Raw genomic sequence first — 57,236 nt, 5'->3', positions numbered from 1 at the left:
GACAAAACCGCTGAACTTTTCTTCGTGCGCGTCGATGGTACGCACATCGGTATTGCGCGCCTGGGGCGCCGGCGCCCACTCTACAAAACCATCTAAAAATTCGCGTACGCCAAAGTTGCCAAGTGCCGTACCAAAATAAACCGGCGTCAACTTACCTGCGAGATACTCCTCCAGGTTAAACTCGTGTGTGGCTCCGCGCACAAGTTCAATTTCTTCGCGAGCATCATCAGCATAAACCCCCATCAACTCGTCAAACTCAGGGCTATCGATACCCTTGATCTGTACGTCATCTTGAATGGTGTGGCCCATACCGCTTTGATAGACATGTACAGTGTCGGTGTAGAGGTTGTATACACCTTTAAATTCTTTACCCATGCCCAGCGGCCAATTAATCGGCGCCGCTTTAATTTTTAACACCTCTTCAACCTCATCCATGACCTCGATCGGGTCGCGAATATCCCTGTCCATTTTGTTTACAAACGTGAGAATGGGCGTATCGCGCAGGCGGCAGACTTCCATCAACTTAATGGTGCGATCCTCCACACCTTTGGCGCCGTCAATCACCATAAGCACACTGTCAACAGCGGTGAGTGTGCGATAAGTATCTTCCGAAAAATCTTCGTGACCCGGTGTGTCGAGCAGGTTCACCACGCGCTCTTTATACGGAAACTGCATCACTGATGAGGTCACCGAGATGCCGCGCTCTTGCTCCATGCTCATCCAATCCGATTTTGCGTGGCCACCACCGCTCTTGGCTTTGACAGAGCCCGCACTTTGAATTGCATTGCCAAATAAAAGCAGCTTTTCGGTTACCGTGGTTTTACCGGCATCCGGGTGCGAGATGATAGCAAAGGTCCTTCGCTTATTGATTTCATTAAGAAAATCTTGGTTTGCCATGTATAAATTCTTTTAGTTTGTACACGGATTTGTACACACTTTTGGAAGTACTCTATTTTCAGTTCTTCGCTTGTCAAATCCGTCGTGTTAATCGTAATTGGCCGCTATTTTCGCTGATCTTGACTTTATAAACAATCAATGGTTATCTAATCGGTTACCATTTACTCTCAGCGTGCGCCAATGCTCAGTTGTAGCTGTTTGCAATCGTTGCTTCTTCAGCTCATGAACAACTGTGGCTAAACCACAAATTCCTTCGCTACCAGAAATCGATGATAGCTTGTCGTACTACACCGATGATGGTGCAGTTGCCGTTGATCGGTATTGCAGGGTATTGCGGGTTCAAAGGTTTTAGGTACTTCTGTTCACCATCAATAACTAACTGCTTAAAGGTTGCTTCTTTCGAATCATCCAAACGCGCAACAACCAATGAACCTGAAGAATAAGGTAACTCAGGATCAACAACGATCACTGCCCCCTCAGGTATGGATTTTTTTCCGCTTGGATTTTCCATACTGTCGCCTTTTACGCGAAGTGCGAAACAACCCTCATGTGCTTTCCCAGTGACTTCACGCCACTCCTCAGCATCTTCATGGGCAAATCCCTCCGCTATTTCAGTCCAATCACCGGCCTGAACCCAGTTAATGAGAGGAATTCTTCCCTTAATATCAGGCCCGACTTCTACATTACCGACCCCCAAGCCAATCTCGCCATCACCTGTGGCGAGCCAATGAGCATTCACGCGAAGCGCCTCCGCGATCTGCATGGTGTAACGAGACCTAGCCGATTTACCAGAGCAAATCTGGCTGATCGACTGCTGTTTGATACCAATGCGACGAGCCAACTCAGACTGAGTCACCCCAGTAAGCTGCAAGGCATGGTTTAGTCGTTCGGATAAAGTTTTCATAAGCCCGCATTCTACAAATAAAACTGTAGTCTTTCAACAATTTTAACTGTTGACTTACCTACAGTTTAAACTGTAACATTCAATCTTGTAACAGTTATTATTGTAACAGGAGACGGTATGGAAGTGTTCAACACGACACAAAAACATCTCCGCCGTGCCATTGACTTGGTCGGCGGGCAATCAGCATTAGCACGAGCCATCAACTCAAAACAGCAAAACGTCTGGTTTTGGTTGAATAAATCAGGGCGTGTTCCCGCTGAATTCGTTTTACCCATCGAACAAGCTACGCAAGGACAGGTAACCCGATCCCAGTTAAGACCGGACATCTATCCCGAATGCCCAAGCGAGCTGAAAGCCAGTAACCAGTAGGATTAAGGGCAAATAATGGTCAGCATTTTACGTAAACACAAAAGCGAGTTCCTCCATGCGTGATTATGGCAAGGTCTATACCCGCTTTTGGCTAAAGCAAAACGTTTTGTCCTGGAGTGACTCAGCTAAGTTGCTAGGACTGTATTTGCTTACATGCCCACATTGTAATTTGCTTGGCTGCTTTCGATTGCCGATTGGTTACGTTGCTTCTGACTTGAACTGGGAAGAGCAACAGGTTGCCAAGGCTCTAAATGAGTTAGAACAAGATCAGTTCCTCATTCGTTGCGAGGAATCCGGTTGGACTTTGATTCGGAGCTTTCTGAAGCACAACCCAATCGAAAACCCTAACCAAGGTAAGGCAGCCTTTCGGTTGCTTAAAGATGTACCTGCCGACTTCGTTGGTATGGCATCGCTTTTGAAATCTCTTGCCGCTTTTCAAGCTCGGCTTCCAGAAGAATTTTCATCATTGTTTATGCCTGATGGCAACCCGGTAAGGGACTCTCAACGGTCGGATGACTCTGAGAGAAGCAATAAGCCAACAGTTAAAACTGTTAACCAGATACAGTTCGAAGACTTCTGGGATGTACAAATACGCAAAGAAAAAAAAGCGAAAGCCAAAGAAGAATGGCTTCGCATGGGCCTCAATGAAGACCATGAACTCGCCTTGGAAGTGCTAACACGCTGGAAAGAGCAACGAGACAACCGATTGCAGTATCAAGATCGGACTAAGACGCCTATGCCACATAACTGGCTTTTAAACCGGCAATGGGAAGACGAGTACGTTCGCATTGATGAAGTACAGCAATCATCGACGAGCCTAAAGGGCAGCAATCACCAATTGAATATTGAAGAAAGCAATCGCCGCATCGCTGAAAGCTGGGCCGGACCAAGTATTCGGGAGGTTCGTTCAAGTGCAGGAGGTTGATAAACGCGAGTTTGCTGAAGTTTGGGGAGCCGCTTGGGCCATGTATGGCAAAAGCGTATCACCGCAATTGCTATCCATCGCATTTGAAGCCCTTCGTGCTTATAGCATTGAAGAAGTGCGAATCGGTCTGACTCGGCATATTCAATCACCGGATACTGGGCAATTTTTTCCAAAGCCCGCTGACGTCATCAAGCATATCGACGGCAACTCGGGCTCAAGAGCCATGGTTGCTTGGAACAAAGTTGACAAGGCTGTTCGTCAGGTTGGCGCTTGGACATCCGTGATGTTTGACGATGCGCTTATCCACCGCGTGATTTCAGATATGGGTGGATGGGTTGAACTCTGCAAGGTTGATGACAGGGAATACCCCTTTAAGCAAAAAGAGTTTTTAACACGCTACCAGGCTTACTTGCTGCGGGACGAAGTGGGTGAATACCCAAGTCTATTACAGGGTATTGCAGACCATCAGAACCAGCAAAAAGGATTTGATATGCAAGCGCCTGTTGCCGTGGGCGACTGGTCAAAAGCGGCACAAGTTTACACGAGAGGCATCGCCAACTTTAGCGCAGTGCCTTTAAAAAGAATAAGCCCGAAAGCCATTCAGGCGCTTCTCGGAAATCAATTAGAGGACAAAAATGAAAACGATTAAAGCAAAAACCATTGCACTAGCGATAGCCATGTCCGCAAGCACTTCAGTCTATGCTTTTCCGGGCTATCAGTGGGAAAAAGCAGCACAAAGCGTTGGTATTGATCCAGTCATGCTCTACGCCGTTGCCTTGGCTGAGTCCGCCTCACATCGCGGTCTCAACATGACCAGTCCATGGCCATACGCAATTCGCAATGGTTCAAATGCAACCTACGCCAAATCTCAGACAGAAGCGGAGCAACTGTTAAACCAAGCACTGCAAGAGAGTGAAAAATACCAGCTCGATATTGGCCTAATGCAAATCAATTTGCATTGGCACGGACATCGGGTGAGCTCAGCGGCGGAACTGCTAGACCCCATCACCAACCTTACCGTCGGCTCCAGTATTTTGGCCGAAGCAATCAAGTCTTCACCTAACGATTTAGAGCTTGGCATAGGCCGCTATCACAGTTGGAACGAAGAGCGTGCACGCTGGTATGGGCAAAGAGTGCTTTCTATTTATCGCAATATTTTACATGAACTGGAGGTCCGTCAATGACAACCAATCAACAAGACTTCTATCAATTAAACTTGGCGTACCTGCACGCAGCACGGGAATTGGCGCGCATTGATCCGCAAGAGGCTGTCTTGCGCTTTGGACTTACACGCGATGTGGTTGATGCTCTGATTAATGCTGGTGTTGACGACCTGCAACGAGTAGCGACCTCATCATTCATGCTGTTTCAACCAAGGGGTAACCAAAGCCAACTGATTGAGATGGTGAAGAGCAAAGGCACAGGTATCCCAAGAATCGCTTATTTATTATCAACCCTAAACAACAAGGGGGATGCATGATTGATAACCTGTCCAAAAGTGAGCTGTTTACCCGAGCCTCGCTACTTATTAAATACGGATTTAGGACAACCATTATCGCGCTCGATACTGGTTTGCCAATCCACATTATCAGAAGGCTTCACAAAGAAGTGACTGGCAAGTCACCTTGCCCTGGTCAATTGCCAGAATCTGATGCCATTGTTAAAAGCAGAAGAGCCTTAGTTGAAGGCTCCCTGCTGATGGCGCTTTATGTCAATATTGGTGGTGATAATGTCTACAAGCAATTAAATATTGATGCTTTGATGAAGGCTTACGATGCGTACTTGGTTGCAAGGGAAGAAGCAGATCTTCCAGCTGAAATCCCCTGGAAAAAACTAACCATCAATGAAGGTTGGGTTCTAGCTCGTGATTTAAGATCACAGCTTGCATCCTTACACCGGTGTCGGTGCGGCAGTCTGTATTTGACGGTATCACAACAGCGCATTCAGCTTAAATGCCCTGTGTGTGAGATTATGGCCGAGCAAACCACTAGAGCACTTTTTGAGAACTAACATGCTGATGCATGATTTGATTGTGCACCGCCCGTGCACTTTGAGAGTACTAAGAAGATGACAAACTTACTTAAATCTTTAACAGCACGCTGCTGGTTTATATCACTGGGGCTTTTTCTGGCGACTTTGGCTACGGCTCATTTCTTTCCATCAGAAATATTAACGGCATCTGCCAAGTTAGCGGCTTTGCCATTTCTGTTCTGCACCGTCGTTTTTTTCAGCTACTTGGGATTCAAAGCGACCTGTAATCCCATCGGACTTATAGCCATAATCACTATGCTTGTAGCAATCGCATATTGGCAAGCGAGTTGGACAATTGTTGGTTTGGGACTCTTTTTCTTAGCTATTTGTACTGGAATTAGATTCTTGAGTAGCCAAGTTAAAGATTCGGGTAGAACTTTGAGCATTGAAGAAAAATGGTATTGGTATAAGCTCCATTCGTTTTTTGATGGCTTTTATCCAAGGTATCCCAAAAAGCCAAAAAAATAGCCAGCCAACCACAAGCTGGCTACCTTCTATTTTCAGTTCCTTCCTGATGCCTGGTTATAGGCCCTAATATCGATCAAGTTGTTCTGAGCATAATCTCCCGCAAGCGATGCATTTGAGATCACCGCTATCTGCTTATCCACAAATGCTTTATCTTCTTCGGACACACTGTCAGGAATGTAAGCGCCACTCTCATCCTTTTGACGATACTCATTTAGCATTTGCTCCCTTAGACCTAGCATTTCAGGCGACCAACTCGATGAGTCTTCAGAGTTGAATACGCGCCCCGCCAAACCTTCATTGAAAGCTTGAGCAAACACTTGACTTTGAATCGGGGTCAATCCCATTCTCTGCCCTTCGCTGTATGCTTCCTGTTTAAAATCATCGGCGTACTGTTCTAAGAACTCACCGTATCGATTGTTAACTGCCGCACCGAATGCCCCAGCCAACATGGCTTCAGACTTAGTGCCCCAGTTAACTTCGGAGGCATACTGCGAACTCGATCCACTGTATGCATCATTAAACGCCGTCAAAGGATTTTCCAAAGAGGTTCCGGCATCAACGGCTGCTTTTAACCCATCCCATGTTGATTTGCTGGCCACCGTTGCATTGTGCAAGAAACCTCGTGAGCCAGGTTCTGCAAGGGCTTGCTCCTTGTAACTCTCATAGTCTTCGCCAAAATGATTCAAGGTATGCAATGCTGCATCAGTATGCTTGCCACTGAAATCACCAATAGCACTGGCGCTGTTGAAGAACATTTCAGCACCAGAAACTCCGCTATCATCAGCCATAATGCGTGCTCGCCACTGAGACCCAGCTTCACTGTTTAGTCCAGATTGATAGGTACTTGTGTCAGAAACTACGGCCTGTTGGGCTTGTTGTTGATGCGCATTTAGTTGTCCATCAACACCAGACAAATTAGTTTGGTAAGCTGATTGAGCTGCGTTGAACTGAGTTTGAACAGTTGCAGCATCCTCGTAGCCGCCCAATACACCCGATTCCACTTGGCTTTGAGTGCCACCAAAAGTAGGTGCAGCTGATGACAAGCCTTCATTAGAGCGCGGTTGAATTGATCGTAAATCGGCTCCGGTAGCCATGGCCATAACAGTCATTGCTGCTTGATAATCATTGTCTCGTTCAGCGGGCGTCGATGAGTTGCTATAGGTTAAAGACTCCATAGCTGCGGCCACATACGCCTGATTATCATCAGGTAGCAAGCGCTGATACATTGGAAGGTTTTCACGTAATCGGTTACCTGCTTCAACATGCTGGTTCATATAGCGACCTAAATAATCCATGACTTCAGGATTATCCGCTGCTAATCGAGTTAACGTCGCACCATCCGTGTTCCTTTGTCCTGATAGACTGTAGCTGGCCTGATCAAGCTCACTAAAGCGGTTTGATGCCGTGATAACGTCTTGTGCTGAACTCTGAAGTGACTGATAGTCTTGATTAGACAACGACATCTCAACGCCAGAGCGTCTTGAATCTGAAAGGTCCTTAACCATCGCATCGCGAAACTCAGCACGTCGTGAATCACTCGATGCCAAGCTTTGCATCTCCCCAGTGAGCGTATTTGCGGTCGTAGACCGAGAACTGCCTTCTGACGACTCAACTTGGCCACTAAAGTTACCACCTAGATCCAACCCAGCTCGTACCCTTGATAGTTTTGGTACACGAGATGAATCTGGCTTATCAACTCCAGGCAAATTACCTTGTGGAGAATCATTGCCTCCCGTTCCAAGAAGCCTCCCAAGAAAACCCTTATCGGCAACTTCTTTCTCACCGGGATTAGTAATGGTTCCATCGCCACCAACCCTTAGTCCGCCAGATAACACGCCCGATACCAAGCCACGTACAGCGTCTTTTTTATCGTCTCCGAAACCATACCGTGTTTGCAGGTCATCAGTGACCTGATTAACAACGGCGCTAGATGCGGAATTAGAAGAACCAATCTGACGTCCAACCGAAGAAAGGTTGTCGTAACTTAGCTTTTCACCAAAAGTTCGGCTCATGGTATTGCCAACTTGACGGCTAAAGGCTTGAGTTGCCTGAGTCATGGATTCTTTTGCAGAGCCGACCATTGAACCCACCGCATTTCCGACAGAGAAACTGCTAAGTAGGTTTGACGCGCCGGTCATAGCAGAACCAGTGAGGGCTGAATTTTGGAACATTGACTGTGATTGCATCACCGGGGCATTTTTCGCGACATCTGGACTTGCCATCTTTTCATCAATTGCATCACCGTTTTGAAGACGTCCAGCCAAGTGGGTAGCGGTTATTGCTGAGCCATACACGAGCATGAGCGAAATCGCCGGAACACTCGACGCCAACATGCCGCCAGTAGCTATCCAGGTTTGCAGCACTGAATCCATCTGCATCATCCCAGCAAAAGATGGCACTTCTGTACCTGCAAAGGCATCAAGAGCCGACATTTTCCCTGCAACGGTTAAATGAATATACAGGTTAATGATGGCCATGACAGGCATCCAAAGTTGAATCCAAAGCAGGATTAACAAGTACTTCCCGGCCATTCGCATCCCGATTTGGCCAAGGGCAATCACAAAGGCCATCAATGGGGTGATGGCGTAAATGAAACCCTCAAAAAACGTCATCATCGGACGAACGATACTTTGGAACAGGGTCTGCTCCGCCGCCCATTGCGTATTGCGCTGCTCAATCGCTTGGTTAACCATCACGGCAGCGGTGAAAGCTTGATCATCCATATACTTGCCCGTCACGCTTTGCTCATAAATAGGCAAAAGCACCGACGAGGTCATGTACTCTTGGGTGTTAACCGAGGCCAAACCAAGATTATTCAGTGCATTTCGGATCACGTCATCAGTATCCGTTGCTGACGAAGTCCCCAATGAGGCTGACAGAACCTGTTTAAGCCTTGGAATGAAGGTTGATTCTGTCATGAGTTTCAGCTGGCTATAGGCATCGGTGCAGTCCAGATCGCTACTGCTACCACTGAGCATGATGCGCGTGCCATAAATGCGCGAATCAAACCTAATCGCAGTCATCGGGTTGGGGTCACTCAGCACCTGATCGAGGTTCTTTTGTCCAATGTCGATACCAATCAAGGTGCACTCTTTGATGTAGTTAAACCACGATTGCTCGATGTCCGAACCGGCGACACGATTTGCATCACCCAAACCAGAGCGATCCATCACCTGTTTTCTCACTTTAATCAGTGACTGTAAACTGGATGCAAAGCCGTATTCCGTCATGGCGGGAGTTGAGAACGCCGTTTCAAACAATCGCGTGATTTGAAAGCCAACAGTCGAAATCGTACTGCCTGCGGCAGCAGCACCGATGGGCACATTATCAACCACTCGAACTTGTCCCGTGTACGCATCCTCAATGCTCACTCGGGTACTGGGTCCAAACATGGTTGCAAAGACTAGCCATGAGACTAAAACGTGTTGAAAGTTAATCCCACGACCGCCTTGCATTAAGGCCTGGACAGAGACCATCAATACCCCAATGAGCAAGCCAATGCGAACCATTGAAGTAAAATCGCCTGTACCAGTGATCATCGCGACAGCGTTCAGGACCTGCTCTAAAAAAGCCGAATCCCCGATGGAATAGATTTCCCACATGACCTATTCCCCCAGCGCCGTAGATTTAACGGTGTAATAACGCTGTTTGCGAATGGTCTGAATCACTTGGTTAAAATGTGCCAGCAACTCTTGCTCTGAGCCGTATCTTCGCTGCAACGCGGCGTACTCCTCATTGATTTGGCGACGTGCACGTTCAAGGTCTTCCGTTAATAACTTCGCATAGGCATGATCTTCCACACCGGAGGTGCTTCTAGCTGCATTGAGCATGTCTTCAACCAATGCTCGGGCCATCTCAACAGCAATAAATGGTGCCGCTCTTGAAGCAAACGACCTAGCGGCCCCTTCATTTAATGCAGAAAGAGTTCGAATCATGCCCCCAATGCTGGCAGGAGCCGAGGTCATAAAAGCCTTTTCGGTGGTGCTAGCAGCCCCTGTATTTCGAGCAAACTTAAAAATAATGCCGTTACTAGAACCTGTACCAAGAAGTAAATTTTCTACCTGAGTTGATAACCCGGTAAGAGTCACGTTAGTGATTGTTGGGTTCAGACAACCGTCTTGCGTCACTGTGTCACATCGGTACATAGCGACGTTACCGCCATGAATTAGATGCTCAATAGTCACTTTATTGCCATTCAGCCTGGTCAGTTTTGGGGCTTTACCTTGGCCATCAGCGGCATTAGCAAGATCACCAACAATGATCGAACCAGTCACCGACATAACAGCTTCAAGAAAACGGTCATCCCCCGATGCAAACCAGCTTGATGCCGAGTGACGTTTCAATGCTCGCCAAACCAAATTACCTTTAATCGTTTTGTTCACATCAGATGCCGCGACACTCGAAGCGTTCTCATATGGGTTCTTACCATTGGATTCACTCCAACTGGTAAAAACGTCTCCAGCCCCTTTAAGTGAGCTCAACATGCTGGCTTCTGTTTGCCCCTTTTTACCAAAAGCAGCTAGGGTATCGTTCACGACTCCCTGAGCCATTTGACAGGAATTGCCGAAATACTCGTTCAACTGCTGGATTTTCTTTTGCAGTGTCTCCATGTGCTGAGAGCATTTCTCACACATAGCACTGAGCGCTAATTGGAATGCGTACCCCTTGGCGTTTGCAGCAACAGAACGAAGTAATTGAACAAACTGATCTGCATTAACAAATGACAAACTTCCCGCGAACATATCAATACCGCCACAACCGGCTTGGAATGACGGAGGCACCATAGAGACGAGGTTTTCGTTCATGATCCTGTTACGAACAACAACGCTTCCGCCAGATATCACACCACGCCGTTGACTCTCGAATACACCAGGCGCAGTGGTGTTGGTCATTGAACCAAACAACTGGTTCATCTCCTGTTGCAAGCTTGCTTGGCTCATAGATGAAAAACCAATCGCACAGGCGATTAGCGATACTCGGAATACTTTTTTCATCGTTATAACCCTCCTTGTGCACGCAGATAACGAACAAGGAACTCAGGGTCCTGTAATATCTTTTCGTTAAGCTCTTGGGCTGACATAGCGAGTGACACGCCGGGTTGAACAGGTCTGGTGGCATAGTAAATTTGATCGTCAATCCAACCGGCTTGATGGGCTGCGAGAATAATTCGATTATTGAGCTCATCAAGGCTCATTGCACCTTGGCCAATGGGAGTGATGACATTAGGTGGATCAACTAAGAACACGGCAGGGACAGTCGTAACGGACAATGATTGAGCTTGTCCTGAATCGACTTTGAAATTGGGAAACTCTCCACCCGGTAAAGGCAAGCCATCGACAGCAATAGCAAATACCTCGAAACCGTAGTTTAAAGCCATTGATTCGATGATAGGCGCTTGAGCGTGGCAGTAAGGGCAATCCGAACGATAGAAAAAGAACAAGCCTGCTCGCTTTGCTACTTCACCTAAAGCAACATCCCGTTGAGCGCCAGCTTCTCGGTCCATCCGATTAGCAGCGTAGGTCGCCAAGGGTCTGCGACTGATTTCATCCAAAACAGGATCGCCCATGACCACCTGCTGACTAACATCAGCAAATAGTGAGCCCTTATCCATCATGACGCGCTGAAGATAAAGATAGGCTCTGACATTCTCACTCGTTGGCTCATCAATTGCCTTGTCCATAAACGATTGCATATGCTCTCGGAACCATGCGGCACTGAAGGGCTTTAGTTCGCTCTGACTGGACTCCACGACACCAGCTTCCGGCTCTATCAGCTCATCAGGCTGCTCAGGTTCAGGAATGACCTGATACCAAAACCAGCCTTCCTGACCACGCTGATAGAATGGGCCATCACTGGCATGGGCGGGCAAGATGAATAGAAAGAAAATCATGATTGGGATGGTCACCCATAGGATGAACCAAGGTAACAAGGGGGTTCTCATTGTCAGCTCCAGAAAATTTCATAGAGCTACATGGTAAAGATCCCCATAAGAGCGATTGGCCAGATAGATGAAGGAATCGTGTGTGTTTCTGACTATCTATTAAACACTGTTACTAACGTAAGAACGTTAGCTGATGGCACCATCACAAAGTGCATACCAGAGCTCCCATGACACCAAAACTCTGCCTGTACGAAATATTTTTTTGCTTTCTTTGAAGCTATACATTCTGGCAATAAAGATTTTGCCAATTCTGTGCTACACAATTTAGCGCACAAAGCCTTCCAAGGATGCTTAGGAGCACCGTCTGAAAGCCGTTCCACAAACCGTTCCAGTGCATGACGAGTCACCACGACAGGTCCAATGTTCGGAACGTTGATGACCTCATCGATTTCTCTCACTGTAGCATTATCGACGCTGTATTCTTCGAAGGAATGTGAGAGCCAATCGTCCCGCTTCTCTACCGAGATCTGTGCTTCCTGGTATCGAGTGAGCAAAAACCTAGTCAGGCTGTAAAGTGAATGCTGAGTTGAGCGTTGTTTCTGTAACTTTTTGATAGCTCCTTTACTGACTCGGATTTGAAGCCCATTACCGCTTCGGTTACTCCCCATCACCTCTTTCACTGACAGTAGGTGATGAATAGCATAAAGCTCAGCTGCAATTGGCTTTTGCTGCTCAGGTAGCTTGTCGTATTGCTCACCTAAATCGACCTTTAACTCACCACCTCTTCGAAGTCCGGTCTTCCAGTAAACCGTAAACTCACCATCAATCTGCTTTGTTAACAGGGTTAATACCATCATGTTTGTTTCTCCTATTTGTTATCTATTTTTCATTCTCCATGTTTTTTCAAATATGCAAGGCGCAAAAAAAGGGGCCGAAGCCCCTTGGATCAGACATGAACTTTCGGAAAGCCCATGGCACCGTAAACATTCAGCACATCATTCCAATCCCAACTTTTCACGCCGAGTGACGTTGGTATCGGAGGGATCAAGACTTGTGTCAGAATGCCTTTTTGCCAGGCTTTTTTCTTGAGTTCATTCGCTGCATTCAGGCCGGTCTCAGAGAGATCGTGGTCTGCCCAGATGTACAGCATTTTCACATTACTTGGTGGTTCAAACCTAGCCAGTAGCGTTGCATTTACAACCGACCAACATGTTTGCCCCGTTGCTCTGGTTACCGCTAGGGCCGTTTCTATACCTTCAGAAACACCTAGTACTTCACCAGGCTCACCTATAGGAATGGCACCACCTGTGATTGTTCTGTCACTTGGTATCGGCATCATCTTTTTAGGCTTTTCAACCGGCGCTTTGAATCCATCTTCACTTAGGTAGATCCGATGAAACGTGGCCGAACGCCCTTGCTGAGTAACGATTTTACCTAGCAGCGCTGGGTAGCTATCGATAAACAGACCATCTTCATCATGGTAAGGCAAGCTTGGATGAAACCTCAGCACCGAATCCCATTCAGGACGAAGCCGCGTCACAATGCCACGACGATGCAAGTAGTTCCAAACTGGTTGCGCACGAGTATCTGCAAGAGAAAACGTTTCTCCCCAGGTTTGATTCAAGCGATGGATAATCGCTTTGTCCTCGTCCTGCTTTCTAGCCTTCCAATCAACAGCGTTACGCGTTATTGCCCGAGAAGGTGCTTGTATTTGTCCGGGTTGAATACCAAGAACCTGGCCGATTGCTTCAATAGACTGAGCAAAGTTCCACCCATTAATCCAAGATAACAGTTCAAAGCCATCATGAAAGATACCGCAGGTATTACAAACGCCACCACCGGTATATTCAGCATCTTTGAACAGCCTAAAGCCATCACGACCGCCGTGAACAGGACAAGCCACATGACGGCCTTTTCGAGCAATAGCGGCATCAAGTTCTGGCACCAACGCCGCCAGTATTTGAAGCCATTGGCCATTAAGATATGGCCTCACTGTTTCAATCTGTAAAGGTAACGCCATATAACCTCCTTAAGTAAAATGCCGACTCCTACCACAGGTGGTAAAAGTCAGCTTAGGTCCTGCATTAGCCGTTCGGTTAATACAGGAGCGTTAGTCAAGCTGGATACCATGTCGTCTTAATAGCCACATGATGGACTCACGAAGCACATCAGGATCGACAACAGCAGCCATCGCGCAAACACGAAAGCAAAATGGCGCTATTTCGTCATTTTGAATCCACGACAACACATCCTTGCGCAACCGAGTGCTGACACGACCGTCCAGCAACACACGGATCGCATCCAAAAGAATGCCTTCGCGTAACTGCCAGATTTCCGTGTCAGACCAAGTGACTGGGGCATCATCAAACTCAAATAGAAATTCGAGCTGTGATGACGTGTGTTGATGGGACTGCTTTTGTGATGAAGGAGAATGGGCAATGCGCCCATTCATTAAAGATAACAGCGTTCGGCAAGCGAAACGCAGCCCTCGGATGCGACCACGACATGGTCAAGCGTTCGAATATCAACAAGTGACAAGGCGTCACGGAGTCGATGAGTGATGCGTTTATCAGCTTCACTGGGTTCAGGATCACCCGATGGATGGTTATGAACCAGTATCACTGCTGCCGCATTAAGTTCTAGCGCTCGTTTTGTTACTTCCCTTGGATACACGCTCGCCGCATCTAAAGTGCCATTGAACAGCTCTTCAAATCGAATGACGCGATGTTTTGTATCAAGAAACAGTACTCCAAAGACTTCGTGCTCATACTCGTGCATCAGTGTTTGCAGGTATGAAAACGCCGATGATGGCTGTTCAATTTTTCGACCTTTACTTAATCGACCACGGGCAAGCTTGAGCGCCATATCTAAGATATCCGCTTCAGTCACTTGCTCAGGAACGATATAAGTACCGGTTTCTTCGCCAGCAAAGAACTTTTTGTTTTTCATAGGAGTCTCCAAAAAAAAAGCGGAGACGAACCCATGCCCTGACGGGGACGGAATCGTCCCCGCAGGGTGGTAAAGTTGATGTGGTTACTGAATTAACAGTTGTTGTGTTACTTCGAATAACTCACGCTTCAGATCTTTGACATCGTTAATCACAATGCTTTGAGGAAAGAATTTCTCAACACTGCGTGTTTGAATCCCTATTCCCAGAAGCTCAAAGCCACTTCGTCTGCACCGGTCAACAATGTCATGCGTGGCAGCCCAATCATCTGGGTCACCATCCGTTAGCACTATCATTAGCTTTCGCTTCTGTTTTTGCGCTAACAAACTGTTTGCCGCAAACCACATTGCTTGTGCCATAGGCGTACAACCTCGTGGTTTTTGGTCAAAACAGGCGGCCCGATGTCGAACCGATTGCTTGGGCAATAACGCGATAGAAACTTCCTGATGAATACCAGGAAAATAACTGACCGCAGGTACAACACCCGGTATGCCTTCCAGTGCCATGGCCAAAGCCAAAGCGGCTTCATTGGCAACATGAAAGTACTTTCGATTACCTTCGCCAATGGGTTTACCCATTGAACCCGATATATCGACCAGCAAGTGCACAGCAGCATTAGGCGCAATGCGAGGTTGCCTTTGAATAAACAATCTCGACTCACCTGCTTGTGAAGCGGCAAGACGATGGGTTGCAACTCGAAGACCGTGTCTTTTGGCATGATTCCGATTGTCCTGACTGGACTGAACCATGCCCCTAAGTCGGGCTCGAATTTGAGCGGACTCAGACGCCGATAAGGTCAAGATGGCCTCATCACCCAACATAGCTTGCTCTGCTTGGGGCAAACTGAGTGGAGTGACACCCTGATGTCCTTCAGCTTGTTCCGACAACACTTCTGCCACTTTGGCAAAGGTATCGGGTTCAAACTGAGCGGCACTGGCCTCTAAGGCTTGTCGCAAATTGTCAGCTTGATCAGAGTTATCTGAATCCCCCGTTTCAGCAGCATCCCCCATTGCAGACGAACCAGTTTCCGGGGTTTGACTGTCACTACTGTTATTGCTGTCATTACTCGCATCTTGTCCCATGTCATTACCGTTATCAGCATCCAACTCATCCTGTGGTGGACGAGATTCGTCTTCCAACATGGCAACGATGGCATCGACAAGTTTCAGCACTTCACCTGTAGAGCCTAAGCTAGGCACTGCTGTCAGCATGGCGCTTAACCGGCTCATCGCTGCGGCAGGAAAGAGTTGTCTCACTCTTTCATCAACTGCTTGATACAAAGGCGTCAGTGCTTTCTGACCGAGAAAATGGCATCTCAAGCGGAACAACAACCAGGCTTGCAAGTTAGATGCAGGCTCAAGCTGTTCCGGTACACACATTTGCTGAGTGTCTACCATGTACTCAATCACTTGCGAAATACTGCGCCGGGTTCCGGGGTAATCCTTTGCCAATTCGTTTTCAATGCGAACGTCCTCAATGATATTGAGAAGTGCCTTACGGATCTGTTTGGACGACGCCTTCTGCACCATGTCAAAATTGGTATGCCGAATATGCGCCGCTTCATGAGCCAGATAACCCCAAGCTATCTGTTGATAGTGTGGGTCGTCTGGGTTTGCTGTTGGGATCACAATCCGCTCACCATCGGTAAACGCATCTTGTCCTTGAATAAGCACCTTCACACCAAACTTTTCGCCATAAGCGGCGGCAACGATTGGCAGTGCATTTTTTAATGGATGATTCATGGGAGTCTCCTAATCATTAGGGGGAATACTCCCTCAGCGGGAGCGTTTCCCCGCTGGGAATGTGGATGTTTAAACCTGTGCTTTTAGCTTATCCAGGTCGTATTTTTGACCTAACCAAGCCACCAATTGAGCTGGACTCTCGTGCTGTTCAAATGACGTTTTAAGCTTGTCTAAACTCAGGATGTCATCCAATGCCAGACCGTACTGGTCTTGTAACTGAGTAGACACCTCGTGTTGATATTGCCGCCAGGCCCGCTCGTGAGCGGTTTGCTGCAATGCCATGTTTGGAACAAATACCATGGCCGTTACCCAAGCTCCTTGTGCGTCCGCATCTGCGAGCAACACAGGGTTCTTTGGGATCACGACACTATGTGTTGAGTACGACCGTTGTACTAACGCTCGACAACACGCCACTTCCGGTATCGATTCGCTTTCAACAGCATCAGTCACACCACGAAAATGTGGTTCAAACTGGTTCAGTTGGCTGGGGTTATGGATAGTTGATTGCATAATTTCCTCTTACATAGTTCAGAGGACATGCGCCCTTCAGGGCAACATGCCCTCAAGGACGTTAGAAATAAAATGAGTTTGGTACAGTCGAACCAAGGTTTGGTCTGACGGTTGGTTGAGGTATTGCACGCAAGTTATCTGCCTGAGCAGATACCGGCTGTGCGGGCTTAGGTTCAGGTTTGGGTATCAGTTGTCTGATATCCAATTGACCTTCACCGTGCATTCTCATCTTGTCTGGATCAGACAAAATTAAAATGGTCGCCATCAGTTCGTGATAGAGATTGTCTGTCACAGGGCCGGTCTTCGGCAGACGAACAAATAAATTGTCCATCGCTTCAACCATTGGCTGAACTCGATGATCCAGGAAGGACAAACCATCCAACTTGTCTCTTAATCGCTTGAGAGGATTAAGGGCTCGCTGGCTGATTTGATTCTTGCCTGCAACGGAACGCTCAAACAGCTCATTGGCATCACGAGCCACCTCCCTAAAGAGGGTGTGTCCCATACCATTGATCTTGTCATCTAAGCCACCAGCTTGTTCAGCAGGTTGCATTCGATAGATGGCATAATCGAACTGAAGCCGTTGTTCCACGTCTTCGATGGGTGATAATGCACGCCGGATTGCATCTGCAAATTCCGGGTGTTTTGCAACCCAGTCAAACGTCACCTGATCATAGTTGTCCAAGAACAACTGCTTGCACTGCGCAAACTCCTGACCGATCCGGTCAAGCTCTGGAACAATCTGATCAATTCGGTCCTCAGGGACGGCATAGCCACCTAAAAACCGCACACCGACTTGCTCACACAAGCGCTGCGCTTCTTTCTTAAGCCTTTCAAAGTTCGCCAATGCCTCAGGGTCGCAAATTTTTTTACTCCCTAAGCTGGCAACATCCTTCGGTGGAAGTTGGCTGCCATTGGCTAGTCTGAAATCTTCAGGCCTTAGTTTTTTTCTACCGCTCCAGATGGAACAGTCGATGTGACAAATCAAAAGTTTGTCGAGGGTTTGAATACTCATAGTGCATCCTCATGCGAGATGGGGACGCACCACTCCCAACAGGAGCAATGGCCCCCGTTTGGGTGGTAGTAATTGACGCGCTAATGGCAACACCACTATCAGAAATAGTAATTTTGCGAATCAGGCGACGATTGGTTGAGATCGATTTTCGCAGGCATTAAGTCCAGTGCTTCAGCTATCGGGCGAACCCGCTCTAAATCACTGCCTAGCAACCGCAATACATCTTTTTCCAACTTCAGTTGGTCGGATACTTCTATCCCTTCAGGACTCGCTACTGTGAGCGAACACAGAGGTGGTAATTGACGCTTAAAAGCCAGCAACAGCAACAATGGCCATGGGCCATCATCAGTGTTAACAATGCCAGCGCCTTCACCTGACACAATGCTGATTTGATTGGTACTAGGTAATCCGCTTTTGCAAAACCCTAATGACCATTCTCCAATCCTGACCTGGTTATCATCAATAACAGCCAAGCCATAGGCTTCAAGCAGCTTTGCCATATCGAACAACGCTTTTTGAGCCAGCGAGATTTGGCCATTGACGTCCTTGCGAGTACGAAACTCCCAACTGACGTTATTGGCGCACGCGACACTATCTAGCGCATTTGAGAGTTCAAATGGCCGCCCTTGATGATCAATACCGACATGTCCAACAAATCGATAACCCTTGGTGATTTTCTCATTGATTCTTCGGTCTGCTTCAGCCTTAGGATCAGTCGAGTCAATCAATCGCTGCTGCGACAATTGACCTGCTTTTCCAAACCGAACTTCAATCTCCTGGGTATCTGATCCAACGTAAATGGCCCATTCTTTGGCTGTCCCATCAGAATGACTGTAACGGTAAAGAGCAAAGCACTTTTCCATCATCAATCCTCCCAGTGGTCACCGAAGACATCAGCGGCAATACGGTGAATGGCTTCACGTTGCTCCAACTCTGCACGAGCCGTCAAAGACCGAACCAGTGCATACTCCACTGCGTTAGGAGCGCCTTTAAAAGCAAGTGTTAACTTTGCCCAGCGCACCAAGGTCCGAGTGGACATGGTGATACTGAGTTCTGCACCGCCATCCGCGCCCCCAATAAAAAGACGACGAATGTCACCAGCCACTTTCACCATTTTTTGGCGAAAGACTTCTGGCAAGCCCGGCGCAACATTTTCCAGAATGGCTTCCTCTACAGAAGGCTCTGCATAGGTCGCTTCAATGATTCTAAAGCGATCAAGAAAAGCCAAATTCTGTTGGAGCACACCTTGATACAAGCCCGTTTGATCACCGCTGCCCGCACTGTTGCCGGTAGCGATAAAACGAAACTTGTTATGTGGCATGATGATCTCACCGCCATTTTGTGCGATGACCAATGGGGCACCTTCCAAAATGTCATTGAGCCCAGCCAGTTCAGCAGGCTCAGCAAGATCCATTTCATTAATGATCAGCAAATGGCCATGCTTTACAGCCAGTGCCAGCGGTCCATACACAAAGGTCATGTTGCCATTAACCAGCGTGTGGTGACCGATAAGATCGGACAACTCCAATCGACCGTGCGCAGTAATTTGCTGAACAGGCCAATTCAATCGAGAAGCAACTTGGCAAATTAGCGAGGTCTTACCGCATCCAGTGGGGCCAGTAATATACAAACCGTCACCGTCTGGGTTAGACAAGAACGCCAATACGTCACGTAAGTCTTCTTTTCTAAAAACGTACTCGTCCTTGCGAACGGGAATGTTTGGATGGGTAGTGTCGGCACCAAATCCTTCCAGAACGAAAGCATCAGGAGCCGGGACATTAAACGCTTGATTCACTTGAACCAAAAATGGGGATTGTTCAGTCATGGTAAACCTCATCTGTTTTGACGAGGCCCCATGCCCCAACAGGGAATGAAGTCCCCGTCAGGTGGTGTGTTGATTGTGGTATGGCTGTGTATATAAGAGTTCAGCTCGCTCTATCATTCGTACCCAGCATTGGCTACGAGTGAAACTGCTTTCTGATGCACTCGATGTAAGCGCATGAGAAAGGAGCCGAAATCGGCTCCAAGTGAACGTTAAAAGTAAAATGAGCTCGGCGAGTCACCTGGCAGAACCAAGTTCTCTTGCTCAAGACTGATTTTGATTGGTGTTTCAACGGGCTGATCTGGCTTATTGGTGCTGATGCGCAACCGCTCTTGTGGCGATTTTCGGTAAGCGGCTAAAACCTGTTCATCCAGCTCGCCTAACTTATCGGTGGCCAATTGCTTATAGTCCACCGTGCCCGCCATCATGTAGCGACTGAGTTTGACCCCAGCATAGTCGGCATGAGCGTAGTTACCCATCATAGCGACCAATTTTGACTGAGCGTCTCGCATTTCCTCTTTCAAAGATTTAATGTGGTTTTCCAGTCGAACCACTTCGGCATGTGCTGAGCAATACTGGCGGGACAGCGATGTCCAGCGGTATTGGGCTTCACCCTTGGGAACAAAACAATCTTGTTCAGGGCATTTTGACGGTTCTTTTTTGGTCTGTACTAACTCCCAAAACTGAAGCGCTGTTTCTTGCAATTCAGTTAAGAACGCCGCGTCTCGTTGTATTTCAAACTCAATCAGTTGATCCTCAAAATAGAATACCAACCAACCACGCGTGCTATTGGCGACCAGTATTTGATGCTGTACTTGTACCCAATACAACTGGTACGCCTCGCTTTGTTCTCGGTGAGCTTGCACATCCTCAAAAACTGACTGGCAAGGACATTTCAGTTCAACGGGTTCGCCCGCATCGTTGATGCCATCAAAGCTGGCTCGAAAGATTGCGTTATGATCGGCTTCTGCACATAACGGCAGAAGAAAGTCATTATGCGCATTCTCAAATGCTCGCCTTGCTTGAGGCTCCAACCGAATACCGCGAAGCACATTAGGATTATTCGACAGGTCTTCCGGTAATACGAATCCGGTTTTTTCTGCCCATAATCGCCAAGGTGTTTTGTAGGGTGAACGCCCCATAATAATTGGGGCTTCAGATGCCGTAACCCCTGCAATGCGCCACTGGTGCCATGCAGGAGTACGCTGTGATAGGTCGATAACCTTCATATTGCCTCCTTTGAGGGGAGACTCCCCCGAAGGAGAGAACTCCCCTTCAGGGTTAAGTGGTTACTTTGCTGCTTTTGCTAAAGCTGTTTGGTGCTGAACAACACTTGCTTGAAGCGAATCAATTGCCGCTTTACCGGCTTGAATCGAACCTAAGACAAGGGCAACAACCAATACCAAGCGAAAAAGTGAGGCTGATTTAGTCATGGAAGATCTCCAAAAAAAAAGACGAGACCTTCCCCCTGACGGGAGAATAATCCCGCCAGGGTTAGTAAAATGAATGCGTGGCGCTAAGAAGCTAAAGGCTGTGTGAGCGCTTTGGCTGCTTGTTGCTGTGCATTAAAGATTTCTTGTTTCGCAAACGTCAGCTCAACACCTTGAAAATGTTCATTGGCATATTCCAATGCACTATTCCAAGCGTTTGAAGCTTCCGCCCGCTCGATAAGCTTGTAAACAAGCCCTCGGGTTCGATCATCAACTTGCTCGGGTGGAATCACCGATGGCTCAACAACGTGTGTTGCTTGGCCTTCGATAATTCGCTCTGCTTCGTCTTGATCGAAAATTCCCACAAAGCCAAACGCAATGCGGGAACACTGGATCATGGATTTATGTCTTAGCATTCGCTTAGTGTGCGTCTGCCATGGACCATCTACACGGTAAGGGCCATTTTTGCCGTTACCTTCAAAAGGCGGTCGATAGACTTCATCCAGGTACTCAGTGATTTTGACTGGGTGCGAACGGTCGCGCCGATAGATAATGCATTCCATCCATTCCGGGCATTCTTTCGCGCCATCCAGTGAGACTTTGGTTTCTGAAGTCTTGAACTCCATGCCATCAAACTGGTCGTGTTGATTGATGATGCGAGACCATCCATCGACACCTACCACTGGAATAATTCCAGCTTGTTTATCAGGGAACGCAAAAATCTCTTTGGTGAAAGGGTTCAAGCCGTACTGATCTGCAACCACCAAAAGCGCCATCATCTGCTCATTGGTCGGTGCACTACCGTCACGTTGCTTGAATGCTGTTGCTTTTAGGGTATCGAACAACTTGTTTGGATCGACACTAAAGCGCTCAGCAAAGCGTTGGATTAGCTTTGGTTTTTCCATTGTGGACTCCGACAATCAAAGTGGGAGTCTGACCCTGACGGGAAAGTACTCCCGGCTGGGTTAAAGCGTTTTTGCTCGGTTAAAAATCTGGTTCAGGATAAGTTTGTGCCCAATTAGCTTGGGAGCTCGCATCATCCGCCGGTGATGGCTCAGATGCTTTGTTCACACTATCAAGAAGCAGAAACTCGTCCGCGTCCACTTCGGTCAATCGATGCTTAATGCCATCTTTCTCCCATGATCGCGTGCGCTGAGGCCCTTGAACAAAAAGCTTCGCTCCTTTTTGGATCAAATCTTTTGCTCTTAGCCCTAACTTAAATCCACCACGATCTCGAAAAACGACCCGATGCCATTCCGTATGCTCTTTGAGCTCATTGGATTGACGGTCGCGCCATTTCTCAGAAGTGGCCAGTGAAATGCTGGTCACTAAATCACCTGATGGATAGGCTCGCGTCTCTGGCTCAGAGCCAACGTAGCCTATGAGTGTTACTTGGTTTTTCATGATGTTCTCCTCGTCTTAGTTGAACTCTGTGCACACAGTTGCTTCTACCCGACTGGGCAAAGAAGACTGACGACGCAGATAGGTTGGTATTTCGAGTAAAGCCATGTCGTACTGATGTGGCTCTTTGTAAAACGCAGATGTCAAACGGGGCATACCAGGAGCTTTAGGCACTGCCATTGGACGACGTTTTGATGTTGGTGTGAGCAATCGCTTGATTTGAGTAAGTACAAATCGAAACGGGCGCACGCTTTGACGAGCAAGCAATCGCAAAAGCGACCAGCTCAGTTTTGCAAGCAACATAATGCCTGCAATTTGGATAATAAATCCGAAGATATATTCCATTGGTGACTCCTTAATTTGGTTGTGAAGGAGTCACCCCCAACTGGGGAAAACTCCCCCAGTTGGGTGGTGAAAAGGCGAACCGTAAGGAACGCATGGTTGAGCATGTAAAAACATGCAGGCTATTTGTTTAAGGAGGCTAGCTACCTCTTAGTACCACTGATAATACTCAGCGGCGGGCTTCCTTTGAGCTAATGCTCTCAGGCGCAGATATCACTGAAACAGATCAGCAATATTTGATAGTCAGTGTAACCGTCTTATCCAGACAGGATAGTTAGAAAGATGCTCAATTCTTCCACCTAGCTGAAAGGCCATTACCTCACAGAGGATTAGGCTAGGGACTGATTATTGTCATATCAGGAGCAAACTTATGGCCCAAGCAAAACCCAATTACTCAAAACCCATCTTTGAACAATCATTCACAATTAATAGCTTACAGGCGCAACGTGTCGTTGACCGTGTTTTTAGACGGACGGTCAGTGCGCTTTACGGAATCGATGTCATCCTGCGCATCATTGGCGATGATAACGAAATTGATGAAGTGGAGCAGATCATTAGCCAGTTGATCGAGGATTGCGCTAAGGCGGTAGACAACGAACAAGCTCGTTTGGACAAACTGATGGAGTCCAACGGTATCGATGAAGTACCTGACTACACCGACCCGATTACCTTCAACGCCAAAATCAGCTCGCCTCAGGTTGGCCAGTTTGTTGGCTTAGTGCGCAAACTCGATGCGTTGATGATCTCAATGGACACACTCTGGTTGTCTAGCGTGCTTAGCAACAAGCAACGTGTTGATGGTAACTACGCATGGCAACAGCGCATCATCAAACTGGCGCGACGCATTATTGATATCGAAATTCGAGCACGAAAATCAGCCCAAGCTAAGGGAAAACAAGCTGAAGTTGAACAAGCGGTGCCTTCTACCGATGACGATATCACTGAAGAGGAAACAGATAACCCCGCCAGCTAGCCAACTTGCCAACTTGCCAACTAGGCTCCCATCACACAGCCCCTCTTGAAGGGGCTTCATATAAATCACATAAAGTCCACATATGGTTACTCTAACGAATGAAAACCCACTTAATGTAACCAATTAGGCGCACTAAAACCATCAGTTGACAATATCAAATTAAAGTCCTAAATTAAGAACATTAAGTGGGGGTATCCCACATAGTGTAACCAAAGTGGGACTTTATAGTGAAAGGCGTGACAGCTACAGCATTAGCAGAAGAGATCGGCGACAGATTGAAGCAAGCTCGACTAAATAGAGACCTAACACAATCTGAAGTTGCACAGCTTGCTGGCATTGCCCGCAAAACGGTTTTGAATGCAGAAAAGGGAAAAGTTCAGCTCGACATCATGATTGCTATATTAATGGCATTAGACCTCACACAGCAGATTGATCTTTTTCTCCCTAAACAAGAAATTTCTCCCTTACAGCTGGCCAAACTGCAAGGCAAGAAAAGGCAGAGAGCCTCTGGCCAGCGCAGTAACAAAGATGAGGAAGCACCAGAATGGTAATGGAAGTCATTACAATAACATACCAAGACGATGTTGTTGGAGCAGTGAGTTTTGACACTGAAAAGGGACTTGGATCATTTGAATATGATCCAGGATTCATAAAAAAAGGGGTCGAGCTGTCCCCAATCAAAATGCCATTATCGAATCGCATTTATAGCTTTCCCGAATTGGATTTCAATACCTTTAAAGGACTACCAGGTTTAATAGCTGACTCCTTACCTGATGATTTTGGTAACGCAGTTCTCAACGCATGGGTTGCAGGTCAAGGTCGTTCTCCGGGTGACATTACACCACTTCAACGCCTCCAATATACGGGAAAGCGAGGCATGGGAGCTCTTGAGTATACGCCAGCTACAAAGTTACGAAGTTTAAATGCTTCACAACAAGTAGAAATCCAATCGCTAGTTTCTATTGCACAAGAAATCTTAGATTCACGAGGTAATTTTGAAGTAGAACTCAAACAAAATGGCCAAGACGATAGAGAGGCAATGATGTCTTTATTATCAGTTGGCATGAGTGCAGGAGGAGCACGACCGAAAGCCGTATTAGCATTTAATGAAGATTTTACTCAAGTTCGCTCCGGCCAAGCCAAAGTGCCAAGTGGTTTTACTCATTATTTGATGAAATTTGACGGTGTTAGTGAGCATAACAAAAATCAAGAAACCTTCGGTGATCCATTAGGCTATGGAGCAATGGAGTTTGTTTATCATCTAATGGCAAACAAATGCGGTGTCGATATGATGCCATGCCGCTTACTTCAAGAAGGCAACCGACGCCACTTTATTACACAACGGTTTGATCGAATTAAAAACAACAAGGTACACGTACAAACGCTAAACGGGCTTGCCCACGTTGATTATAAAAAGCCGGGGACATTTTCTTACGCAGAGTTATTTGGCATTGCCAGACAGTTGAAGCTTTCTGCTGTTGAAGCTGAGCAGCTATTCAAGCGCATGACGTTCAATATCATTGCTCGAAATCATGACGACCACTCAAAGAACTTTGCCTTTATTCTGAAAAAAGACAAATGGTCTCTCGCACCAGCTTATGATTTAGCTTATAGCTATAAACCTGGCAGTAAATGGGTGAACAGCCATTGGATGAGCTTGAATGGTAAAAGAGATAACTTTACACGAAGTGATTTCTATAGTTTAGAGAAACTTAGCCCTGTTTTTAACAAGAAAAAGATCGACGATATTATTGATGCAACGATTGAGCACGTATCAACTTGGCGTCAGCTTGCTGAGGAATGGGATGTGCCAAAAACACTGATAGATGAAATACAAGAAAACTTGCGGCTCGATATTTAGCTAGTAGTAAAGTAACTATTCCTGTGAGCAAAAAGGATGGTCTCTTATTTCAGGCCATCCCGAACCAAACAACAATTTAGCACACACGGATATGGTGAATTATCGAATCATTCATTCCCCGAAATTTCTTCCGTCGCCTCCTGGCGTAATTTCTGAGCATCCATTCCGTTTAGCCTTTCAATAGCTCTGTCTGCGGCACTTTGACGGTTTCCATCAATGTTTAGCGTACTTCCTGAGCCTGTGAGTCGTTCCAGATCCAGTGACGGTACTTCGGGTAGGTTGCCCGTGATCGATAAGATACCTATCCATTCATCCAGATTGACTTGGCTCCAATCCACCTGGTTTAACTGACTAGCGGTCAATCCTTCACAGTTGGGAGATTTCGCACTGCCCCAGCCAAGGCCCAATTGCGGACGTACTTGCTCTTGAATGATCCGCGAAAGCGGCGAAGTAAAGCAGCAATATGATTGCCGTTTCTCAACACAGGCACCTAAGAACTTAGACTTGCAGTAAGAACCTACATAGTGGCAACTCTTCAATACCCGCTTGGCGTTCATTTCAAACTCACTCTGCTCACATTTCCAGATAAGCTGAATGAGGATCATAGTGACTGAATAAATCATGTAGGCCGTCATAACCGTACTCAGAACCGCGCCCGCAGCGCCCCCCAGCGCAAAGTTACCACCCGATACGACACCATCAGCTCCAACTGCGCCACCAACGTTACTAAACAGTGCCGATTGCGCCCCCGAACCAAAGGTCGTACCTACCCATTCAGCCGTTTTGTTGGTCAACACCTGCATGAAGCCAGTCGCAGCTTGCTCCGCTCCCGCGCCAGCAGCCGTTGATGGCCCAGCCCCCATGAGAGAGTCCCATGCAGACACAAAAGGCTCTTTGACCGCACTCCAAGTACTGGTGATTGGTTCCCTGAGCGTATTCCACGAACCATAGATTGCCGAAGACGGATTCATGGCCATGACTGCCGTATCAAGCTTGTTGACCGCCACTATCATCGTGATGTAGTCCGATAACGACACGCCACTTGGCTTTTCACAGCAATCCACTATACCTCCGACGGCTTTTTTGCACTGGCCAGCATTACCTTTAAAGACCGTACACTCGACGTTGTCTTGGCCATCAGCTCCCGTGCATGACATATCATTGGTCATAAACTGCGCCGCATTAAGCATCGCAGCGGCCTCTGCAAAGTTAGCCTGCTTGATTGACTCTGGCTCTAAACAATCTGTGCCCATGCAGCGAACTGGCCCCTCACAGTTGAATTGAGTTTCCATTCGTGCATTTTGCACTTCGACGCTTTGTCCGCAGTCATACACCAAACTTTGGATATAGCAGAAGCCTTCATGACCAGCCCCGCCTTCAGTGCATTCGGTTCTGACGTACTGGCAGGCCGGGTTTTGCTCTAGCGCGGCACACGTATTGGTGGTCGTGTTTTGTCCGTTATTGACGATGGTTTGTGTATTACCATTGGCATCTACCCAGCTATCTGAGCTGCCCATGTTGAACTCTGGGTGAGCAGTCGAAGCATTGTAGGTCGCTCTTGCCCTCCAGCATGAGAGCCCCAGTCCATCAGAGCTGCCACGACTGGTTAAATGAGCAGGAGAAGAAACAACCGCCGGATAAAGGCTTCCCAGATTGGCCAACTCGCCACTACCAACTGTTAACCCGTCGATTCGTTTTGTGCCCGTATCCAAACACTGCCACTGCACCGCAGTGAACTGATCCGTTTGCATCAAGCATTGGTCTATGCCCGGATCACTTGATTGATGAACAACGTCTTGCTCTAAGTACTTGCCAGAGAAGGTCAATGAAGCGCTCAGTTTCGCAGGAGCCAAACACTTCTGAACTTCTCGGCTGCAAGTATCGAAATCGACTTTGTTCCAGCCAGACTCACATCTGGAACGAGTGACTTCCTTGGGTTCATGCCACGAAATAATCGACCCATTAACGACCTTGCACAATGAGCCAACCAAGGTTCCTTTTGGACAGGTCATTTCAGGGTATTTAATGGACGGTTTCGTCTCAGTCACCGTTTCCTTATTGCCCGTCAGTGAGAGTGTCGTTTTCCAACCATTTGCCTTGGATGGCGACTCGGTGATTTTTATCTCAGTATTTTGATTATCAAAAATCCTCAGCGTCGCGTTTCCAGTTTGCATAGTACTGCTGTGCTGTGAAACAAAACTGAGCGTTTCGGAGCTAAAGCAACCACGCTCAATGGACCAGCTTTGTTGATGGGTTTCAGCGGATACACGTCGCTCTAACTGACACTGAGTAAGCGTGCTGATCTTCTCGCACACCTGGTAATCCGGTACATGCTTGGTTTCAGTAAATGGCGTGATCGTCTGAGTAGGCTCACAGGCCTCAAAACTACTCGGCATAAGGTTGGATACCACACACTTTGGATCGCTGGTTTGCAATCCACAGTCATAGGTATCGGTAAAACGAATGCATTCACCTTTATCATTGGTTTCGGCACATTCTGACGACATGAAGCCACAGGAAGGGTTCGCTTCAAGCACTTGGCAGGCCTGATTTTCAATCCCCTTATAGCTTTCATCATCCACACTGACTTGTACACGCCGACACAAAGGCGATATGCCAGCGACAGGGCTTGGGGCAAAGTAGGATTCACAAACTGAAACACCATTGACCACCGTACATCCGTTGGTTGAAGACGGCTGATCCGTGCATTGAATACTGTAGTCTGAAAACTTCGCCGGGATATCCGCGGCTTGTTCGATACAGGACTGTGGCGACCAACTATCATTCATCACTGCCTTGGTTGGATCAAAACGCACCTTGATGCGTGCATACCCCTCACCACTACCCGTTACCGATACGCGAATTTTTACCGGCACTTCTAAACCGGGCTCTACCGCTTTTAGCTTGGCGGTGAGGTCAGTATTAGGATTGCGTTCCCAACTGGTACTAAGCTCGCAGCGACCTGCCGTTTCTGGTGGAAAGTTATTGTTCGGCCCAGACCAGACTTTCTGATCACCAAGCCACACTTGCATGTAGTCATCCCATTTTGCGTACTCAAGAACGGCTGAGGTAATCGCATCGGGGTTCACGACTTTGAGTGTGATGGCCTGTTCAAATACTTTACAACTGCCACTCCAGTAGTTGTCACCAATTCGTCCAATCCAAACTTCAAGGCACCCCTCACCACAAGAGCGAAGGTTCATCGGCCCTGAAACATGCTCAATGATGCCTGCCGTGTAATCGTGAGTAATAGTGCAGCTGTTAACCGCTGTATTGAGCCTGTCACATTGCTGGTAATTTGGGCTGCCTTCACCTTGAGACTCACAGCCGGGGAAGCTTTGGGTTAATAGGTTGGGGTCAGTTTGAACCGCATCAGTTAATGCCCAAAGCGGATCATTGACCATATCTGGCCGAGACCTGTCTTTGATTTGCTGGAGCGAGCGAAACGCCTCACCCGTAGCGCCACTTTCGGATGCCATGCTCTCTTGGCGCTGCGTCCCCAATTGATTCATGCTGGCATCAGAACCATAAACGCCCGTTAAGACATCCAATGAACACTGATCCATACTAGGGAAAAGCTCTTGCAAGTTAATCGTCTCATTTCCACTGCCATTCGGTACCGACAATGTATTGCCATTGAGTGCGGGCATCGTCCAGTTTTGCAGCAATTGCTTACCTTCTTGTTGTCCGCTTAAGCCGGATTGGCGCTGCACATCAGCGGCCACACCATGTAAGGGCAAGCACGCCATAGTGATAGATAAAATACCCGCTAACACTCGGGTAAAAAGTGTTGGTTTCATAGTTAACCTCCCGAGTTACAGCAGTCTTGCCAGCGCCACAAAATGTAGAGCGCATCTTCACCGGCACCGGGGATCGTTCGCCACTCTCCCCATTTCATGGTGCTTTCACCGATGACATGCGCACTTTCAGTTTCCGGTACAGGGAAGAACATACTCATCTTGTATTGGGATTTCGGCAGCATGGGTTCGATAACAGGTCGGCATAGCGCACTGTTCCCCATTGTTCGCCTTGCAAGACCACGCCTGTGTTGAGCCGCGATTGCTCGCGCTGCTAAATGGCTGGTGTTTTCTGCTAATGAGCCAAAGGCTAAGGTATGGCCAGATAAGGGATAGAGATGGCCCCAACTGCCAGCACACCAAAACAACTGGTCGATGGGTTTACCAAACGTTGATGAAGCAGCGTCAGCGGTACAAGCCGAAATAGCCAATGGATTGGCAACGGCAGCCGCTTCAGGCTGAGTAAAAAAGGCCAGTTCATCGTTCAGCCATGTTGGGTCCAATTCCGACAAATACATCAAGTCAAAGTCCATGTAACCATCGGCATTGCAATTGCCATCCATGAACAAATCGAGCATGACCAAAAGCGGAAAGGCGTAATAATGGTAATGGTAGAAAGCAAGATCACCGGTATCGTATTCACCCTCGCCATGACCACCTTGCAATCGCCTATCACCTAAAGGTAAGCGAATCCCTCCCAGTGAAGGCGAACAACCTGGCGTTCTGATCAGTTCAATCAAACGCGCTGGCTCCCACATGCTGGTAACAATACCTGGCCTTGGCACACCTAAGTTGTCTTCACATAAGCAAAATGACTTGTTTGATGCGCCGCTTGGGACACTGCCAGAGCCAAGAGGAAGACCGGCAACCCGGATAGGAAAAATGCATGACCAGCAAACATCCGTCAGCAACTTGCCGGACAATAACCCCGCGTCTGGGCAAGTCAATTCGGCTTTTGCAGGAATAGATGCGCCCAGGACAAGCATGACAACGAGAGTCCGCATCAGACGATACGTATTATTGAGCTTTTTCATGAACAAGCTCCTTTGCTGGAATTTCTTCTATTTCAAACGCGAGCCCCTTTGCTTGAACAAACGATGGGGTGACTTGCAAATCAAAGCGCTGCTTTAGCGAGGCATTGAGAAGGTAAACCGGACTATCCAATGTCTTTTCGAGCGCATTGAGGCGATTCCAGCCTTGAGTACGGTCGAGCTGCGTGGTGATAAGCGTAATGCGGCGCAGTGTCCTATCTTGCGTCTCAAGCCAATGCGCAACTGCGTCCACTTCTTCAGCGTTCGACGCATTAAACACCACAAGCTGCTGAGTAAACGGCAAGGCTTTTAGCGGGTTAATACGCGTTCCTGCTGGGATCAATGTTCGGCCATTGGCATCCAATAGTGGCCGCTGCATGACGATGGTTGGATCAACCGTTCTTATCCGATACTGCGTGGCTTTGGGTAAGTCAGTGAAAGTTTGGCGAGACCAGAAACGCTCAATGGCTTTTTTCTTTAACGCGCCCAGGTCAAGCGACTGTAAACGCTGCATCGCCACTTGCATCAAATCCGGTTCTAAAATGGAATGAATAGGACCGCGTTGACCCAATGAACCGGTATTGCCTGTTTCAATTTGGCGCTGCAACCAGTCCTTGCTGTAAACCCCTAGTGCACTTGCAGTCACCTTGTCATCTTCTATGCGGAAAATGGCAGGCACGCTAGTCACCCGCCAGTGCACAAAGGCTTTCGGATCGATTCGAACCTGAGGAACAGGATCAAGTCCCACCATCAGCGTATGCCAATCACGGATAGCCGCCCCCAAGGTCTTTCCTTCAGGAATTCCCCGAAACAACACAATAGCGCCGGTTGCACTGGCCTCTTTAAATAGCTGCTTCAGTGAGGAATCCCCCAGTGAAGACGACGCAAAAATCAACCATTCATCGTTGTGTTTGAGCGACGCAGGTTGTTCAATCGGTGAAAAAGGCTCGATAAATTCAGATGAACCATCCACAACACTTTGTAAAATGCTGCGGCTCATTTCGACGATCTTTTTGTCCTCGTCAGACAATGGATAAGGCTCTTGTGCCCAGGACACTTGCACCCAAGCCAATGGAGCAACCAACAAAAATAAGAGGCATAGTCTTCTCATCATCCACCTCCTACCAAATCGGCCAAGCGCGACCGACAATCTGCTCGCGCTTGACGACATTCCAATAGCGGGAGTCAAAACTCGTTGCAGCCTCACCGGAAAACCAATATTCGTTTTCTTGCAGCGTCAATGAGCGGCTAAATTGTGATTCCGCCACACCAAGACGCTGGGCTAGTGCCATGCCGGTAGAGACTTCAGCACCGTTCACCAGCACATGCTCAGGCGTCACATTGACTTCATCCCCAGGCATCCCTGTTAGGCGTTTCAGCATCCGAGTACCGTCGTTATATAACGGAGCGAGTCCTTTTGAGTGGAAGGCATACAAACCATCCTTAACGGGCTCTTTATTCCATAGGTCAATCAGATACACCGTGGTATCAGGCAGGCAGCGCTCTTGCTGGGTATCAATACCTATTCGGTAGCGCATCATGGCGTAGGTGCCTACCACGGCCATGATTAACGCAAGAATGGTCAACCGGATGAGATATGGCCGCCAAGGCATTCTTTTACGGAGTATCTGCATGAGACACCTCCTTTGAGCCTACTGGCACGAATACAGAATCATCTGCACCCACCACCGCTTGGGCATCCAGCACGATAAAACCGGCTGCTTTTAACTTTTCAATTTGCTGATTGGTCTGAAGCAACCTGGATTCGATGTCTTGTTCGCTGGCATTAGGACCCAGTGACAACACCGCTTCTCCAAAATCCACGACTGCAATGGGCGTACTTAACGCCAACTGGCTGTGGATGGGTTCGAGTGTTTTCATTAAGAGCCAGCTGGTCATTAAACCGCTACCAGCAATAGACAAAGTAATAGAGGCCATAAATGGCCAAAGCGTGGTCTTATTCATAGCCTCGCTCCTTCAACAACTGAGAGATGGCATCAGCAACAGAAAGGCCTTTGCGCGTTAACTGTTTAATCGCGTTTACATCTTCTGCACGGGACGAGTACAACAGCTTGTGAAACGGATCGACAATGAGGCGGCCAATCCCGGTGCCCATTTCGGTAATAAAGAAAATTTCGGAATAGACACCCGTGACGGTATGAACCGTTTTTAGGTACTCATAACCGCCTTCACCTAGTGGCAAGCGGCCTTCTTTTTTGAGCGCGTTGATGGTTTCAGCTTTTTGACCAAGCAGGTACATATTGGCCGAGTTTTCAGCGATGGCTTTACCTGTAGGGCTGTCATACAAATCGTTGACCGACTGCGTTACCGTTACAGCACTGCCGCCATATTTTCGAAATCGACGGTAACCCGTCTCGATGAACTTACCGACATCACCTTGAGTCAGCAGATCCCAGGCTTCGTCAATGAACACAATCTTGCGACGATCACGCTCACCTAAGTACATCTCTTGTTGGATTTGGTAGATAAGCTGCAGCAACACCACTTGTTGCAGGTGCTTGCGTCCCTTGAGCTCTTCTAACTCCAGAACGGTGAAACGGTTTTTGAAGCGAATATTGTTGTGGCCATTAAAGAAACGGCCATATTCGCCCTGTGTCGTAAACGGATAGAGCTGCTCACCCACGTCCTGCACACGTCGATCTTCATGATTTTTTAAAGCCTCTGCCACATCATCAACCAACATGGCACGACCATTTTTCTCCCACAGTTCACGGGTCTGACGCTTTAGGTTGGCCATCTGAAAATCGGTTAATGACTGCGTAGGTGCGGCCATTGCGGCCAATAACCCAACCAGTACATCCGCTTCTTCGTCATAGTCCTCAACGATTTCAAACGGATTCAAGCAAATGCCACTGTCCCGGCCGAACTGTAAGAACTCACCATCATAGACTTCACTCAGCTTTTCATAAGAGCGGCCAACATCAATTACCCAGCATTGCCCGCCTTCTGATAGGTAGGAGGAGATGATTTCGTTCACCAGGAATGACTTGCCCGATCCCGATTGCGCCGCGATGCAACAGTTGTAATTACTGCCCGAGTCATAAAGGGACACACTCATGATCTGGCCATTGCGGGAAACAAAGTTAATCACTGGCGTGCCAGTGCCTTTCCAATCCGCAAACAAAGGCAACAGAGGGATCACATGCCGTGTCGCCATGGTCTTGAATCGAAACAAGTCGTTCATTGCCTGGCGATCAGCACCAAATGGCAAGGCATTCAGGAAAATGGGCAAACAGAAGTACTTGTCTTCCATCAGCTCAAATCCGAGTTCTTTGAAGTAAGTTCGAGCATTTGAAACAGAACTGATGGACGCCTCTTCCGTTGGTGAAAACAGCGTCAAAGTCATATTTGCCCGAATAGGACGATCACCTTCTTGCAAAGCTTCAAAAAGAACATCAAATCCCTTTTTCTTGGCTGCAAGCACCGGCACAAACTTGAGCATCGGGCCATAGGCCTGATTGACCGCCCATTGACGCTTCGTCTCTAAACGAGATCGCATCGCCTCAGCTGAGGGAAAGTGAATGGTGACATTTAGCAAAAAGCTGCCGCGTAAACCGCGACTGCCCGTCATCATATCGCCCGCAAAACTTGCGGCATGACCAAACCAGATCCGCTCAGGCAAGCGCTTAAACGATAAGGTTTTAACTCGGTAATCACCCAGCATCAGACCTTGGCTATCCACCTTGATAGCTCGGTCATAATCCAACACTTGCTCTCGAAGTGGTTTATCAACCTCACTGCGGATTGGTGATGGATTGCGCCAGGAAGCATCTTTTCCCCAGTTAAGTTGTGCACTTAATGCCGCGAGCCAATTTCGGTCAGTCATCTCAGTGACGCGAAAACCAACCGTTGCCAGCGCCTGCGAGAAAGAAGCCCGAAGCGCGGATGCTCGACTCAACTCACGCTCCGTCGGTATAGGACTTTCCAAAGGCAATTTGCAGGTGACGATCAGTTGAAAGTTGCGTACCTGAGTCTGGGTCGATTCTTCTATCGGTTGAACCGTGCCCCCATCGAGGAAATCCGCACGTTTGCGTATCGACGCCCTGAGCAATGGATCGGATTGACGATGCCGTAAGCCCATCATGCGTTGAAGGTCGGTTTGAATATCAGGCGAGGCGTACAGGCCAAATTGCAGCAAAGTGTCTTTTGGCCAGTCGTTGTTGAGTAGAACATTAACCCTGTCTGCAACAGACTCATCACCACCCGGCAATGGGTCACATAGAAAACCAAAGCCAACACTTTGGTCTTCCATGAAAAACAGTTGCTCATCGTCTGAATAGGCCAATACTGGCAAGAGCTCAGAAGCGCGTTGCCCTGAATACAGAGAGGCTTTCATTAACGCCCCTCCAACCAAGCAGAAAGATCATAAGGACGGCCTCGACTGATGCGACCATCATTGGCGACGATGAAAGGCACACCTTGAATGCCCAGTATTTGAGCCGTCACCAAGGTACGCTGCATTGGCTCTAAGTTGCAGGCATCATCCTGTTCTAGGTTACCAATCCGGCCATTGAGCAATGCATCGGTGGCCGCTTTCTTGTCACGCGCACAGCCAAGCTGGCGAACCTGACGCTCTGAATCAGGACCAAGCACTGGCACAGGGAGAATTTGGAAGGTGTATTCTTTGGTTAACGGTAAGGCTTGCTTCAAAAGCTCATGGCAGTGCGGGCATCGTGGGTCAACAAAGACCACCACTTTCTTTTTGCCTTCGCCCAGCGTCAGTGGGTTCAAATCATCCATTTTTAAGCCAAGACGACTTAAGTCCAGCGTGTTACCCGCTTCACGAATCTCTTCAAGGCTAGTAAGCGGCTTTTTCGACCAAGCGTCATAGAGCGTGCCATCAATGACGAACCGGCCACTGTCTGACATGAAAACAATACGGCCATTGCTTTCGACCGCTTTCATACCCGTGACAGGTAAAGAAACCATGCCGTCAATTTTGCCAACGGGCGACACTTCAGACACAGGTTCAGCTTGAACCAAAGGAGACAGCGCAAGCGCCAGAATGATTGGAGATAGTTTTCGCATGAGGAGTCCTCGTTAATGTAAATCGAGGCTCCAGTCTATGCAGTTGTCCTATGTGGACTCAGTTAGATAGATTGAAGAATTGAATGCCTTGCTAGGGTGCTTAGTGTCAATTACAACTGAAAACTGATCATTCATCGATACACAATTATGTCAATAACAAGTTTCAGTTGGGCAATGTTATCGTGTACTGGAAGAACTGTGACGTGGTTTAATTGAATTGACCAAATCAGTAAAGGATACTGAAGTAATCACTTCCTTTTCAATTATCCAGTTTAAGTGAACTTCACCAAAATCTTCAATCCCCACAGCCACAGCTCCGCAAATGCTTGTGCATATTGCAAGGAAGAGCACATCGAACAACGAATAGCTTACTCTAGCGGTTTAACGATAATCTTTAATTGAGTGTAGCAGTTTCTCAAACTGTTCAGTGCTTCGTGATTGCTTTAGTAAGCTTCTCTGAGGTTAAATTATTAGCGCTAATGTAACCTGAGTTCTTAAGCAGATCTCAGGTTGTTTAGTTGTGTTTAGATTGTAAATTCAATTTTTTAGGCTGTCTCAATTTTTACAAAACTGTTAAAACAGAATCGAGTTCAAGTCTCGATTTGGGTAAATTCACGTTATAATCTTCCTCTTGATGGTGATAGCCCATTGCCAGTGCGACATCACATTGATACCCATCAAGCTCACGGGAAAACTCTTCGCTGATTAATTCAGAATCTACGCCTTCCATTGTTGTTGAATCTATACCTAGTCGAGCCAGCACATGCAATGTATTTCCTAGAGCTAAATAGGTTTGTGCTTTAGTCCACGAAGAGGTATCCCCAAGCTCGTTTGTATTTAACTCGGCAAATGCAAAGCTACCAAACGCTTGCTCTCGATTCTCTGGCGAGACTCGCCCATCTGCAATCCCTTTATCAACAACCTTCGCGTAATCTTCACGGGTATAGTTAGGGTTGTATGCAAACAGAATAATATGAGAGGCTGCCTTAATATGGGGCTGATTGAACTGATGTTTGTTTCTAAAAGTGCGGTGCATACGCTCTTTGGCTTCATCACTTTCAATAACAATAAATTTCCAAGGTTGTGAATTTATCGATGATGCAGATAAACGAATGGCTTCATAAATAACATTCAGTTGTTCTTGAGGAACACGCTTATTTGAGTCGTAGCGTTTTGCTGTGTAGCGTTGCTCTAAATCAGCGATAATTTGATGCTTCATGATGATATTTCCCTTTTAATTAGTCGTACCGTAAAGTGATGACTAACCTCCAACTTTCACAGGAATTGGAAGTTAGTAATATCGAATGTTCAGAAAGCTATGTCTTCAGCAAGCTAGCGCCAATGTCATTACTGTTTGTTTCCAGCCATAACTTAAGCTCTTGCGGCCACTCAATGGTAGATTCTGTAAAGAAGCCACGCAGTAACGAGAAGTAGATAGCCTGATCAACCAGAGGCAGTGGCGATTTACCCGCATTCGGTTGGATCAACGTTTCAGCTTGAACCAACTGTGCGTTCACATCTGCAACAATCTGCTCTGTGTTTTCTAACAGACGAACAAAGTTCAGCTCTCCTGTCTCTTTCTTCGCTTGCCATGCAGTAACACTTGCTTCAGTCGCGAACTCTTTTAGATTCAGGTTCGTCCAGCGAGGGTAGCCAATCCTTTGAATCAAAGGGAATACCTCTCGCTGAAATGCCAATGTTTCTTCCGATGGTACAGCTACCGCATCAATACCAGCTTGCTCGATAAAGTAAGCAATGATATCCATGCTTTCCGCCATCACGTTACCATCAGATTTCTCCAAGACTGGCACCATTTTCTGACCGATTAAATCAATCAGAGTTTGCGCATCAGCATAATCCACAACCTGGTATTCAACGTTAAGTTTCAGCGCATTAGCAACATAAGCAACACGTGCACAAAATGGACAATGCTCGTAGATATACAGTTTCATCAAAAATCCCGTTTTTATAAGTCTGAATTAGTATTTAATCGCAGTTTTGCCAATTGACGCGCTGCTTTCAATGCGCTGGTGTGCGTCTTTTAGCGTCTCAACATCAAAGCCATTCAATGTAGTGGTCCGTGTAGACTTAATGCGGCCAGCATCAATCAAGTTCGCAGCTTGGAAAAGGATATCCTGCTGTTTCTGGATATCGTCTGTGTTAAACAGTGATCGAGTGAACATTAGTTCCCAAATAAAACCTGCTGATTTACCTTGTAGCCTTGATAGATCAACACCACCATCAAATTCTACAATTGAACTGATCATGCCTTGTGGAGCAATCAACTCGACCATTGCATCCCAGTGACCTTTGGTATCAGCAACGTTGAAGATATAATCAACATACTTAAAGCCCTGCTCACGTACCGATTCCACTAAATTGCGGTGATTTGCGACATGGTCAGCGCCCATATCTCTGACCCACTGCTCAGTCTCTGGTCTTGAAGCTGTTGCAATAACTTTGAGGTTAGTTAGTTGTTTCGCCAACTGAATCGTAATAGAGCCAACACCACCAGCGCCTCCAATGATCAGGATAGATTTTTTCTCCTCAGGACGAACGCGCAGGCGATCAAACAAGGCCTCCCAACCTGTCAGTGTTGCTAGAGGCATTACTGCTGCTGACTCATCAGAAAGGCTTTTGGGTGCGTGAGCTGTGATTCGGTAATCAACCGCTTGATACTCTGCATTCGCCCCCATGCGTGTCACATCACCCGCGTAATAAACTCGGTCACCGATTTGGAAGCCTTCAACATTGTCACCTTTGCCGACCACTTCACCAACAGCGTCATAACCCAACACTTTTGGCAGTTCAAGAGTTTTATCTTTTGCGTTTCGAATACGGATTTTTGCATCAGCAGGATTAATCGAGGTCGCACTCACCTTCACAAGCAGGTCATTGTCCTTTAACTCTGGCAGGCTTGTTTCAAACTCGAATAAGCTGTCTTGCTCTGTAATTGCTAGTGATCGTGTAAAACCAATTGCTTTCATTGTTGTTGGTAATGACATATTATTTCTCCTTGGATTGAACACCCGATCATAGAGATCATTTAGCCTAGATAAAGCGCTCAATTCTTTAATTAATTTCAATCTATTTTTGATAATCACACTACTCGACTAAATAGTGTAGAGATACTTATCTGCTAACTCAGTTAGATAACACCTTGTGAAACCAACCACTCATGCGTCACTTCATCTTGCGGTTTACCCATACGGCACACTTTATAATCAAGCTCTGCAATAATATTGTTGGAAAAACGCAATGAATCTAACGAGTTAAGCTGCTCATCAGTAAACAGGTTTTTCTTATCATCCCTTAGTAAAAGCACGGCTCTATCTACAATTCCAAGCAGTCCTTTAGGCTCCCTAAGCTCGCGAATAACATAACGATAGTGAAGAAATTGCGGTTTCCATAGCGGCACAATGACCCATTCTTTATTTGCGACGGCATCTTCAAAAGCACTAAAGCAGTCGCGCTCACTGCCTGTAAAAAATTCGTAGCCAGCCTTGCTTAAACCGTACTCGTCCATCATCTGGATAGAAAAGCGAGTAATTCCAGCTCCTGGGTTAATACCTTGAATTTTAGGTCTCATTTGCTCGATTACTTCAGGCTTCAGTAAATCCGCCACTTCAGCGACCAACTTTTCAGGTACGTAATCCGGCACACCCCACAATGCATAAGGTTCGTAGTGCAGTCCAAGCTCGATTAATGGTTCGACTTTTTCAACATCAGACTTATAGATACCATGGCTCGATGGTAACCAAGCAGAAGAGAGCATATCGATTTCACCAGTTTTCAGTTTTTCAAAATTTTCCTGATGAGGGGAAAAGATTCGCTCAACTTCGAACCCCATGGTTTTCAATACATTGCTAACCAATGATGCTGTTGTGCGATGAAATGATAAATCTGTTACACCCATTGTGATTTTTTTATTCACTGTTCTTTAACTCTTATCGTTTCTGATAGATTGATAATACAAGGCATTAGAGCCATCAAAAATAGCCTAAACTTTGAATTATTATCAAAAATAAATTGATAGATATGGATTTACAGTTAATAAAAAAGCGTATGCATTGATGAAATACATACGCTTTATATTTACGTGTCTATCTAAGTCGTCTTAATCTAGTTTGATGCGTAATACATGGTACGGTTTGCTTGCACCCTCTTCACCTTCATTAAGGGCTGGATTTAGATGCAGAGAGTTTTGCGTCACATAAAGGTACCCCCCCTGAATTGAGAAACCATCGGCCCATGACAATAACTTGTCATCCTGTGCAAAAGTCTTAAAACCATCTTTTTTTACAATACTTATAGCATTTTTCTCAAGGTCACCGACGTAAATATCACCGTTATCCGCAATGATCATACCGTCACTTGGGCGCTTTTCATTGTAGAACTCGATGGATTGAGCAATTTCTTTATCAGTTAGCTTATCGTTTGCCAAGACAGCCGCTGGTAGTCGGTAAATTGCACTGCCATTAACCGTACCGAAATATATCCACTCATTCGCGGCATCAATCGTTATTGGGTTTAGTCCAAGGTAAAGTGCATCAGAGCTACCATCTTCACGCTTTGCCCCCATTAAAGAGCCATCGATAACCACGTCATGCTCTGGTGAGAGTAGGGCATTGTGTGATTCAAGCACGCGACGAGACTTGCCCGTCTCCAAATCAACAACAAAAGCTGGTGCAGGCTCACCAAACAAGTTTCCAAGGCTGGTGTCGGCAATGTAAATTTGATTACGCTTAGTATCTAAAGCAAAGTCTTGTAGGAAAGAGTTGCCGACAGTCACGTTTTTGCTGATTTCCACACGCTTAAATAGTTTGTTGTTGATAGTATCCCAAGCGACAATCTGAGCCGAGGCTTCAGGACTGCCCATATCTAACATCCAAACTACCCCATCTTCAGTGCTATCAATACCAATGACTGACGAAAGTCCCACCTTGCCCGTTTCAGGACCATCCGCCCAATCCTCGCTAGGGAAAGGTTTTGTTGAACCATCTTTCATCAGCTCAACAACTCGATATTTTGGACCATCAAGAGGCTGCATGGAAAGAAATACTCTTCCTTGCTCGGTAACAGTGATGTTTCCTGGGCGAGTACCGTCAAGTTGAGCCACAATCTCAATATCTGCGGCTTGCGCAGTATTCAACATTAAAGCCGTAGTAATTGCTAAAAGTGATTTAATGCTTTTAATTCATTATACCTTATTGGAAGACACGTAAATATGGTTGGATAGAAAAGGCTCATGCCAATCCAATCTTAAAATCAGGCGATGTCGATGTGTGTCATTTCATTCAATGTAAAACTCGCCACACAACCTTCGGTTGCTGCCATGTATTCTGCTAGGTGCGTGTTGCCCATATGCGCTTGCCATAATTCACGAGATTCCCAGTTCTCATAAAACATAAAATGTGCAGGGTTCTCGTTGTCTTGATGAAGGTCATAATTAATACATCCTTCTTCAGCGCGAGTGATATCAATCAGCTTCAATAACTCTTCTTTTACAAGTTCAACTTTATCTTCATTTGCAACAATGTTTGCAACAATTGTCAGTTTAGACATGCTTACTTTCTCCAGTCTCGGGTTTGAAATCTATTTTTGAGTATTTTCAATACTCCAGGTTTAGGTAAAGCAAAATATTTTTTATCTATTTATTTTTTAAACCTTTTCAAAAATAAATAGATAATCACGAGACTCATCTATTTAGTCTTGTGCTCAAACAGTTTTGCTCAACCGTGTCTATCTTAGATTAGTCATTAACAAACAAAAACAGCACTCTGTTTGAATCATTATCAAAAAAAATGATAAAATAACGCCCCTAAAACTTTTGATTAGGAGCTTAACTATGCTCATAGAAGATTTACATGTCATTTTGAAAGTTGCTGAGTTTCGCAGTATTACTGCTGCTGCAACCAGTTTGGATATGCAAACTGCAACAGCTAGTGCCGCCGTAAAAAGAGTCGAAGCCTCGTTAGGTGCCGAACTGTTTGTGCGCACAACTCGCAGTTTAAGGTTATCACCTGCAGGAGAACGCTATTTACCTCAGTGTGAAGAAGCGCTAAAGATGCTTGAACAGGCTAAAATGAACATGCGTGGAGAATTAGGCATCATTGATGGTGAGATTCGTATTGCACTATCATCTGATTTAGGACGAAACCTTGTAACGCCTTGGTTAGATGAGTTTTTGCTTAAGTACCCAACCGTATCGCTCCGTTCAAATATCAGTGACAGCAATATTGACTTCTATCGTGACTCTGTTGACATGGCTCTGCGCTATGGCTCCCCCTCCGACGCCAATATGTACGGTTTTAAAATCTGTGATGTACCTAGAGTGATATGTGCTAGCCCGAACTATTTAGCTAAACATCGCATACCAACACATCCAAATGATTTACTAGAACACAATATACTCTTTTATCAACTGCATGATGTTTTACAAAATGAATGGAGATTCAGCCACGAGGACACAACTCATAAAATAAAACTGAATGGCAACAGGGCTTCAAATGACGGGGATCTTGTCAGACGATGGTGTGTGGCCGGTAAAGGAATTGCGATAAAATCTTGTCTTGATCTGTCTGATGACCTTCTTTCGGGGCGACTACTAAGTATGATGAACGAGTACAAACCAACAGCAACTGAACTCTGGTTGGTCTGCCCGAGCCGTCAGTCGATAACACCAACGGTTCGGTTATTGAAGGATTTATTTCGCGAAAAAGCTAATGCGATTCTTGAGCGATTAGCGGAAAAAGGAGCAATATAAGGTGCAGCATGTTACTTATAACGTCACGATACCTGAGTACAACATCTTTATAGCTGTAATAAAAAGCACACTATAACTTATCTTGTAAATCAGCTCTTGAGAAATGATATTGACTAACCTAACACCTGTTCTCACCCCTAAAAATGCAATAGGTACAAGCAGGAGTGAGGTCATTAAATTTTGTTCATCAAGTTGTCCCATATAGCTGTATGGAACTAACTTAACAAAATTAAGCCCAGCAAAAAACACAACGCTGGTGCCAATAAGTTGCTCTTTAGGCAGTTTTTTAGGTAGCAAATACATGCTAGCCGGAGGGCCGCCAGCATGAGCAATCGTACTGGAAAAACCCGATAATAGGTTGAGCATATAACCTTTTATTAACTTAGGTTGACCCGATGCTTTCAACAATAGTTTTTGAACTAAAAAAATCAGTGCTAATCCACCGATGATCAACTCGACAAGATGAGGAGGAAGATTTTCCATAAAATATGAAGCGATAATCACCCCCAACACAGCAAATGGCATCATTATTTTAAGTTCGGCGTAATTACAATTTTTATGATGATAAAACAATGCCATTAAATCCATTCCACATAAAAGAGGTAATAAGATAGCAGCTGCCTGGACAGGCGAAACACTCATCGCCATTAATGGTACTGACAGCACCCCTAAAATACCCCCAATCCCCCCTTTGCCCATACCATAAAAAAACACTGCTGGTATCGCAGATAAATAAAACCAAATATCAGTAATCATTGTCTTTACTATATAAAGAGAAAAAGGCCATAAAGGCCTTTCTAGAAATCAATTTTAAACTTGTTGTTAAGCGATGTGTGTCATTTCATTGAGTGTAAAACTGGCCACACAACCTTCGGTTGCTGTCATGTATTCTGCTAAATGCGTGTTGCCCATATGCGCTTGCCATAATTCACGAGATTCCCAGTTCTCATAAAACATAAAATGTGCAGGGTTCTCGTTGTCTTGATGAAGGTCATAATTAATACATCCTTCTTCAGCGCGAGTGATATCAATCAGCTTCAATAACTCTTCTTTTACAAGTTCGATTTTATCTTCATTGGCCACGATATTAGCCACAATAGTAAGCTTGCTCATTAGATTTTCCTCATGATAATTAATGCGATTTTTTGAACTGCCTCTTTTTGATGAGTCTATCTTAGAGCGTTACTGATAGAGTATAAATATGATTGCCTTTGATTTATTATCAATTATTATTTGATAATAAGCTTGAGCTCTGCTAAATGACGATCTGTTTTCTGTCAATTTAAGCAAAATAATTAGCTGTATTGATTCGATAAAGGTCTACAGAGGAAGTGACTCCGTAGACCGTAGACTTAAAGCCTTTATATATTTATAAGCTGTTTATCAGGTGCCCAGTAAAAACGCGCTGATTGCTGGAACGGTTGTGCCAATAACTTCTTGAGTGCTGGCAACAGCAGGTAAGGTTGCAGACATAACACTTTAATCGCCTACTAGCGATGACAGAAGCGCCGTTACTAGCCAACCGGTTTAGCTGAGCCCGTTTTTTTACACCTATGTGGACTCGGTTAGATAGATTGAAGAAATCGCAATCTAACTAGGGGTCCTATAGCTCGTTGAGGTTTGTTATAAACAAATTACTCGGCGTTTGCGTTAGCAAGCCAATCATCAAGCACTTGCTTCAATTTATCTAATTGCTCTTGGTGTTTTGCTTGATTCTTTGCCAATTTGTTAATGTTCTGCAATTTCCAACGAATCGCTGGCAAGTCTGCTGCACTAGGACAATCAAACAATGCCCAATCAGGTTGCCCTCTTTTGAATGACATGAGGAAGGCATGATCCCTTTCTGTGAAATGTTTTTGCAGTGCAGTTAACATGATAGGCCTAACAGAGGCTAAGTCTTCGCATTCAACTTTTACAAAAGTCATTCCGTCAAATTCTGCCTGAAATTTCTCATTCAGAGGCTGCCAGTTTGGCGACATGACTTCATTAATAGGCCGGGGATGACTTAGTGTATAGGTTAAAAAGCCCACTAAAATCTCTCTCGAAATCCCTTCACTGCCCAGTAACATACGCACATCGAATAAGTCGCGAGGATGTTGGCGATCCATTGCAGCACACAATTTCCCACCATACAGATCGGGAAGACTGACTACCTGAATCTCAGCATAACCAAACTCGTCTTCAACAGACTCTTGAACTGGCATTATTTCTGCGCTATGCAATGTACCTCTGGCGACGGGCGACACTTCAATTTTGATCGTCGCAACCGGACTTGATACAACTATTCTCAGTTCATCAGCTTTATTATCCTGAAATGCCGCTCTGATATCTGGTTGAGTATTGATTCTGTCTGTAATGCGCTGCAATGCAGCCCTGACATTAATCAAAGCCTCATCTCTTGGTTCAAGTGGAAGATAAGCAAGATCAATATCTACAGATAACCGAGGAAAATCTCTCACAAATAAATTAATGGCGGTGCCACCTTTAAGTGCAAAAAACGTCTCTGTTGCTACCACAGGAAGCATTCTTATGAGCAAGGAAACCTGTTTGTAATATGGGCTATCTTTATCCATTATGTTGTTCACCTTTTTTGACGCTTAATATCTCTGGCACTGTGATTTGATATCGCTCATCAAAACGCCCTTTTTCGACCACCTGCCGCTTTCCTGCACCCAATTCAATTCTTGTTTCATCTATGCGATCGACCCACTGGTGATCGTAGTATCGACCCAGAAATAGAAATATTCGGTTTGCCTGAACAGAGCTGCTTCGTTCAAGAATATCTTGTACTTTTCTAGGGCTAAGATTGACTAAACCCTGAAATAATTCTGCGACATGCTCAAATGAAATCAGCTTCCCAATCGCGTCTACCACTTCATAGGCAGCAAGTTCTGCACAGCTGACAGTGAGCTCTTTCTCTTTAATCGTGATCCTTTTCAAATCCTTCTCGGGATTCACTTCAAGCTTATGGTTTCCGCAGTAAAACCAATTCTGATAAGGGAATTCACGAAACCATTTCGGTAAGGACGACTTGTTTTTAACGCAAATCCAAACTTGCTCTTTGTTCAGCTGCAAATAGTGACTCAGTCCTTGGTGAGTTAAGCTGCTCAATCCAGCCAAATGAACTGAAACACCCAATTGCACATCCAATGCTTGAATGGCATCAACCCAAGTTGGCTTTATATCGCCCTGCGCATCTGGACGATAGTACACGCCAGAACTAAGCTTCTTCAGCCAACCATTCTGCGCGTACTTTTGAGCCAAGGAATAGCTCACGCCGTTTTCAGTCAGCCATTGCTGAAGTACTAGCGCACCAGGAGAAGTATGAGCAACAAGCCAGTTTATCTTAGATGACATTTTAACACCCCAAGTGTGAATATCACGAACAGTATAAACCATTTAGTTTATTACGATAGGGATTTTAACACTTTAGGTGTTAATATACCAAATACTGTAAACCAAAATCGCTAATGTGGCGTTGTTGAAATGAAAAAGTCTACACAACATCACCAATAACCCGATGTTGTGTAGACCTAAGTTTGATTGCCTTAAGTGAACTGACTACTATGGCTCACATTCAGGTGCCCAGTAAAACGGCGCTGATTGCTGGAACTGCTGTGCCAATGACTTCTTGAGTGCTGGCAACGACAGGTAAAGTTGCAGACATAACACTTTCAACGACTGTTGGTGTGTTGTAGAGACCCATACCGCCACCAATGCCCAAGGCAAAGGCCATCAAGCTTTGGCGAGCGATACCGCCCACAATACCCACCAGAACCATGGCTCCCGCTACGATCCGTCCCAAAGTACCTTGGGTCCAATCTTTTAGGGTATCCCACACATCGGTGAAAGCATCACCACCGGTGCCTGCAAATGAGGGCTCCGAAATCATTAACGCCATTAAACCAAGCGCACCAATGGTCATTAGGCGCTGAGTTTGAATGGTGCGAACTGCATTTGTCATTCGTTAGTTTCTCCGTAGATACTCAAGTTATCGCGCTTACCATCAGCTCCCGCTGAGGCTGTATCGCTTTGAGTCTGAAGTGGACGTAGCACTGGCGAAACCGTTCGAGGTGCTGACACCCCAAGATCCCACCGGCGCGGTTCAATTTCAGTAAACACGTAGCTGGATAAATTCAGATCTCCACGGTCATCCTCCCAAGGCGCAATCCAAATCCGCATCACCCTTGAAGGAATGCGAATAGGTGCAGATTGCTGCGTCTCAGGTAATGCTGGATGGCTCAGCAGTCCTGTATCTAAATCAGATTGTGAATACCCAGAGGGAGAACCAATTCGAGTCGCCACAGCATCAATCGTCTTGGGTGCAGCGCCATTACTGGTAAGCTCATAGACTTCACGAGCGGATAAACAGCGCACACCGTCAGGCATACCTGGGCATCCATATTCACTACTTCCAAGACCCAATGAACTACAGCCAGACAATAAGGTTGAGCCGACTGCCAATAAAAGTAATCCAGCTTTAGAGTACTGTTTTGACTGGTGCTTTGGGTTGTTCTGCATTGGTGTCGTCATGGTTAACTCTCCTCTGGATACACATCTTATTGTCTGAAACGGACTTCGATCGGTTAGCAACATGCAGGATTTTTTCATCTTCTTGCACCTCCCCCTTGCGAAGTAGTCAATGACAACGAGGCCCCACGAGTGACTATGACTTCAATTTTCCTTGCAGCGTCTACCTCTATGACTGGGAACATATTTTCAGCCATGTCTAAATAGAATTTGGCCACTCGATCCAATGCTTTACCTGTGCCTTTAATCGCAGCGCCTTGTAATGCTTCTTGGCTCATGACTTGCTGGTACAACTGAGTATCACCGGCATTACCCGTCTGAATCGTCGGAACAGGATTTACATCAAATGCGCCAGCCAAGCCCTGAAGGAATCCGGCCATCATTGATTTGGCCACCAGTTGGCCTTGTTTCGACACTAATCGGCCACGAATACCGGCTTTGCCGTCTTCACCCACGGCATAAGAATCCAGTCGTGTTTCAATGACGCCACCATCTTCTCTCACACATGAAATGGTCTCGCCTCGCAAATAGGCACGCTCTGAGCTCAAATCACCGTAACCTGCGGCGATCAAGAAACACTCTTTGATATCCGCTCTAAATCGGTTGGGTAAAATGGCTTCCTTTTGAATCCTCAGCAATGCAGGAAAAGGCTCGCGTCTTGCGGACTCGTGAGTAGGAGCATCCAAACCTGTGATCAAAGTACCTGAGATGATGCTGCCCGCCGGTAGATACAAAGGCGGCGCTTCTTGCACAACAACCTCTGGTTCAGCAACCACTTCAGGCTCAATCATACGAATCGTGATTGGCGGCAATGGAACATCTCGTGCTCGTATACCTTGGCCATTGGCTGGCTGCTGATAGAGCGGATCAGGCAGCGGCGCATTGGCAAAATAGTCGTCTGGGTTAGACGGCAGTGGCTTTTCTTCTTTAGGCAATGCCATGGCAGATAAAGGCACTTCGAAACGGCTATTTGTGCCTTCAACTGCTGCATCACCTCCAGCGCGAACATCATCAAGTTCCGCTCGAAGGCGAGCCAACTCCGCATTGACCTCACTTGGTATAGAAGGCGAACCTGGGCTTAGCCGTCCTGAATCAACGTCACGACGCAAGCGCTCAACTTCACGACGTAACTGTTCATTGCGCTCACTGAGTAGTTTTACGTTCGCAGCCAAACTATCGACCCCAACATCACGAGTATTGGTATCCGTAAGAATGTGCCGGATTGTTTCCTGTCGGTTCCGACTGCTTGAGCCATCGTCAGGATTAGGTGAAAACACCATCACCATAAGGATGAGACCACCAGCAATACCAGCAACCGATAAGCCCCGCTTCATGCTCGGGCTCATTTGTTCCCATTGTGCTTTCATCGTTATTCACCTCCCACAAGAAGCGAAGGTCGCTGACTTTCAACCGCTTCTTCACGATGATTGCGAACAACCACATACAACTCAGTCTTTTCACCTGGCAACAAGATATTGCGAGGCCAGTAGGCGCTTGCCACTATATCTGGTGAATGACAGGCTATTTCACTGGCTTCTATCGGCTCATCGGCAAAGCTTTCAACCAGTCCTACATAGACGGTGAAGTAATGTCCCGTCACAATTTGCCCCTGCTTAAAACCAAACTTTAAGCCCGGCTGAAAACATTTCGGGCTTGTGTCAGTTTGGCCAGCTAAACGGATGTCATAGCCTTGTGGTAACTCATTTAGTGCAAGGCGTCTGAGTAAATCACGTAAGCTATCGACGTATGGCTGAGCCGTTTCCCAAGTGGCGGCTTTTCGGTTCACGACGCCCTTAATAGGCCACTGCTGACCATCAATCGCTAAGGTAATTTCACGCGGTGGAATACGACGAGGTACTAAGGTGACAGATAATGCGGGTGCTTCCTGACCAGGCGGTGTGATGTAAAGTGAAACCGGTGATTCTTTGTCCGTGGCCACATATACAACATTCCCCTTGATTTGCGTCTGAGCATCACTGGTTGTTCTCACCTGAGGTGATTCAAACGGCGTCACAATCCGATTCAGATGACCAAGAGCTACAGGGATCAGTTCATTAACCCCCGGTGTCATCAGCAGCGTTGTTGGCACATCCGTTGAAACCGTATTGGTTTGAACCGGTGGATTTGCAGTAGCAGACTGTTTCATCACACTGGCTGGCACAATCGGCAATTCCACGTCTGCATACGACGCTTGAGATAACAGGACGCCACTCAAGCTGATTGCGATTAAGCTTGGTGTCATCCATCGACTAATTTTGGTTCGCATCATTCACCCTCCGGTTTTGCTCTTGGGTCAACTTTTCACGAACGCGTTTCGTTCTAGCTTGCCCCTCATACGTATCCATCCAACTGAGCTTTGGACGGTATTGCTCAATATCGATGTCAAACTCATAGGTGCGAGTTTGGCGCTGTTCATCTCCAGATGGCCCAGAAACCAAGGAATAACCGGTCACAAAGACATGGCCGGTTTCATACTCATACTCCACTTGTCTGGGTTGGAATTTGAGCGTGACTCGGTCTTCTCGGATTTGCCTTGCCTGAATTTCCAGTGCATCGACCACTTGCTGGTACACCGCTGGAGAAAGCAGCGGCTCGATAGCAACTCGGATGAAAGACACATTACCCGGCGTCACGTTGCCCATAAGCTCAGCCAGGTAGAGCCCCCAGGACTCTAGGTAAGGTTGAGTGGCTTGGTTTCGTGACACTTCAGCCGTTTCAGACAAGGTTGGTGGTTGAATGGCTATCACGGTATTGCGAGAAAATGCCGCAACCGCAAGCAGCAAGTTAGATAGCACCAGCACCGCAATCAGGAACCGTTGCCATCGGTTCTCTAATTGCGTGCCTTGCCATGATTTTAAAAACACGTCGAACTTCACGGCAGATAGCTCCTGATAAATGGGTTAGGGATCGTCTTGGCTTTGGTTGGCAACAGTCCGGCCCAGTAGATGGCGTGAAGAATAAAACCATCCGGGCGACCATCACGAAAACGCCGATAGAGCTTGGTTGTCACCAACCCCAACAGGCATAAAACCAAGGCATTACCGGTAAAAATGCCGATCACTAGCCCCAACAGAATGGGAGCCATCTCGTCGGCACTCCAAAGCAGGAAGTGCGGCGGGTCATCGATATAGGACGGAATACTCACAGGTTCCATAGTCACTCCTCGTTGTTTGAATTGAGAAGTGAAGAATGCCTTGGGATTGGTAGGTTCAGTGGTCAGCTAGACGCCGAATTCTTGAAGGTTTTGAGGTGGCTTAGCGATTCAGTTCTTACAAGCACCTTGATATCGTAACCTTTAGGGTTACAATGGAGCTATGATAAAAAGTTTTAAGCACAAAGGTCTGGAAAAGTTTTATTGAACAGGCAGCACAGCGGGCATACAGGCGACTCATGCCAAGCGACTTCGATTAATTCTATCTAACCTTGATCAAGCAGAAATCGCCGATGACATGGACCTTCCAGGACTGCGCTTACATGAACTCTCAGGTTCAAGAAAAGGCACTTGGTCGGTCACTGTTAATGGTAATTGGCGCATTACGTTCAGATTCAACGGACGTGATGCGGAAATTGTTAACTACGAGGATTATCACTAATGACTATGCATAACCCAGCTCACCCTGGTGAGATATTAAAAGAGTTGGTCATCGAGCCGTTGGAGTTGACGATTACCGATGTTGCAGAGCACTTAAATGTAAGCCGTAAAACCCTATCCAAGGTATTGAACGGTCGAGGTGCAATAACTCCGGAAATGGCCGTCCGCTTGGAACTGGCTTTTGCTAAGCCCTCTGCTGACCACTGGTTACGCCTGCAAAGCGCTTATGACTTGTCAGTACTCAGAAATAAAAAGGCAACGTTACACGTCCAACCTTATGAACTTGCTTTTGGATAAACTTGATGTCTTTAAAAACATTGAAGAAGAAGGCTCTTAAAAAAACTTCGGTGTATAACGAATATAAAAAACTGGAGCATGAGTTTGATGGTATTGAACGAGCTATACTAAAAAATACTCATGCCCCCAGCCAAAAGTGTAATGACGACCAGAAAGAAGTAAATCTGGAACACTAAATCTTCTTCTGCAAGTGACTTAACGCCAACCCCGCCATCAACGCTAAACCGATGATCAGCGACGGTAGTACCACCGGTGGAATAGCCAGCGGGGCGAACAATCCCATAAACAGCAAGATGACGCCTGAGCCCAGGATAATCATGCTGTAGCGGTGAATGATAGGGCTCGAAAAATCAAAGGTTGTCTTCTTAATCTTCCAGGTCATCAAGCCGTCCCACAGCGCCGGTAACATGAGAATAAGCGCAAAGGGCAACCAGACCATCAGCAAAGCAAATCGAGTGAACACTTGGTACAGCACATCAAAAAATGCCTGAATACGGTCTTCTACCCACACAAACCAAAAGCCACCCATGTTCTCCATCCCTTTAGAGCGCAGTCGCTGCTCTTCAGTGGGGATTAGAAAATCACGCACAGATTGCTCCATCTGCGTATCCACAATCCATGACTGATACCAGCGATGGCTAGTTTGACCAATCCAATAGCTTGTTTGTGCGCCCACTTGGTTTTGGATCATCTGCTTCTCTTTACTGATGACTCGGCCAGTCCAATCACCGGGCACTAACACGCCAATAGCAATAATCTCTAGCATCAGTGCCAGACACAGTAGCCAAACCGACTTATGCTTGCTCATGCCAAACATCCTCTTCAGCTCGCGCCAGCATGGCTGCAACGGTTGGCGTCATAATCCGGGCTTTAATCACTTGTTGAAGCCGCTTTGTCGTCGTATGACCACTGACATAACGCACATCGATGCGTCCTTCAGCCAAATACGCCATCCGATTTGGACGATTACGAATCCAGGAGTAGAAATACACACCATCTACGGCAGCCCACTCGAAATGATCAGGGTCACGCAGCCGAATCCCCGTTAAAGCACTGGATGCAGTCCAGGTCAGTGCCTCAATGAAATGCCAAAGGCGTACACTGTCATCATCACAACTGACTTCTTCATAACTACCCAAGCCATTGCTCAGACACAAATCAAAGATGGAATGACCATCTAACGTGAACGCATCCGTTAAGTAGTCCGCCAAGCAAAACACCGAGGCCAAAGCATGAGGCCAGTCGGTTTCAAGCAGTCTTAAGGTTTCCTTGAACTGAGGGTTATGTTGCTGCCACTGAGCGAGCATTTCTTTACTGGTAAGTGTTGTCATTTTCAGACAGACAGAATGATGCATACAGACTCCTTATGCTGCCTGTGTAGAGCTGGTTAAAATAGGAAGGCGACCCTTAATCACGCGTCCACCTGAAAGCTTGGCGATGTACTCCAGATTGGGGAGCTGGCCTAATAATTGCGGTGGAAACATATCGCCTTCTTCCTCCATCAAGCGTTCGCCATGATTGCCGGTAAACAACGCGGGGCTGTCCGAGTTGGACGACATACCTTGAGTTTGCATGATGTACTGCAACCGAGTCTTAGGCAGATTGTCGGTAATGTACTGCTGTGTTTCGGCGTCCATCACCCGAAGGGCTATCAAGTTGTTGATGTTACCTAACACCTGGCGAGCCTTAGCTTCGCTGCCTGTACGAGCGGCAAAGTCAGCAAAGGTCTGAGTAGCAATCACACAACGCATTTTTGCGCCACGGCCTTTGTTGAGCAGTTGAATGAAGGGATCGTTGACGACCTCAGCCGCCTCATCGATGAAGATATTTACGGGACGATTTTCAACACCATAGTTATAGCGGTCACCGGCCACGGCGGTGAGATCGGATAAAAGCAACGAGCCAATGGCACTGCCAACCATGGCGTCGGTTAAGGAATCCAACCCGATATAGGCCACTTGGGCATTGTTGATAATACGGCCAGAATCCGTAATTAACCGGCTGTCATCCACATCGTTTGCAATCGGTGATAGCAATGGGCCTAGCTCACTTGATGTGAGCATATTGAGCACCGGCATCAATGAGGCCACCATCTTGGAATAGTGGGTTCTGTCATGCTCAAACATACTCAAAAGGCCTTCCAAATCGGTATTGGCGGCAACGGGCTGAATGCGTTCGTAGTAAAAAAGCAGCATCGCCATAGCTTGTTTAGCTAATGTGTTGGCTTTTTCGGTAAAGCGCTTGATCTCCACACTAAAGTTCGGATACACCTGCTCACCCCAAGCCGTGACGGCTTTTACTACCAAACCTTCTGGACCGCCTTCCAAGAATCGTCTCAGTGTTTTCAGATCAGGACGTTGTGACGTAAGCAACAAACCTTGCACGATGTTATTCAGTGCCATTTGGCCAAAGGCTTTAAATGGATCAGCACCGGTTTCAGATGGGATTAATGCCGCAATTCGGCTGGCGATTTCAGTACCCCGATTAAAGTTCCTCAGGGGATTAAGACGTACTGAATGCTCTGGAAAACCCGGATGAAAATACACAAAGCGCTCAGGACTACCGGCGGCAATACAGGCTCGCTGCGCATTATCCTTAAGTTCCTTGTCTCCCTTGGGGTCAATAATAATCACGGCTTCATTGCGTAAAATGGCCTGAGTGATCATCGCATCAAAGCATCGGGTTTTTCCGGCACCGGTCGTTCCGACAATTAAGGTATGCCCCTCGGTGTGACCAACTGGCTGGTACACATCTTCTTCTTTGGGCTCAACACCATGAATCCAGGTCGAACCCATTTGTTTGCCGTGACCTTGGTTAAGCAAGGTTTGCTTATCCCGCTTTAATATTTCATAAGCGCGTTGAGCATGACGTTGGTCCCACTCAAAGCCATATCCTAACCACAATTCATCAGGATGTTTTGCCATCACTTTTTGCAAATGCGACAGCTCCATAAAAGCCAAAGGTTTGCCTTTTAATCCCTTCTGTAACTTATGAAGACGGTAAGCCTCAGGCAGGCGATACAACGCCATGCCCGAGGAAATCCCTGTCATCCACCAAAATGGCTCAGGAGGTAGCTCAGTCAGCATTTCTGCGGCAATTGCCCCAGTTGCTCCGACCAGCCAACCTGCTGCTGCCATGGCTTCATAGTTCGTGCGCCAGGGCATCTCGTATGCGTTTTCTTTCATTCATGCTCCGCAAAATAACCGTTTGCAATCTGATTAATTTCAAATGGATTAACGTTCAGAGTGAGCGGTAAACAGAACCGTTTCCCCTTCATCAAACTGGCATTGGTCACTGGCCGAGATCCCCCGAAACAGCTGTCCGGCTGGAATGCCATGCTCATTGGCGACTTGGCGTAAGGTTTGTATCGTGACGCGAATACCATCGGCACTATGATCCACGTCTGGGTAATCGCCATCGGTCAGTAAGATGGGCAAATCTTTCACAAAATTAACCATCTGTTGCCGCTGCGCGTTTTTGGGGTCTGTACTTGAGTTCGCATTGGGCGCAATCGGCTTTTGCTTACGCTCCGCTCTTTTGGCGGGCTCTCTTGCTTGGGCATTGGTTGTCTCAGTTCGACTCGGACGCTGTGAAGCCTCTTCGTTCTGAATTGCTACCGCTGATTCTGCGTCTTGTTTAGGAAGGTCAATCAGTGAAGTAAGCCCTTTAGAAATCGATACTTTCAGCAGCAACCCTTGCTCCTGAACGCCACCTTTTGTAGTCACAGTTCTGGCCTTTCGTGTCGGGTTTGCGGGATCTAATTCAAGCAAATCTAATCGACTGAGTTCAGCAAGCAGTTTTCGGGGAGCACACCAATGTCTTACGGCATCGGGATAGCGGATCAGGACTTGCTCACCAACCATAACCAACGCACTGGTGGCCTCTGGGAGCCACGCCAAAGATTCAGGGAGATTCAATGCCTCTGCATCGTGCTGGTTTACGTTATTTGAGATAGCGCCATCATATGAATTGTTAGGCTTTTCACATCCATCACCTGGAGCATTTTCAGTTGCCTGGGGGTTATTAACATCACTGGCAAGACGAAGTTCATCATCTTGTTCGGACGAGTTTGTCGATGGTGACTCAGTCGATTTTCTATGTTCGATTGATGATGACGCTTCAGGCAAGTCTGAATGCTCACTGGAGCGACTCTGTGGCTCTGCTTGTGTTTGCTGTGTTGCTTCCCACTCAGATTTGCTAAACAGTCTCACACTACTTGGTACATTCGAGCTGAACAATAAATCGGCCTCAGATATATGCAGCATGGGTAACCAGATGGGCTTGTCGTCTTTGATCAGCACTTCAGGGGCAAGGCTTTCATATCGCTCATTCGAGGCGGATTTAGTGGCCAATCCTCGCTCAATAAGGATGTCCGCAAGGGTATCGGGATCTCTTGGAATGCCAGGTATCTTGTCTTTGGCCAACAGCTCAATGATGTCCTTAGCCGCGCTTTTCCAAACCAGGTAAAGATGGGTTGATTGATTCGATTTTCGTAACCAGACTCTGGCGTCTCGCTGATTGACCAGCCACTGGGAACTGGCAAGTAATCGCCTCATGGCATCAAGTAGATAGCGTTCGACTGGGACACCAAGGGCATTGTCGTCAACGGAAATTCGTTGAGCTTTCAGGTCTCGCTGGACACTGGTTTGGTCAGCTTCAATGACCAATTTAGACAGGACATGCTCGGGATCAGTATTGCCAATTGCCTCCAGCATGGCTTGCAAAATCTCAGGGCCCGGCTGGGTTAACCAGGCGAGCAACTCAGGTGTCATCACCCGGTTTAAAACCAGAATTGAAAATTGCTCGTGCCGCTTGCACCGTCCGTCGCGCCAACGAATGAAATAGCGTTCAATGCTGTTATTAGTGGTCCACTGGGATAAGGTTTCTAAAAAAGGGTTCCACTGATAGCGTCCATCTTCGTCTGTGATGGACAAATCTGAAACAGGCTTACCAATATCATGGAACAAACCGCCAAGAGCCGCCGCGACACGCCACCTTGGTTCAAGCTCTTTTTTCTCAACCGGTGTGCCACTGGCAACAAAGATGATCCCTTCAGCTGCTTGTGCCGCCCAGAAAGCAACTTCCAACGAATGACGTAATAAACCACCAGCACCACTGTGATGATGATGCTCAGAAGCTGGCAACAAATGAACGTAAGCAGCCAGATGGTCAATACAGGGCTGAATCAACCGTTGAAAATCACGCTGATTAAAGCCAAGTACCTGGCGCAGTTTGGCAATTAGCTCGTCTTGTGTGGACTGCAAGTCCTCGGGGGACGCAGCTGGCAACCCCTTCAGGAATGGCGGGTAGCGTGGGATTTCTGCATCCAGTTGCGATGACAGTTCTGGTAGTGCTTTGGTTTGAAAAAATAGGTTTTTGAACATAGTGAACCTCCGACACGATAGTGTGAAGGTTCAACTCTGAGCTTGATGGCTAGATAGATTGATAATTCATGTAGAAGAATAACATACGAGCTAATTTCACGGTTTCAAAGAGGTGCGGAACCTGATTCTTAGTGATTAATCCCAAGATTGTGCTTTACACGAATCCATATTTCTCACGACGCTGATTGAATGCACTTTTCCCGCCCTCTAATATATCTGCGGCTAAAGCCTGAACATTGGAAACATCGATCGCACCTTGTTGTTCTGGAAGAATTAGCCCTTTATTATCTTCTACGCTCAAAACGCCAATCCATTCAGCATCACCGAAAACCGGAATATTGGCATTATGTGTTGCAAATAGAAACTGACGACTCAGTTTAGCCCTACGTAGTTCTGCGACTATCCTCTCAGCTATAAATGCGTTATCCAAATTATCTTCAGGTTGATCAAGGATTAATGGGTCTTGATTATCCAACAGCAATAAGTGCAAAACAGCAGTGCACTGCTGTCCCGTCGATAATTCATCAATTGACCTAAATACAGCTTCTCGTTCTCCATGAGTCACATTTAACTCAATCGCCATGGTATCCGGTAACTGCAATTCTTCCAGTTCCATTAGTTTTACTTCTGAAAGACGAATTAAAGCTGAAACAACAGTGCCTGATATGCCAAACTTTCGTCCTAGCTCCGACTCTCCTTGACGGATAGTCGAGGCTAAACTGCTTGGAGAGAAGTTACCTTCTAATACCCAGGCGAGACGTTTAGGCCCAACCCCCTCTAAATTGCACCCAGTCAGAAAATTCACAAGTTCTTGGCGGCCACCTTCTGGCTGTAGGGTAAGCCGTACCTTCTGCTCCAGTTTTCTTGTTAACCTTTTAACAGATTTAGTAATACTACTCGCACGCGCACTTGTGTGTTGTTCTAACTCCAGAAGCAGCTTCTTTCGCGAGTTGTACAATTCGTCAATTTGTGTCTGGCGATCTTGCAAGGTGGTTTGTTTAGGGCGTATCTGCTCAATTTGTTTTAACAGAGTCTGATATTCAGCACCAATTTGTCGGCCAGTTTTACCCTGGCTTGCAGGTATATCCTTAAAAGCCAACTCAAGTTTTTGCTCTTCAAGTTGCTGCTTTTCTGATAAAGATTGCTTGACCGGTAACAACTGTTGATTTGCATTTAAAGTTAGCTGTTCTAACTGCGCGCTTTCAAGTAATAACCGCAATTTTCTTTAGTTTACGCCGCTAACAAGTCTTTGCGCAGCCCCATAAATAATTC

General features: G+C 46.7%; 61 protein-coding genes (1 of these 61 running past the window's edge). 14 read left to right on the top strand and 47 right to left on the bottom strand.

Annotated elements, in window-relative coordinates:
* A protein-coding gene (gene prfC, locus CFK45_RS10560) for a peptide chain release factor 3 (RefSeq protein WP_096086408.1) crosses the window boundary here: on the bottom strand, positions 1–897 show its 5' portion. 690 nt of this gene lie to the left of the window's left edge; the window shows 897 of its 1,587 coding nt (coding positions 1–897); it begins with the start codon at positions 895–897; the stop codon falls past the left edge of the window.
* A 256-nt stretch (positions 898–1,153) separates the two neighbouring features.
* Entirely contained in the window at positions 1,154–1,801 is a 648-nt protein-coding gene (locus CFK45_RS10555; RefSeq protein WP_000854920.1) for a LexA family protein, read from the bottom strand.
* A 117-nt stretch (positions 1,802–1,918) separates the two neighbouring features.
* On the opposite strand from CFK45_RS10555, the gene CFK45_RS10550 reads away from it, so the two are divergent.
* From CFK45_RS10550 to eexS, 7 genes are read left to right on the top strand one after another with little or no spacing between them, the layout of a single operon-like run.
* Positions 1,919–2,170 (top strand): helix-turn-helix domain-containing protein, encoded by a 252-nt coding sequence (locus CFK45_RS10550; protein ID WP_000451746.1) that lies wholly within the window; start codon positions 1,919–1,921, stop codon positions 2,168–2,170.
* A gap of 55 nt (positions 2,171–2,225) precedes the next feature.
* The gene (locus tag CFK45_RS10545) at positions 2,226–3,095 is read left to right on the top strand and encodes a hypothetical protein (protein ID WP_096086407.1); all 870 of its coding nucleotides are present in this window, start codon (positions 2,226–2,228) and stop codon (positions 3,093–3,095) included.
* A complete protein-coding gene (locus CFK45_RS10540; RefSeq protein ID WP_096086406.1) occupies positions 3,082–3,744 on the top strand; it encodes a DUF6475 domain-containing protein in 663 nt (220 codons plus the stop codon). Before CFK45_RS10545 ends, CFK45_RS10540 begins: the two co-directional genes overlap by 14 nt.
* The gene (locus tag CFK45_RS10535; protein WP_012368350.1) at positions 3,731–4,279 is read left to right on the top strand and encodes a lytic transglycosylase domain-containing protein; all 549 of its coding nucleotides are present in this window, start codon (positions 3,731–3,733) and stop codon (positions 4,277–4,279) included. The genes CFK45_RS10540 and CFK45_RS10535 overlap by 14 nt, the downstream gene beginning before the upstream one ends.
* A complete protein-coding gene (locus CFK45_RS10530; protein WP_000210563.1) occupies positions 4,276–4,575 on the top strand; it encodes a flagellar transcriptional regulator FlhD in 300 nt (99 codons plus the stop codon). Before CFK45_RS10535 ends, CFK45_RS10530 begins: the two co-directional genes overlap by 4 nt.
* On the top strand, positions 4,572–5,105 hold the full coding sequence (locus CFK45_RS10525; protein WP_000566753.1) for a FlhC family transcriptional regulator: 534 nt from the start codon (positions 4,572–4,574) through the stop codon (positions 5,103–5,105). The genes CFK45_RS10530 and CFK45_RS10525 overlap by 4 nt, the downstream gene beginning before the upstream one ends.
* Positions 5,106–5,162: 57 nt before the next feature.
* Positions 5,163–5,594 carry an entry exclusion protein EexS gene (eexS, locus tag CFK45_RS10520; RefSeq protein WP_096086552.1) on the top strand — a complete coding sequence of 144 codons (432 nt, stop codon included), beginning with the start codon at positions 5,163–5,165 and terminating at the stop codon, positions 5,592–5,594.
* Positions 5,595–5,626: 32 nt separating this feature from the next.
* On the opposite strand, the gene CFK45_RS10515 is transcribed toward eexS, so the two are convergent.
* From CFK45_RS10515 to CFK45_RS10440, 17 genes are all read right to left on the bottom strand, one after another.
* The gene (locus tag CFK45_RS10515) at positions 5,627–9,196 is read right to left on the bottom strand and encodes a conjugal transfer protein TraG N-terminal domain-containing protein (RefSeq protein ID WP_096086405.1); all 3,570 of its coding nucleotides are present in this window, start codon (positions 9,194–9,196) and stop codon (positions 5,627–5,629) included.
* Positions 9,197–9,199: 3 nt separating this feature from the next.
* A complete protein-coding gene (locus CFK45_RS10510; RefSeq protein WP_011788529.1) occupies positions 9,200–10,588 on the bottom strand; it encodes a conjugal transfer protein TraH in 1,389 nt (462 codons plus the stop codon).
* A gap of 2 nt (positions 10,589–10,590) precedes the next feature.
* Positions 10,591–11,535: a thioredoxin family protein gene (locus tag CFK45_RS10505; RefSeq protein ID WP_096086404.1), complete on the bottom strand. Its 945-nt coding sequence runs from the start codon at positions 11,533–11,535 to the stop codon at positions 10,591–10,593.
* A 92-nt stretch (positions 11,536–11,627) separates the two neighbouring features.
* Positions 11,628–12,332, bottom strand: a complete 705-nt coding sequence (locus CFK45_RS10500; protein WP_096086403.1) for a hypothetical protein — start codon at positions 12,330–12,332, stop codon at positions 11,628–11,630.
* Positions 12,333–12,421: 89 nt separating this feature from the next.
* Positions 12,422–13,495 (bottom strand): DUF7146 domain-containing protein, encoded by a 1,074-nt coding sequence (locus tag CFK45_RS10495; RefSeq protein ID WP_096086402.1) that lies wholly within the window; start codon positions 13,493–13,495, stop codon positions 12,422–12,424.
* Positions 13,496–13,585: 90 nt separating this feature from the next.
* Positions 13,586–13,927 carry a plasmid-related protein gene (locus CFK45_RS10490; RefSeq protein WP_096086401.1) on the bottom strand — a complete coding sequence of 114 codons (342 nt, stop codon included), beginning with the start codon at positions 13,925–13,927 and terminating at the stop codon, positions 13,586–13,588.
* Positions 13,927–14,424 (bottom strand): RadC family protein, encoded by a 498-nt coding sequence (radC, locus tag CFK45_RS10485; protein WP_096086400.1) that lies wholly within the window; start codon positions 14,422–14,424, stop codon positions 13,927–13,929. The genes CFK45_RS10490 and radC overlap by 1 nt, the downstream gene beginning before the upstream one ends.
* A gap of 84 nt (positions 14,425–14,508) precedes the next feature.
* Complete coding sequence (locus CFK45_RS10480; RefSeq protein WP_095498554.1) at positions 14,509–16,164, bottom strand: VWA domain-containing protein; 1,656 nt, start codon at positions 16,162–16,164, stop codon at positions 14,509–14,511.
* A gap of 69 nt (positions 16,165–16,233) precedes the next feature.
* Positions 16,234–16,674 carry a hypothetical protein gene (locus tag CFK45_RS10475; protein WP_095498555.1) on the bottom strand — a complete coding sequence of 147 codons (441 nt, stop codon included), beginning with the start codon at positions 16,672–16,674 and terminating at the stop codon, positions 16,234–16,236.
* 61 nt (positions 16,675–16,735) lie between these two features.
* Positions 16,736–17,689, bottom strand: a complete 954-nt coding sequence (locus CFK45_RS10470) for a DUF3150 domain-containing protein (RefSeq protein ID WP_095498556.1) — start codon at positions 17,687–17,689, stop codon at positions 16,736–16,738.
* A gap of 98 nt (positions 17,690–17,787) precedes the next feature.
* The gene (locus CFK45_RS10465) at positions 17,788–18,555 is read right to left on the bottom strand and encodes a hypothetical protein (RefSeq protein WP_096086399.1); all 768 of its coding nucleotides are present in this window, start codon (positions 18,553–18,555) and stop codon (positions 17,788–17,790) included.
* On the bottom strand, positions 18,555–19,514 hold the full coding sequence (locus tag CFK45_RS10460) for an AAA family ATPase (protein WP_001959209.1): 960 nt from the start codon (positions 19,512–19,514) through the stop codon (positions 18,555–18,557). Before CFK45_RS10460 ends, CFK45_RS10465 begins: the two co-directional genes overlap by 1 nt.
* A 209-nt stretch (positions 19,515–19,723) precedes the next feature.
* Positions 19,724–20,740, bottom strand: coding sequence for a YqaJ viral recombinase family nuclease (locus CFK45_RS10455; protein WP_096086398.1), 1,017 nt, complete (start codon positions 20,738–20,740; stop codon positions 19,724–19,726).
* Between the two features lie 60 nt (positions 20,741–20,800).
* Positions 20,801–20,944 (bottom strand): hypothetical protein, encoded by a 144-nt coding sequence (locus CFK45_RS18575; protein ID WP_192870756.1) that lies wholly within the window; start codon positions 20,942–20,944, stop codon positions 20,801–20,803.
* A gap of 83 nt (positions 20,945–21,027) precedes the next feature.
* Positions 21,028–21,846 (bottom strand): phage recombination protein Bet, encoded by an 819-nt coding sequence (gene bet, locus CFK45_RS10450; protein ID WP_014703121.1) that lies wholly within the window; start codon positions 21,844–21,846, stop codon positions 21,028–21,030.
* 79 nt (positions 21,847–21,925) lie between these two features.
* Positions 21,926–22,345 carry a single-stranded DNA-binding protein gene (locus CFK45_RS10445; protein ID WP_012368368.1) on the bottom strand — a complete coding sequence of 140 codons (420 nt, stop codon included), beginning with the start codon at positions 22,343–22,345 and terminating at the stop codon, positions 21,926–21,928.
* Positions 22,346–22,360: 15 nt separating this feature from the next.
* The gene (locus CFK45_RS10440; protein WP_023584057.1) at positions 22,361–22,687 is read right to left on the bottom strand and encodes a hypothetical protein; all 327 of its coding nucleotides are present in this window, start codon (positions 22,685–22,687) and stop codon (positions 22,361–22,363) included.
* A gap of 367 nt (positions 22,688–23,054) precedes the next feature.
* On the opposite strand from CFK45_RS10440, the gene CFK45_RS10435 reads away from it, so the two are divergent.
* The 3 genes from CFK45_RS10435 to CFK45_RS10425 all read left to right on the top strand — a co-directional run bounded on the left by CFK45_RS10435 (position 23,055) and on the right by CFK45_RS10425 (position 25,518).
* A complete protein-coding gene (locus CFK45_RS10435) occupies positions 23,055–23,657 on the top strand; it encodes a hypothetical protein (RefSeq protein WP_096086397.1) in 603 nt (200 codons plus the stop codon).
* A 227-nt stretch (positions 23,658–23,884) separates the two neighbouring features.
* Complete coding sequence (locus CFK45_RS10430; RefSeq protein WP_096086396.1) at positions 23,885–24,208, top strand: helix-turn-helix transcriptional regulator; 324 nt, start codon at positions 23,885–23,887, stop codon at positions 24,206–24,208.
* Positions 24,202–25,518 carry a type II toxin-antitoxin system HipA family toxin gene (locus tag CFK45_RS10425; protein ID WP_096086395.1) on the top strand — a complete coding sequence of 439 codons (1,317 nt, stop codon included), beginning with the start codon at positions 24,202–24,204 and terminating at the stop codon, positions 25,516–25,518. Before CFK45_RS10430 ends, CFK45_RS10425 begins: the two co-directional genes overlap by 7 nt.
* Before the next feature lie 107 nt (positions 25,519–25,625).
* On the opposite strand, the gene traN is transcribed toward CFK45_RS10425, so the two are convergent.
* The 13 genes from traN to CFK45_RS10360 form a co-directional block, all read right to left on the bottom strand.
* On the bottom strand, positions 25,626–29,318 hold the full coding sequence (gene traN / locus CFK45_RS10420; RefSeq protein ID WP_096086394.1) for a conjugal transfer protein TraN: 3,693 nt from the start codon (positions 29,316–29,318) through the stop codon (positions 25,626–25,628).
* 2 nt (positions 29,319–29,320) lie between these two features.
* Positions 29,321–30,349, bottom strand: coding sequence for a TraU family protein (locus tag CFK45_RS10415; RefSeq protein WP_096086393.1), 1,029 nt, complete (start codon positions 30,347–30,349; stop codon positions 29,321–29,323).
* The gene (locus CFK45_RS10410; protein ID WP_239923638.1) at positions 30,333–31,460 is read right to left on the bottom strand and encodes a TrbC family F-type conjugative pilus assembly protein; all 1,128 of its coding nucleotides are present in this window, start codon (positions 31,458–31,460) and stop codon (positions 30,333–30,335) included. Before CFK45_RS10410 ends, CFK45_RS10415 begins: the two co-directional genes overlap by 17 nt.
* 7 nt (positions 31,461–31,467) lie before the next feature.
* Positions 31,468–31,980: a S26 family signal peptidase gene (locus tag CFK45_RS10405; RefSeq protein ID WP_192870755.1), complete on the bottom strand. Its 513-nt coding sequence runs from the start codon at positions 31,978–31,980 to the stop codon at positions 31,468–31,470.
* Positions 31,964–32,311: a hypothetical protein gene (locus CFK45_RS10400; protein ID WP_001044650.1), complete on the bottom strand. Its 348-nt coding sequence runs from the start codon at positions 32,309–32,311 to the stop codon at positions 31,964–31,966. Before CFK45_RS10400 ends, CFK45_RS10405 begins: the two co-directional genes overlap by 17 nt.
* Positions 32,304–34,703 (bottom strand): type IV secretion system protein TraC, encoded by a 2,400-nt coding sequence (gene traC / locus CFK45_RS10395; protein WP_096086392.1) that lies wholly within the window; start codon positions 34,701–34,703, stop codon positions 32,304–32,306. Before traC ends, CFK45_RS10400 begins: the two co-directional genes overlap by 8 nt.
* Positions 34,703–35,395 (bottom strand): DsbC family protein, encoded by a 693-nt coding sequence (locus CFK45_RS10390; protein ID WP_001228924.1) that lies wholly within the window; start codon positions 35,393–35,395, stop codon positions 34,703–34,705. Before CFK45_RS10390 ends, traC begins: the two co-directional genes overlap by 1 nt.
* Positions 35,396–35,957: 562 nt before the next feature.
* A complete protein-coding gene (locus CFK45_RS10385) occupies positions 35,958–36,614 on the bottom strand; it encodes a nitroreductase family protein (protein ID WP_096086391.1) in 657 nt (218 codons plus the stop codon).
* 97 nt (positions 36,615–36,711) lie between these two features.
* Positions 36,712–37,347, bottom strand: a complete 636-nt coding sequence (gene grxB / locus CFK45_RS10380; RefSeq protein ID WP_096086390.1) for a glutaredoxin 2 — start codon at positions 37,345–37,347, stop codon at positions 36,712–36,714.
* 27 nt (positions 37,348–37,374) lie between these two features.
* Positions 37,375–38,499 (bottom strand): zinc-binding alcohol dehydrogenase family protein, encoded by a 1,125-nt coding sequence (locus CFK45_RS10375; RefSeq protein ID WP_204378455.1) that lies wholly within the window; start codon positions 38,497–38,499, stop codon positions 37,375–37,377.
* A 44-nt stretch (positions 38,500–38,543) separates the two neighbouring features.
* Entirely contained in the window at positions 38,544–39,329 is a 786-nt protein-coding gene (locus CFK45_RS10370) for a glycine betaine ABC transporter substrate-binding protein (RefSeq protein ID WP_204378454.1), read from the bottom strand.
* A gap of 183 nt (positions 39,330–39,512) precedes the next feature.
* Positions 39,513–40,550 (bottom strand): L-dopachrome tautomerase-related protein, encoded by a 1,038-nt coding sequence (locus tag CFK45_RS10365; protein ID WP_096086387.1) that lies wholly within the window; start codon positions 40,548–40,550, stop codon positions 39,513–39,515.
* Positions 40,551–40,663: 113 nt separating this feature from the next.
* Positions 40,664–40,960, bottom strand: a complete 297-nt coding sequence (locus tag CFK45_RS10360) for a putative quinol monooxygenase (RefSeq protein WP_096086386.1) — start codon at positions 40,958–40,960, stop codon at positions 40,664–40,666.
* Positions 40,961–41,243: 283 nt separating this feature from the next.
* Here CFK45_RS10360 and CFK45_RS10355 point away from each other — a divergent pair, with 283 nt between their 5' ends.
* The gene (locus CFK45_RS10355) at positions 41,244–42,161 is read left to right on the top strand and encodes a LysR family transcriptional regulator (RefSeq protein WP_096086385.1); all 918 of its coding nucleotides are present in this window, start codon (positions 41,244–41,246) and stop codon (positions 42,159–42,161) included.
* A gap of 15 nt (positions 42,162–42,176) precedes the next feature.
* Here CFK45_RS10355 and CFK45_RS10350 read toward each other — a convergent pair whose 3' ends face one another.
* The 10 genes from CFK45_RS10350 to traL form a co-directional block, all read right to left on the bottom strand.
* On the bottom strand, positions 42,177–42,917 hold the full coding sequence (locus tag CFK45_RS10350) for a sulfite exporter TauE/SafE family protein (RefSeq protein WP_096086384.1): 741 nt from the start codon (positions 42,915–42,917) through the stop codon (positions 42,177–42,179).
* Between the two features lie 66 nt (positions 42,918–42,983).
* Entirely contained in the window at positions 42,984–43,274 is a 291-nt protein-coding gene (locus CFK45_RS10345; RefSeq protein WP_096086383.1) for a putative quinol monooxygenase, read from the bottom strand.
* 521 nt (positions 43,275–43,795) lie between these two features.
* On the bottom strand, positions 43,796–44,734 hold the full coding sequence (locus tag CFK45_RS10340) for a nucleotidyl transferase AbiEii/AbiGii toxin family protein (protein WP_096086382.1): 939 nt from the start codon (positions 44,732–44,734) through the stop codon (positions 43,796–43,798).
* Complete coding sequence (locus CFK45_RS10335) at positions 44,727–45,518, bottom strand: type IV toxin-antitoxin system AbiEi family antitoxin (RefSeq protein ID WP_096086381.1); 792 nt, start codon at positions 45,516–45,518, stop codon at positions 44,727–44,729. The genes CFK45_RS10340 and CFK45_RS10335 overlap by 8 nt, the downstream gene beginning before the upstream one ends.
* Positions 45,519–45,738: 220 nt before the next feature.
* Positions 45,739–46,125: a TraA family conjugative transfer protein gene (gene traA / locus CFK45_RS10330; RefSeq protein ID WP_023584042.1), complete on the bottom strand. Its 387-nt coding sequence runs from the start codon at positions 46,123–46,125 to the stop codon at positions 45,739–45,741.
* Positions 46,122–46,694: a TraV family lipoprotein gene (locus CFK45_RS10325; protein WP_143247551.1), complete on the bottom strand. Its 573-nt coding sequence runs from the start codon at positions 46,692–46,694 to the stop codon at positions 46,122–46,124. The genes traA and CFK45_RS10325 overlap by 4 nt, the downstream gene beginning before the upstream one ends.
* A gap of 74 nt (positions 46,695–46,768) precedes the next feature.
* Positions 46,769–48,058: a TraB/VirB10 family protein gene (locus CFK45_RS10320; RefSeq protein WP_096086379.1), complete on the bottom strand. Its 1,290-nt coding sequence runs from the start codon at positions 48,056–48,058 to the stop codon at positions 46,769–46,771.
* Between the two features lie 2 nt (positions 48,059–48,060).
* Entirely contained in the window at positions 48,061–48,960 is a 900-nt protein-coding gene (locus tag CFK45_RS10315) for a TraK domain-containing protein (protein ID WP_349677395.1), read from the bottom strand.
* Entirely contained in the window at positions 48,941–49,567 is a 627-nt protein-coding gene (locus CFK45_RS10310) for a TraE/TraK family type IV conjugative transfer system protein (RefSeq protein WP_096086378.1), read from the bottom strand. Before CFK45_RS10310 ends, CFK45_RS10315 begins: the two co-directional genes overlap by 20 nt.
* The gene (traL, locus tag CFK45_RS10305) at positions 49,564–49,845 is read right to left on the bottom strand and encodes a type IV conjugative transfer system protein TraL (protein WP_000433891.1); all 282 of its coding nucleotides are present in this window, start codon (positions 49,843–49,845) and stop codon (positions 49,564–49,566) included. The genes CFK45_RS10310 and traL overlap by 4 nt, the downstream gene beginning before the upstream one ends.
* Before the next feature lie 223 nt (positions 49,846–50,068).
* Here traL and CFK45_RS10300 point away from each other — a divergent pair, with 223 nt between their 5' ends.
* The 3 genes from CFK45_RS10300 to CFK45_RS18465 are packed head-to-tail and all read left to right on the top strand — an operon-like array spanning position 50,069 to position 50,756.
* Positions 50,069–50,284 (top strand): type II toxin-antitoxin system RelE/ParE family toxin, encoded by a 216-nt coding sequence (locus tag CFK45_RS10300; protein WP_349677396.1) that lies wholly within the window; start codon positions 50,069–50,071, stop codon positions 50,282–50,284.
* Positions 50,284–50,580: a HigA family addiction module antitoxin gene (locus tag CFK45_RS10295; protein ID WP_096086377.1), complete on the top strand. Its 297-nt coding sequence runs from the start codon at positions 50,284–50,286 to the stop codon at positions 50,578–50,580. Before CFK45_RS10300 ends, CFK45_RS10295 begins: the two co-directional genes overlap by 1 nt.
* A gap of 5 nt (positions 50,581–50,585) precedes the next feature.
* Complete coding sequence (locus CFK45_RS18465; protein ID WP_158224671.1) at positions 50,586–50,756, top strand: hypothetical protein; 171 nt, start codon at positions 50,586–50,588, stop codon at positions 50,754–50,756.
* Here the strand turns inward: CFK45_RS18465 and CFK45_RS10290 are convergent.
* The 5 genes from CFK45_RS10290 to CFK45_RS10270 all read right to left on the bottom strand — a co-directional run bounded on the left by CFK45_RS10290 (position 50,753) and on the right by CFK45_RS10270 (position 57,183).
* Complete coding sequence (locus CFK45_RS10290) at positions 50,753–51,388, bottom strand: IncC plasmid conjugative DNA transfer DtrJ family protein (RefSeq protein WP_096086549.1); 636 nt, start codon at positions 51,386–51,388, stop codon at positions 50,753–50,755. The two genes, CFK45_RS18465 and CFK45_RS10290, sit on opposite strands and share 4 nt — an antisense overlap.
* Positions 51,375–51,935, bottom strand: a complete 561-nt coding sequence (locus CFK45_RS10285; protein ID WP_096086376.1) for a conjugative transfer protein — start codon at positions 51,933–51,935, stop codon at positions 51,375–51,377. Before CFK45_RS10285 ends, CFK45_RS10290 begins: the two co-directional genes overlap by 14 nt.
* 9 nt (positions 51,936–51,944) lie before the next feature.
* On the bottom strand, positions 51,945–53,765 hold the full coding sequence (gene traD / locus CFK45_RS10280; RefSeq protein ID WP_096086375.1) for a conjugative transfer system coupling protein TraD: 1,821 nt from the start codon (positions 53,763–53,765) through the stop codon (positions 51,945–51,947).
* A 48-nt stretch (positions 53,766–53,813) separates the two neighbouring features.
* Positions 53,814–55,964: a MobH family relaxase gene (mobH, locus tag CFK45_RS10275; protein WP_096086374.1), complete on the bottom strand. Its 2,151-nt coding sequence runs from the start codon at positions 55,962–55,964 to the stop codon at positions 53,814–53,816.
* Positions 55,965–56,118: 154 nt separating this feature from the next.
* Positions 56,119–57,183, bottom strand: coding sequence for a P-loop NTPase family protein (locus CFK45_RS10270; RefSeq protein ID WP_239923636.1), 1,065 nt, complete (start codon positions 57,181–57,183; stop codon positions 56,119–56,121).
* Between the last annotated feature and the right edge of the window lie 53 nt (positions 57,184–57,236).

The sequence above is a fragment of the Agaribacterium haliotis genome, from assembly GCF_002312815.1.
Lineage (GTDB): Bacteria > Pseudomonadota > Gammaproteobacteria > Pseudomonadales > Cellvibrionaceae > Agaribacterium > Agaribacterium haliotis.
Note: the sequence above shows the minus strand (reverse complement) of the source record. Positions and strands in the feature narration are given on the sequence as shown.

Excerpts from the sequence above, each read along its gene's own strand:
- CFK45_RS10555 (WP_000854920.1), bottom strand. The coding sequence starts at position 1,801 with ATGAAAACTTTATCCGAACGACTAAACCATGCCTTGCAGCTTACTGGG.
- CFK45_RS10550 (WP_000451746.1), top strand. The coding sequence starts at position 1,919 with ATGGAAGTGTTCAACACGACACAAAAACATCTCCGCCGTGCCATTGAC.
- CFK45_RS10545 (WP_096086407.1), top strand. The coding sequence starts at position 2,226 with ATGCGTGATTATGGCAAGGTCTATACCCGCTTTTGGCTAAAGCAAAAC.
- CFK45_RS10535 (WP_012368350.1), top strand. The coding sequence starts at position 3,731 with ATGAAAACGATTAAAGCAAAAACCATTGCACTAGCGATAGCCATGTCC.
- CFK45_RS10530 (WP_000210563.1), top strand. The coding sequence starts at position 4,276 with ATGACAACCAATCAACAAGACTTCTATCAATTAAACTTGGCGTACCTG.
- CFK45_RS10525 (WP_000566753.1), top strand. The coding sequence starts at position 4,572 with ATGATTGATAACCTGTCCAAAAGTGAGCTGTTTACCCGAGCCTCGCTA.
- eexS (WP_096086552.1), top strand. The coding sequence starts at position 5,163 with ATGACAAACTTACTTAAATCTTTAACAGCACGCTGCTGGTTTATATCA.
- CFK45_RS10515 (WP_096086405.1), bottom strand. The coding sequence starts at position 9,196 with ATGTGGGAAATCTATTCCATCGGGGATTCGGCTTTTTTAGAGCAGGTC.
- CFK45_RS10510 (WP_011788529.1), bottom strand. The coding sequence starts at position 10,588 with ATGAAAAAAGTATTCCGAGTATCGCTAATCGCCTGTGCGATTGGTTTT.
- CFK45_RS10505 (WP_096086404.1), bottom strand. The coding sequence starts at position 11,535 with ATGAGAACCCCCTTGTTACCTTGGTTCATCCTATGGGTGACCATCCCA.
- CFK45_RS10500 (WP_096086403.1), bottom strand. The coding sequence starts at position 12,332 with ATGATGGTATTAACCCTGTTAACAAAGCAGATTGATGGTGAGTTTACG.
- CFK45_RS10495 (WP_096086402.1), bottom strand. The coding sequence starts at position 13,495 with ATGGCGTTACCTTTACAGATTGAAACAGTGAGGCCATATCTTAATGGC.
- CFK45_RS10490 (WP_096086401.1), bottom strand. The coding sequence starts at position 13,927 with ATGAATGGGCGCATTGCCCATTCTCCTTCATCACAAAAGCAGTCCCAT.
- radC (WP_096086400.1), bottom strand. The coding sequence starts at position 14,424 with ATGAAAAACAAAAAGTTCTTTGCTGGCGAAGAAACCGGTACTTATATC.
- CFK45_RS10480 (WP_095498554.1), bottom strand. The coding sequence starts at position 16,164 with ATGAATCATCCATTAAAAAATGCACTGCCAATCGTTGCCGCCGCTTAT.
- CFK45_RS10475 (WP_095498555.1), bottom strand. The coding sequence starts at position 16,674 with ATGCAATCAACTATCCATAACCCCAGCCAACTGAACCAGTTTGAACCA.
- CFK45_RS10470 (WP_095498556.1), bottom strand. The coding sequence starts at position 17,689 with ATGAGTATTCAAACCCTCGACAAACTTTTGATTTGTCACATCGACTGT.
- CFK45_RS10465 (WP_096086399.1), bottom strand. The coding sequence starts at position 18,555 with ATGATGGAAAAGTGCTTTGCTCTTTACCGTTACAGTCATTCTGATGGG.
- CFK45_RS10460 (WP_001959209.1), bottom strand. The coding sequence starts at position 19,514 with ATGACTGAACAATCCCCATTTTTGGTTCAAGTGAATCAAGCGTTTAAT.
- CFK45_RS10455 (WP_096086398.1), bottom strand. The coding sequence starts at position 20,740 with ATGAAGGTTATCGACCTATCACAGCGTACTCCTGCATGGCACCAGTGG.
- CFK45_RS18575 (WP_192870756.1), bottom strand. The coding sequence starts at position 20,944 with ATGACTAAATCAGCCTCACTTTTTCGCTTGGTATTGGTTGTTGCCCTT.
- bet (WP_014703121.1), bottom strand. The coding sequence starts at position 21,846 with ATGGAAAAACCAAAGCTAATCCAACGCTTTGCTGAGCGCTTTAGTGTC.
- CFK45_RS10445 (WP_012368368.1), bottom strand. The coding sequence starts at position 22,345 with ATGAAAAACCAAGTAACACTCATAGGCTACGTTGGCTCTGAGCCAGAG.
- CFK45_RS10440 (WP_023584057.1), bottom strand. The coding sequence starts at position 22,687 with ATGGAATATATCTTCGGATTTATTATCCAAATTGCAGGCATTATGTTG.
- CFK45_RS10435 (WP_096086397.1), top strand. The coding sequence starts at position 23,055 with ATGGCCCAAGCAAAACCCAATTACTCAAAACCCATCTTTGAACAATCA.
- CFK45_RS10425 (WP_096086395.1), top strand. The coding sequence starts at position 24,202 with ATGGTAATGGAAGTCATTACAATAACATACCAAGACGATGTTGTTGGA.
- traN (WP_096086394.1), bottom strand. The coding sequence starts at position 29,318 with ATGAAACCAACACTTTTTACCCGAGTGTTAGCGGGTATTTTATCTATC.
- CFK45_RS10415 (WP_096086393.1), bottom strand. The coding sequence starts at position 30,349 with ATGAAAAAGCTCAATAATACGTATCGTCTGATGCGGACTCTCGTTGTC.
- CFK45_RS10410 (WP_239923638.1), bottom strand. The coding sequence starts at position 31,460 with ATGATGAGAAGACTATGCCTCTTATTTTTGTTGGTTGCTCCATTGGCT.
- CFK45_RS10405 (WP_192870755.1), bottom strand. The coding sequence starts at position 31,980 with ATGCAGATACTCCGTAAAAGAATGCCTTGGCGGCCATATCTCATCCGG.
- CFK45_RS10400 (WP_001044650.1), bottom strand. The coding sequence starts at position 32,311 with ATGAATAAGACCACGCTTTGGCCATTTATGGCCTCTATTACTTTGTCT.
- traC (WP_096086392.1), bottom strand. The coding sequence starts at position 34,703 with ATGAAAGCCTCTCTGTATTCAGGGCAACGCGCTTCTGAGCTCTTGCCA.
- CFK45_RS10390 (WP_001228924.1), bottom strand. The coding sequence starts at position 35,395 with ATGCGAAAACTATCTCCAATCATTCTGGCGCTTGCGCTGTCTCCTTTG.
- CFK45_RS10385 (WP_096086391.1), bottom strand. The coding sequence starts at position 36,614 with ATGAAGCATCAAATTATCGCTGATTTAGAGCAACGCTACACAGCAAAA.
- grxB (WP_096086390.1), bottom strand. The coding sequence starts at position 37,347 with ATGAAACTGTATATCTACGAGCATTGTCCATTTTGTGCACGTGTTGCT.
- CFK45_RS10365 (WP_096086387.1), bottom strand. The coding sequence starts at position 40,550 with ATGTTGAATACTGCGCAAGCCGCAGATATTGAGATTGTGGCTCAACTT.
- CFK45_RS10360 (WP_096086386.1), bottom strand. The coding sequence starts at position 40,960 with ATGTCTAAACTGACAATTGTTGCAAACATTGTTGCAAATGAAGATAAA.
- CFK45_RS10355 (WP_096086385.1), top strand. The coding sequence starts at position 41,244 with ATGCTCATAGAAGATTTACATGTCATTTTGAAAGTTGCTGAGTTTCGC.
- CFK45_RS10350 (WP_096086384.1), bottom strand. The coding sequence starts at position 42,917 with ATGATTACTGATATTTGGTTTTATTTATCTGCGATACCAGCAGTGTTT.
- CFK45_RS10345 (WP_096086383.1), bottom strand. The coding sequence starts at position 43,274 with ATGAGCAAGCTTACTATTGTGGCTAATATCGTGGCCAATGAAGATAAA.
- CFK45_RS10340 (WP_096086382.1), bottom strand. The coding sequence starts at position 44,734 with ATGGATAAAGATAGCCCATATTACAAACAGGTTTCCTTGCTCATAAGA.
- CFK45_RS10335 (WP_096086381.1), bottom strand. The coding sequence starts at position 45,518 with ATGTCATCTAAGATAAACTGGCTTGTTGCTCATACTTCTCCTGGTGCG.
- traA (WP_023584042.1), bottom strand. The coding sequence starts at position 46,125 with ATGACAAATGCAGTTCGCACCATTCAAACTCAGCGCCTAATGACCATT.
- CFK45_RS10325 (WP_143247551.1), bottom strand. The coding sequence starts at position 46,694 with ATGACGACACCAATGCAGAACAACCCAAAGCACCAGTCAAAACAGTAC.
- CFK45_RS10320 (WP_096086379.1), bottom strand. The coding sequence starts at position 48,058 with ATGAAAGCACAATGGGAACAAATGAGCCCGAGCATGAAGCGGGGCTTA.
- CFK45_RS10315 (WP_349677395.1), bottom strand. The coding sequence starts at position 48,960 with ATGATGCGAACCAAAATTAGTCGATGGATGACACCAAGCTTAATCGCA.
- traL (WP_000433891.1), bottom strand. The coding sequence starts at position 49,845 with ATGGAACCTGTGAGTATTCCGTCCTATATCGATGACCCGCCGCACTTC.
- CFK45_RS10295 (WP_096086377.1), top strand. The coding sequence starts at position 50,284 with ATGACTATGCATAACCCAGCTCACCCTGGTGAGATATTAAAAGAGTTG.
- CFK45_RS18465 (WP_158224671.1), top strand. The coding sequence starts at position 50,586 with ATGTCTTTAAAAACATTGAAGAAGAAGGCTCTTAAAAAAACTTCGGTG.
- CFK45_RS10290 (WP_096086549.1), bottom strand. The coding sequence starts at position 51,388 with ATGAGCAAGCATAAGTCGGTTTGGCTACTGTGTCTGGCACTGATGCTA.
- CFK45_RS10285 (WP_096086376.1), bottom strand. The coding sequence starts at position 51,935 with ATGCATCATTCTGTCTGTCTGAAAATGACAACACTTACCAGTAAAGAA.
- traD (WP_096086375.1), bottom strand. The coding sequence starts at position 53,765 with ATGAAAGAAAACGCATACGAGATGCCCTGGCGCACGAACTATGAAGCC.
- mobH (WP_096086374.1), bottom strand. The coding sequence starts at position 55,964 with ATGTTCAAAAACCTATTTTTTCAAACCAAAGCACTACCAGAACTGTCA.